The sequence below is a fragment of the Streptomyces sp. NEAU-W12 genome (assembly GCF_026242095.1).
GTDB lineage: Bacteria > Actinomycetota > Actinomycetes > Streptomycetales > Streptomycetaceae > Streptomyces.
Genome location: NZ_JAPJDM010000022.1, coordinates 57,672 through 113,288, shown reverse-complemented (window position 1 = coordinate 113,288; position 55,617 = coordinate 57,672). Strand labels below are relative to the sequence as shown.

Below are 55,617 nucleotides of genomic sequence, written 5' to 3'. Positions count from 1 at the left end.
GCGCAGCGGCAGCCCCACGCTGGCCGCGCTGGAGCGCACCGGCGCGTTCAGCGTCAACCTGCTGCACCACTCCGCGCGGGACGTGGCGGAGCTGTTCGCCTCCGGTGACCCGGACCGGTTCCGGCGGACGGCCTGGCATCTGCCCGACGAGATCGCGGCCGGCCCACATCTGCGGGACGCCGCGCACGCCGTGGGCGACTGCCGGGTCGACGGCGTACGGCAGGTCGGGGACCACACCGTCGTCTTCGGCCGGGTGACCCGGGTCAGCGTCGCCGCCGGGCCCGAACGGGTTCCGCTGCTGTACGGGTTGCGCCGCTACGCCGTGTGGCCGACGAGCGGTAGCGTGACGGAGCCCGGCCGGTCCCGGCCGGATCCGGCCGACGAGGAGTGAGATGTCCCAGCCGTCCCAGCAGCCGTCCCAGCCCGTGGAGCCCACCGGTGTCCTGACACCCGAGGAGGTGCTCCGCAAGTCCGGGGTGCCGTTCACGGTCCTCGACCACGTCCCGATCGTGGGACAGGAGGACGCCGAAACCAAACTCGGCCTCTCCACCGAGCAGTTACTGAAGACCATGGTCTTCCGGACGGCCGAAGACGGCTTCGTGCTCGCCGCGCTGCCCGTCACCGGTCGCGTCAACTACGGCAGGCTGGCCCGGGCGGCGGGCGTGTCCCGGTCCAAGCTCCGGCAGGCCGAACCCGGCGAGCTGAGCCTGCTGGGCATGGAACCGGGGGGCGCGAGCCCTGTGTGCGACCTGCCGGACGTCGTGATCGTCTTCGACGCGTCGGTGACGCGCATGGGGACCGTGTACTGCGGCAGCGGACGTGCCGACCGGACCGTGGTGATCGAGGCCGCGCGGTTGATCGAACTGGTGGGGCCGAAGATCGAGGAACTGGCTTCTTAAGAGGAACTGGCTTCTTACAGGGAGAGCTCGTACAGGGAGAGCTTGCACCGCCTCCGTTCCGTTCGGCTCAGCCCTCCTCGTCGAACCGTTCCGGGGTGAACGGCTCGGCGGCGGCCGGGCGGTGGCCGGACATCAGGTACTCCGTGAGCAGCCGGGCGGTGCCGGGGGCCAGCGGCATGCCGTCGATGCCGAAGCCGGTGAGCAGCCACAGCCCCGGCGCCCCGGACGCCGGGCCGACGACGGGCAGGCCGTCGGGGGACATCGGGCGCACCCCCGACCAGGCCGCGCGTACCGGTGTCTTGGCCAGCACCGGGGCGTGCCGGGCGGCCGCCGCCGCGATCAGCGCGACCGCTTCCTCGCCGTCCCGTACGTCGTCGAGTTGCAGCGCCGGGCCGGCGCTGGAACCGAGCACGACCTCCCCACCGGGCAACGGCTGGAGGGAGAAGACCACCCGGGTGGCGGTGGGCGCGGGCGCGGCGACGTCGGCCAGCAGCGGTGGTCCGTTGCGCTTCAGTCCGACCGGGCCGTGCCAGGTGGACTGCATGAGCGTGTGGCGGAACACCGCGCCCGTGACCGGCGCGGTGCGCAGCAGCCAGCCACGGGCCCCGAAGACCGGCACGTCGCTCCCGGCCTGCTGGGCCAGGCTCCGCGACCACGGCCCCGCCGCGAGCACCACCGCGCCCGCCGGCAGCGGACCGTCGTCCGTGACCACGCCGGTGACCCGGTCGCCGTCCGTCGTCAGACCCCGCACCGGTGTGTGCGTGCGGATCTCGGCGCCCGCGCGGGCGGCCCGCCCGGCCAGGGCCGTGGCCGCCAGCACCGGGTGCAGGGCGTGGGCGCCCTCGACGAGGACCGCGCCCGCCAGGTCGGGCGCGAGACCGGGTTCCAGTTCCCGCAGTTCACGGGGGCCGACCTCGTGGGCCGGGAACCCGGCGTCGGACAGGGCGTGGCCGTGGCCGCGGGCCCGGTCCATGCCCTCCTCGTCCGCGGCGACCAGCAGATAGCCGTGCGGACGGAACCGGAAGGGCACCTCGCTCTCCCGCTCGGCCCGCTCGTAGAAGGCGACCGCCTCGCCGAACAGGCCGCCGCAGGCGGGCAACGGGCTCGGCAGCAGACCACCCTGGTTGCGGCCGGTCGCACCGCCGGCCAGCGGACCGCGCTCCAGGAGCAGCACGTTCAGCCCCTGCCCGGCCAGCCGCTCGGCGGCGGCACAGCCCGCTATGCCGCCGCCGACCACGATCACGTCATGCGCCATGTGATCCGCTTCCTTCCAACGGGTGCTCGAACGCGCGGGTGGGGGCGGGCGCCTCGGGGGCGGTACGCCGTACGGAGTCGCGGGCGATGGAGGCGAGGAGCCGGGGGACGGCGCGCTCGATTCCCACGACCCGTCCCGTCCGCAGCGTGTCCGGTTTCTCGGCCCGGCTGGAGGTGCCCGCCGGGTACAGGTCGTTGACCGCCAGGTCCTCCCGTACCGCCCGTATCCGGCGCAGGAGTTGAGCGGCGACCTCGGTGGGCGAACAGGGCGCGCGGAGGGTGAGGAAGTACGTGTCGAACAGGACCGCCCGGACATCGCGCGGCAGGGTACGGCCGTTGCCCGCCGCCGTCTGGAGCAACGAGGGGGCGTCGGGCACCAGCTTCGTGGCGATGCCCTCGTGCACGACTTCGTTGAGCGCGCACTCCTCGAGCAGGGCGTCGGCCCCGTCGGACCAGGCGGCGGGGAGCCTGCCCCGGAGCAGTGCCCGTACGGGGCCGTAGTCGCGGGCCCAGGCGCCGCTGAACGCGGGGTGGTGCAGCGCCATGCTCGGTCTGACGATCCGGTGGTAGACGTCCCGGGTGCACGACGCCGTGTACAGCAGCATCGCCGAGTAGCCGCGCACCAGGCGCGTCACCGCGGCCACCTCGTCCGGCGGCGCCGGGGCGACGGCCTCGGCGGCCCGTCGGCCCAGTTCCCGCCAGAGCAGGAAGGTGAGCTGGTGGCCGGTGATCCACCGGAACCAGAACAACTCCTCCTCGGAGTCCGCTGCCTTCAGGGGCCCGAGGGCGCCCGGGGCACGCGGGGGCTCCGCATCCGGGCCCGCACCCGGGCCGAGAAGCTCCGCGTACCGGCGGGTCAGGTGAGCGTCGTCGCTGCCGCGCACCGGGTCGGGCGGCAGCACCAGGGGTTCGAGCCCGTAGGCGCGGCCGCCGAACTCGGCGACCCCGGCTTCCAGCAGACCGGTGGTCGAGTTGCCGTCCAGCGCGCTCACCGCCCTTCGGCCTCCGCCGGTATGTGGGTGAACTCGTACTCCAGACCGTTGACGTCATAGGCGTAGAAGCTGCTCACCCCGTCGTCGTCCACGACGATGTCCGTCGAGGGCTCGGGACGGGCGAACACATAGCGTCCGGAGTCGTACAGCCGCTGCCAGCGGTCCCGCCACCGCCGCAGTTCCCCGGCGGTGGCGGCGGTCATGCAGACGTGCTGGAACTGGAGCGTGTCCGGATGCGGAGGGGCGTACGCGGCGGAACGGGTGAACACGTGGAACCGGGTGCCGGCGGCCACCACCTCGGTCAGCCGGGTGATGCCGGGCAGCCGGTCGCGGGTCAGGTCGGAGAAGGTGTCGAGGGTCCAGGCGGCGGTGCCGCCGAAGAAGTCGGTGTACCAGGCGACACAGTTGTCGAGGTCGGCCGTTTCGACCGCCAAGTGGTGCAGTCCGGCTCGCAGGGCGTGGCCGGGCGGTGAGGTTTCGTCCGCGGGGAGGGACACGGGTTCGGTCATCCTTTCCGGTGGTGCACAGGGCGCCGGTCCGTTCGGTTCAGCGGGCGATCGCGTACGCCTGTTCGCCGCGCGGTGACGCGGCGGCGAGCAGCAGGCCGTCGTCCGGTTCGACGCCCACGGCGCACACCTTGCCCAGCGACCAGTCGGGGACGGACACGAGCACGTGGCCGTGGCGGGTGAGGTCGGCCGCGACCTCGTCGGAGCGACGGCTCTCGATCCGTACGCCGAGCGGCCGGTGGGTGCGGGGCGTGAACGAGGACGGCACGTGCTCGGAGTGGAGGGCGAGGGTCTCGGTGGCGCGTTGCAGGTCGAGTCCGAAGTCGGCGTGGGCCAGGAAGAAGCCCAGCGTCCACTGGTCCTGCTGGTCCCCGCCCGGCGTGCCGAACGCCAGCCGGGCCCGGCCGCCCTGGACGACGAGGGTGGGGCTCAGTGTCGTCCGGGGCCGCTTGCCCGGTGCCAGGGAGTTGGGGTGGCCCTCCTCCAGCCAGGCCATCTGGCCCCGGGTACCCAGCGGGAAGCCGAGACCCGGGACCACCGGGGAGCTCTTCAGCCAGCCGCCGCTGGGAGTGGCGGCCACCATGTTGCCGTGCCGGTCGGTGACCGTCAGACAGCAGGTGTCGCCGCGGGCCTCGGTCGCCGCCACGACCGGTGGGACGACCGTGGGCAGTCCGTCGTACAACTGCCCCTGCCAGTAAGGTCCGTCGGGCGGCTCCGCCCGGTCCAGCGGCGGGATGTACGGCGGCCGGCCCGCCGGGGCGCCCGGACGCAGGGTGTCGCAGGCGCGGTCGCCGACCAGCCGGCGGCGGTCGTCGGCGTAGGCGTCGGACAGCAGCGCGGCCAGGGGTACGTCCGTGAAGTCCGGGTCGCCGTACCAGGCCTCCCGGTCCGCGTAGGCCAGCTTGGCGCACTCGATCACGGTGTGCAGATGGCCGGCGCTGTCCAGGCCCATCGCCGCGAGGTCGAACCCCTCCAGCAGGGCGAGCTGCTGGAGGAAGACCGGGCCCTGCGACCACGGGCCCGGCTTGTGCACCTCCAGGCCCCGGTAGGCGCGGCTCACCGTGGCCTCCGTCCGCGGTTCCCAGCGGGCCATGTCGTCGCCGGTGAGCAGGCCCCGGTGCCGCCGTCCCGTGGCGTCCAGTACGCCGGTGCCGCGCAGGTGCGCGTCGATGGCCTCGGCGACGAAACCGCCGTAGAACGCCTGGTGGGCGGCGCGTATCTGCTGCTCACGGCCGGGCCCGGCGGCCTCGGCCTCCTTGAGGATCCGCCGGTAGGTCTCGGCCAGCGCCGGGTTGCGCAGCCGGGAACGGGGGCGGGGCGGTGCGCCGTCCACCAGGTACGTGCGGCCGGACTCCGTCCACTCCTCGCGGAACAGTTCCGCGAGGACGGCGATGGCCTCGGCGGCCTTCGGCAGGACCGGGTAGCCGTCCGCCGCGTAGCCGACGGCGTACTGGAGGACCTGCCCGAGGCGCATCGTGCCGTGCTCCTCCAGCAGCTTCAGCCAGGCCCCGAACGCCCCCGGCACGGTGGCCGGGAGCAGCCCGGAGCCGGGGATCCGGGGCAGGCCGAGGGCCCGGAACGCCGCGGGCGTCGCCGCCTGCGGCATCGGGCCCTGTCCGCAGATCACCCGGGCGTGGCCCGCCGCGGCGTCGAAGAAGAGGATCGGCACGTCACCGCCGGGTCCGTTCAGGTGGGGTTCGACGACCTGGAGGACGAAGCCGGTCGCGGCGGCGGCGTCGAAGGCGTTGCCGCCGGCCTCCAGGGTCGCCATGCCCGCCGCCGAGGCCAGCCAGTGCGTCGAGGCCACCGCGCCGAAGGTGCCCCGCAGCTCGGGACGCGTCGTCACCGCGGCCTCTCAGGCCGAGGCGGCGGGCGAGGGGAGGTCGCTCAGGCTCGCCGCGATCTGCTCGTCCGTGACCGTCGGGTTCTCCAGCGTCCCGGCCAGGAAGGAGTCGAAGGCGGCCAGGTCGAAGTTGCCGTGCCCGGAGATGTTGAACAGCACGACCCGCTCCTCACCGGCCTCGCGGGCGGCCAGCGCCTCGACGAGCGCCGCCTTCAGCCCGTGCGACGACTCGGGGGCGATGACGAAGCCCTCGCTGCGGGCGAAGCGCACCGCCGCGTCGAAGACCTCGGTCTGCGGGAAGGCCCGGGCCTCCACCAGCCCCTGGTCCTTCAGCAGGCACAGGCTGGGCGCGTCGCCGTGGTAGCGCAGGCCGCCGGCGTGGATGCGGCCGGGGATGAAGTCGTGGCCGAGGGTGTGCATGTACAGCGGCGGGGTCAGACCGGTGGTGTCCGGGTAGTCGTAGGCCAGCTTGCCGCGGGTGAGGGTGGGGCAGGCGTCGGGCTCGGCGGCGACGAACCGGGTCCGGGGGCGTTCGCCGCTGAGCCGGTCCGCCATGAACGGGTAGGCGAGCCCGGCGTAGTTGGAGCCGCCGCCGACGCAGCCGATCACCACGTCGGGATACTCGCCCATGATCTCCATCTGCTTCTTCGCCTCCAGACCGATCACGCTCTGGTGCAGCAGCACGTTGTTCATGATGGAGCCCAGCGCGAACTTGGTGTCGTCCCGGCTCAGCGCGTCCGCCACGGCCTCGCTGATGGCGATGCCGATGCTGCCGGGCGAGTCCGGGTTCTCGGCCAGGATCTGCCGTCCGGCCTCGGTCCGCTGCGTGGGCGACGCGAAGACCTGGGCGCCCCAGCTCTGCATCAGCGACTTGCGGTAGGGCTTCTGCTCGTAGGACGCGCGGACCATGTAGACGTTCACTTCGAGGCCGAACAGCGCACCGGCGAACGACAGCGCGGAGCCCCACTGGCCCGCCCCGGTCTCCGTCGTCAGCCGGCGCACGCCCTCCTCGGCGGCGTAGTACGCCTGGACGACGGCGGTGTTCGGCTTGTGGGAGCCGGAGGGGGACACGCCCTCGAACTTGAAGTAGATGTGCGCCGGGGTGTCGAGCGCGCGCTCCAGCCGCTCCGCCCGGACCAGCGGGGAGGGCCGCCAGATCTTGTAGACGTCCCGCACCCGCTCCGGGATCTCCACCCAGCGCTCCTCGGTGAACTCGTCCTCGATGACCTTCTGCGGGAGCAGGTCGACCAGATCGCCGGGCTGCAGCGGGGCCATCGTCACCGGGTTGAGCGGGCCGGGGAGGGGGGCGGGCAGATCGGGAATGATGTTGTACCAGCGGTCGGGCAGATCCGTCTCGGAAAGCAGAACTCGCTTCAGCACCGGTGATTCCCTTCGAGAGCCAGGACATTCCTGTGACGGGATCGTAGATGTGGTGAAAGTCGGGCAGCCTCACCTTTTCTGCTTGATTGACACGATGGCGCTCCACAGATCGGACTAGGCCGAAAGGGGCACGACTCCCGCCGGTCGAACGTGCAGACTGACGCGGGTATGTCGCCGGCCCCAGGTGGAGGGAAACGTGACCGCAGCCGACGCGGATGTCGTACGTGAACTGGAGCGGCGCCGTTTCCACGCCATCGTGGAACGGGACTTCGACGGCTTCGCCGAACTCGTTCACCCCGAGCTCTCCTACACGCATTCCAGCGGCACCCTGGATACGCTCGGATCATTTGTCGGGAAATGCGAGAGCGCCTATTTCGTGTACCACCGCATCGAGCACGTCGTCGACAGCGTGACCGTGGCGGGTGACACCGCCGTAGTGGTCGGCGAAATGCGCGTGCATATGACCGCGGGGGGAGTGCGGAGGCGATTGGACAACCGCTCGCTCGGGGTGTGGGCCCGGATCGACGGCACGTGGAAGCTCCTCGCCCACCAGGCCACCGCGAAGGGGTGACACCGGATCGCACTGCCCGCGGTTCTCACGTCCGCGCCTGAGCGCGCACGCGCGCGTGGCGGCCGTCGGCGCGGGCGGCCCGCGCGCGAGGGGGGCCGGCGCGCCCGGGGCCGGCGAGCCGACGGCCGCCGAGTACCCCGTGTCCCCCGTGCCGGGCGAACCGGAGGTCCTCGGCGACGGGGCCACCCGCGGCGGCACCTGCCACCTGGACGTCGTCGACCGCTGGGGCAACATGGTCGCGGCCGTCCCGAGCGGCGGCTGGCTCCAGTCCAACCCGGTCGTGCCCGGACTCGGCTTCCCCCTCGGCACCCGGCTCCAGATGACCTGGCTGGAGGACGGACTGCCCAACACCCTCACGCCGGCCACGAACCACCCTCACCCCGTCCGTCGCCCTGCGCGGCCCGGTGCGCGGCGGGCTCGACCTCCAGGGCGCGATCGACGCCCCGAACTGGCACAACGACAGCTCTCCCGGCTCCTTCCACCCGCGCGGCATGCGTCCCGGCAGCGTCACCGTGGAGTCCCGCACGGACCCGGCGGTGGTGCGGGAGCTGCGGCGCCGGGGGCACACGGTGACGGTCGGCGGGGCGTGGTCGGAGGGCAGGCTGTGCGCGGTCGCGCGGGACCCGGCCACGAGCGTGCTCTCGGCGGCGGCGAACCCGCGCGGCATGCAGGGCTACGCGGTGGGACGCTGACCTCGCTCCGGAGCCCCTTGTTCATGCGGATATCGCCGGGAGTGCACCGGGCGGGCGGGGTTTGTCAGTGGCACGTGGTCTCATGGAGGGCATGATCGAGCACAACGAAACCATCGAAGAGTTTCTCGCCGGACGCGCCGTCGACGTGGAGGAGGCCGTCCGCAAGGCCGCCGCCCAGGAAATCATGCCGCGCTGGCGCCGGCTCGCCGACCACGAGGTCGACCGCAAGACCGGCCCGCACGATCTGGTGACCGACGCCGACCGGCAGGCCGAGCTGTACCTCACCGAGGTGCTGCCCGCCCTGCTGCCCGGCTCGGTCGTGGTGGGCGAGGAAGCGGTGCACGCCAACCCGGCGTCGTACGAGGGGATACGCGGCGAGGCGCCGGTGTGGATCGTCGACCCGGTCGACGGCACCCGGCAGTTCGTGCACGGCGACGCCGGATTCTGCACCCTGGTCGCCCTCGTGCTGGACGGAGTCGTGCACGCCTCCTGGACGTTCGCCCCGGCCCGCGACCAGCTTGCCACGGCCGTACGGGGACAGGGCGCCTTCCTCGACGGCGCACGGCTGCACGCGGGCTCCCCGGAGACCGGACGTGACCTGCGGGTGGCCACGTCCCACCCGGACTTCACGACCGACGACCAGAAGCGCTCCCTGATCGCCCTCGGGACGGACGGCGTGGCCCCGCGCGCCTGCGGCTCGGCCGGACTGGAGTACCTGGCCGTCGCCCGCGGTGAATCCGACGCCACCGCCTTCACCTGGGAAGCGGCCTGGGACCACGCGGCGGGTCTGCTCCTCGTCGAGGAGGCGGGTGGCGCCCACCTGACCCGGGCCGGCGAACCCTTCCGCATCACCGGCGGCAACGACCTCCCCTTCACCGCGGCCCGCGACGAGGCCACGGCCCGCCGGGTGGCGGGACTGCTGTCGGCCGGAGCCTGACCTCCGGGTCCGCCGTGTCGGCACCGGGTGCGGTGCCACCGGGCGGATGCTGCCCGGGGCGGGGCCCAGGGAGCGTTGGTGCCCCGGCATATCCTGATCCCGAGTCTCCCGGTGGCCCCTGATCGCTCTGGTCGCCTCCGGTTGCCGTCGGCCGACGAAGGGGTTCCGAAGGTGGTGTCGATGCTCGATGTGGTCGTGGTGGGCGCGGGGCCGAACGGGCTGACCGCCGCCGTGGAGCTGGCCCGGCGCGGCTTCTCCGTGGCCCTGTTCGAGGCGAAGGACACCGTCGGCGGCGGCGCCCGCACCGAGGAACTGACCCTGCCCGGCTTCCGGCACGACCCGTGCTCCGCGGCCCACCCGCTGGGCGTCAACTCGCCCGCGTTCCGTGCCCTCCCGCTGGAGCGCTACGGTCTCCGGTGGCTGCACGCGGACCTGCCGATGGCCCACCCCTTCCCCGACGGCACGGCGGCCGTGCTGTCCCGGTCGGTCGGCGAGACGGCCGCCAGTTTCGGCCCGCGCGACGCCGGAGCGTACCGCCGCCTGGTCCAGCCCTTCCTGCCCCGGTGGGACACCCTGGTCCGCGACTTCATGTCCCTGCCGCTCACCGCGCTGCCCCGCGACCCGGTCGGCCTGGCCCGCTTCGGCCTCGTCGGACTGCAGCCCTCCACCTGGCTGATGCGCCGCTTCCGCGACGAGCGGGCCAGGGCCCTGTTCGCCGGGCTCGTCGCCCATGTGATGGCGCCCCTCGGCGGCTTCGCCACCGGCGCCGTCGGCCTGGTCTTCGCCCTCGCCGCGCACGCCCGCGGCTGGCCCGTCGCCCGCGGCGGCTCCCAGGCCATCTCGGACGCCCTCGCCGCCTACCTGGTGGACCTCGGCGGCACCGTCCACACCGACTACGACGTCAAGCGCCTCGACGACCTGCCGCCGGCCCGCGCGTACGTCTTCGACACCTCGCCCACCGCCCTCGCCCGCATCGCCGGCCTCGGCAACCACTACGCGAACTACCGCTACGGCCCCGGAGTCTTCAAGATCGACTATGCGCTGGACGGCCCGGTGCCGTGGACCGCGCCCGAGGCCCGCAGGGCCACCACCGTGCAAATCGGCGCGGACAGCGCCGAGATCGGAGCCGCCCTGCGCGCCGCCTCCCGGGAGGGCCGCGCCCCCGACCCGCCGTTCCTCATCACCGTGCAGCCCGGCGTCGCCGACGCCACCCGTGCCCCGGCCGGCAAGCAGGTCTTCTGGGCCTACGGGCACGTCCCGAGCGGCTGGTCCGGCGACCTGACCGACGCCGTGGAACGCCAACTGGAGCGCTTCGCCCCCGGGTTCCGCGACCGCGTCCTGGCACGCGCCACCGCCGGCCCGCCCGAAATCGCCGCCCGCAACGCCAACTACGTCGGAGGCGACATCGGCTCCGGCGCCGCCTCCGGACTCCAGCTCCTGCTGCGGCCCCGCCCGTCCCTGTTCCCCTACGCCACCCCGCACCCGGCCGTGTTCATCTGCTCGTCGGCCACCCCGCCCGGCCCCGGTGTCCACGGCATGTCCGGGCACAACGCGGCGAAGGCCGTCTGGAGGAGGCTGCGGCAGCCATGACCACCCTCACCCTCGCCCAGGGCGACATCACCCGCGAACGCGCCGACGCCATCGTCAACGCGGCCAACTCCTCCCTGCTCGGGGGAGGCGGCGTGGACGGCGCGATCCATCGCCGTGGCGGTCCGGAGGTCCTTCAGGAGTGCCGCCGCCTGCGCGCCTCCCGGTACGGCAAGGGCCTCGCCACCGGCCAGGCCGTCGCCACCACCGCGGGCCGGCTGGACGCCCGCTGGGTGATCCACACCGTCGGCCCCGTCTTCAGTGCGACCGAGGACCGCTCGCACCTGCTGGCGTCCTGCCACCGCGAGGCACTGCGTGTGGCCGACACGCTCGGAGCGCGGACCGTGGCCTTCCCGGCCATTTCCACCGGTGTGTACGGGTGGCCGCTGGAGGACGCCGCACGTGTCGCGGTGGAGGCCGTGCGGGCGGCTGACACGGCTGTCGAGGAGGTCAGGTTCGTTCTCTTCGACGCCCGGGCCCACGAGGTGTTCGCCGCACGGGTCGGCTGACCCCCACCGGCGGGCCAGCGGACGCCGACGACGCTTTCGCCCCCGCCGGGAGGCCCTGCCCGGGAGCGTGGGGGCGACCGGTCGGCGCGCGGCCTCCATGACCCGATCGGCCGACGCCCAGGGCCCGCTTTCCCGGCCGGTACGCTGCGCGAGTTGCCGTACACACCTCGTCACCCCCACCATGGAGGTCTCGTCCGGAGGCCGACTCGTCCGGCCTCGTCGCCGGGGACGGAAGGGGCGCCGTACATGACCAGGTACTTCGAGAACGGCACCGGTGAACTCGTCCCCGACGCGCTGGCCGGATTCGCCCGCGCTCACCAGGACCTCGTGGACTACGACCTCACGGACGGATACGTCACCGCCCGGCACCCCGCGCCGGCACGGACCGTGGGGCTCCTCTCGGGCGGCGGTTCGGGACACGAACCCCTGCACGCCGGATACGTCGGTGCGGGCATGCTCGACGCCGCCTGCCCCGGGAGGGTCTTCGCCTCTCCGCACAACCGGCAGATCTTCCGGGCCTCCCGCGCGGTGGCAGGACCGGACGGCGTACTGCACATCGTGAAGAACTACACGGGCGACCGGATCAACTTCGGTATCGCGGCCGAGCGGCTCGCCGACGCGGGGATCGCCTGCGGGAGGGTTCTCGTCGACGACGACCTCGCCTCCGACTCCGAGGCCATCGCCGCCGGGCGCCGTGGCACGGGCGCCACGGTCCTGGTGGAGAAGGTCCTGGGCGGCGCCGCGGACACCGGAATGGGACTCGACGCCCTGGTGGACCTCGGCACCTCCGTGGCAGGCCGGTGCCGGACGCTTGCCGTCGCCTCCGCCGCTCACCACGCACCGGTCACCGGTGAGCCGGCCTTCGAGCTGCCGGCCGGCGAACTGGAGTACGGCGTCGGTATCCATGGGGAACGCGCCGACCACACCCGGAGCCAGAAACAGGTCGGCGTGCTGGTGGAGGACATGACGGGGGTGCTGCTGGACGCGCTGCGCCCCGGCCCCGACGATCCGGTCGTAGCCCTGGTCAACGGCCTGGGCTCGGTCACGTCGCTCGAGCTGTACGGCATCTTCGGTGAGCTGGGCCGCGTCCTCGACGCCCGGCGGGTCAGGCTCGCCCGGCACCTCGTCGGCGACTACGTCACGGCACTCGACATGCGGGGCTTCTCCCTTACCCTCATGGTCGCCGACCACGCGGTGCTGGACTTCTACGACGCGCCGGTCCACACCCCGCAGTGGCGGTGGTGAGTGGCCGGTGGCCGAGGGGCCCGGCTCCCGACGGCCCGTGACAGGAGCAGGAGGACGGCATCATGACGACCACCGCTTTCGACACCACACAGACCCGTGACTGGATGCGTCGCTTCGCCGAATCGGTGTACGCCACCGAGGCCGAGCTGACCGAACTGGACCAGAAGGTGGGGGACGGCGACTTCGGGACCAATCTCGCCGCGGGGGTCCGGGCCGCCGGGCTGCTGCTCGACCGGACCGGAGGTCCGGCCGACTCCGCGAAGGAGCTGGGAGCCATGGCCACCGCCTTCCTCGACGAGATCGGTGGTACCAGCGGCCCTCTGTTCGGTCTGTTGTTCCAGGCGTTGAGCAGGGCCGCCGCCGATTCCGCCGCCGATCCCGGCGGCGGGTTGACCACGGGTGCGCTCGCCGAGGGCACCGCCCAGGGCCTGGCCGCCATCCGCCGTGTGGGAGATGCCGTGCCCGGGGACAAGACACTGGTCGATGCGCTGACCCCGGCCGCCGCCGCGTTGCGGGCGGCGGAAGGCACTCCGCCGGCTGCGGCTCTGGCCGCGGCAGCGGACGGCGCATGGCAGGGAGTGCGGGACACCGCGTCCCTGACGGCGCGCAGGGGCCGGGCGAGCTACTTGGGTGACCGGGTGACAGGCATCCCGGACCCCGGAGCGGTGGGCGTCGCCCTGTTCTTCGCCGCCGCCGCCGCGACCGTGCACACCCTGGCGCCTCATCTCTCCACCGGCTGAACGCCGCCCCCCCCCCGCCCGGGCCGGCGCCCTCTACGCGCCGATCCGGCTGTGGACCCACGACAGCAGTTCACCGTCGGCGAGGCTCGTGACCCACAGGTCTGCCTTCTCCGCTTCCGGCCCCGGCGGGCACGGCCCTAGACCGAGGACGCGCAGTCCCGCCCGGCGGGCGGACTCCATGCCGGTCAACGAGTCCTCCACGGCCAGCGCCTCCTCGGGCGGCACGCCGCAGAGCCGGGCGGCCACCTGGTAGACGTCGGGCTCCGGCTTCGGCCGTACGTTCTCGCCGGCGACCACGACGTGGCCGAAGCAGCTGAGAAGCCCGGCCCGGTCCAGACACGACTCCACCACCTCGCGGGGGCAGTTGCTCGCCACGGCGAGGGGGAGGTGGCGGGCGGCCAGCCGGACCAGGGCGGCGGCGCCCGGCATGGTGACGGGGTCCTGGTCGACGAGCGTGGTGAAGGTGTCGAGGAGTGTGCTGGTCAGGTCCTCCACGAGGTCCGGTTTCCCGGTCTCCTCGGCCATGAGCGCGCCGCACTCGGTGTAGTGCATGCCCTTCGCCCGGTCGGCGAACCCGGCAGGCGGTTTGAGGCTGAACGCCCGGAAGGTGATGCTCCGGGCCTCCTGCCAGTGTTGTTCCGTGTCCATCAGGGTGCCGTCGCAGTCGAAGACGATGGCGGCGGGGGACCAGGAAAGGATGCGATGAGCTGTCATGCAACTGCCGTTCTCCAAGGCCGCGCCGACCGGTTCGGTGCCGGGGCGCAGGTGGGTGTCGGGAGGTGAGCGATCCGCTCGTGGACACGAGCGGTGGTGGGGGTGCCGTACGGCTGCCGCGGTCGTGCGAGCGTGACGGAGCGCGCGGTGACGGACGCGGATCGTCGTTCTCGGGCGAACCCCAAAAACATCGTGGTCATTACGTTAATTTCGCTTCTGCGATTTCCGCAATCACCAATTCGAGTGCATGAGAATGTCCCGGCTGAGGGGTGCCGGCCCCTCGTGTGCGGGGTGGAGAAAGAAGTCGGAGCGCTTGGAGGGCGGTCGACGTGCCTGGTGAAAGCTGTTCCCGGGGTGCCGTGACGTCGGCCGGTGTGCGGCTTCCGTGCTCAGCTGAAACGATTCTGTTCAGCGGGGCGGACTCGGTTTGCGTTGCGGTCCGTTCCCACGCATGGCCGAAGAATAATAAGATCTTCGCGCGCTGCGTATGTGCCTCTACGAGTGGTGCCCGACTTTTCCCGTCTTGACGTTGGCGCGTTTGAGCGAAGGTGGAACTGGAGTGCAGGACAGGGCGCGTGCGACCCGTAAAGTGCTGTTGGAGTCGGCAGCACATCTATTCGTCGAACGGGGATATGCGGGAACAAGTGTCAATGACATAAGTGATCACTCGGGAAGAACCAGTGGGGCGATCTATTTCCATTACTCCAGCAAGGAGAAGCTGGCGCTGGCCGTGGTCCGCGAGCGGTTCGCCACCTGGCCGCAGCTCGACGCCGTCTACGCCGGGCCCGGCGTTCCTCCGCTGGAGAAGCTGGTCGGTCTCAGCTTCCGGGTCGCGCAGTCCCTCAGCGAGGACGTCGTCGCGCGTGCCGGTGCACGGCTGTGGGCGGAACGCCACACCATCGAGGCCGACGTGCCCACGCCGTTCGACGCCTGGTCGGTGGCCGCCACCCGGCTTCTCGCGCAGGCCCGCACCAGGGGTGAACTCGCGGAGGGGGTCGAGCCGTCGGCCGCGGCCGTGACGCTCGTGTGCGCGTTCTTCGGGCTCTGCACCCTGACCGACGAGATGCCGGGCGGGCGGAACTGGAGGGAGCGGCTCGACCAGTGGTGGATGCTGGCGCTGCGGTTCCTGCAGGCGGATCCCGACCCGGCCGCTCTGCTCGCCCGGGCACGGGCGGCGATGCCCGCGCAGGGGGAGGGCCCCGCTCCGTGCCCTGCCTGACGGAGTCGAACCGCTCGGCTCCGTAGGCCGGAATTCCGCGCCGTGGCCACGGGGCGGGCCCACGCGACCGTGGCCCGCTCCGCCGGCTTTCCTCCGCCGGCGGTCGCGGTCTGCGGTCCCCGCGCCCGCTGTTCACGGGCGGCACGCCCACAGCGGGATGTGAGCCCGGCCCGGCCCGGGCGGTGCGCGGCGAGCGGCGCCCGCGGGGCCGGCCCGGTCACTCGGCCGCGTCGGTGATCCCGAGCCGCAGATGCTCCACGTGGTACACGGCCTGGTCCAGCAGCTCGGCGACATGGTGGTCGTGCAGCGCGTACACCACGGAACGGCCCCGGCGTTCGCCCACCACCAGGCCCAGGTTGCGCAGCAGCCGCAGCTGGTGCGAGCAGGCCGACTGCTCCATGCCCACCTCCGCCGCCAACTCCGTGGCCGGCAGAGGCCCTTCGCGCAGCCGGGCGAGGATCAGCAGCCGGGACGGGGTGGACAGGGCCTGGAGCGTGGTGGCGACCTTCGCGGCATTGTCCGCGTCGAGGCGGACACGCTCGGCGTCGTCCTGCGCGGGGATGACGGCTCCATGACCCATACGGGCATCCTACCCACCGGTCACGAACGGCCGAATGAATGAACAGATGAATCATTCTTCATGTGTTCCTGTATGGTGGCGGCCGTGTCCACGACTCTCGCTCCCGCACCCCTGCCGTCCACCGAGGTCCCGGCGGGGCGCCGCCGCACCCGCGTGCTCGCCCTCCCGGAGGCGCGATGGGCGCTCGCCTCGCTCGTCGCCTTCCTGGCCGGTCTCGCACTGGACCTCGGCGGGGCGCCGGGCTGGGCGAGCGGTGTCCCCTTCGCGCTCGCCTACGTGTGCGGAGGCTGGGAACCGGCCCTCGAAGGGCTCCGCGCGCTGCGCGGGAAGACCCTCGACGTCGACCTCCTGATGATCGTCGCCGCGCTCGGCGCCGCCGCCATCGGCCAGGTGCTCGACGGCGCCCTGCTCATCGTCATCTTCGCCACCTCCGGCGCCCTGGAAGCCCTGGCCACCGCCCGCACCGCCGACTCCGTACGCGGACTGCTCGACCTCGCGCCCACCACGGCGACCCGGCTGACCGGCACCGGCGAGGAGTCCGTGCCCACCGCCGAGCTCGCCCTCGGCGACGTCCTGCTGGTCCGCCCCGGTGAGCGCATCGGCGCCGACGGCACCGTCCTGGACGGCGTCAGCGAGGCCGACCAGGCCACCATCACCGGCGAGTCGCTGCCGGTCGTCAAACGCCCCGGCGACGAGGTCTTCGCCGGCACCCTCAACGGCACCGGCGCCCTGCGGGTGCGGGTCGGACGCGACCCGGCCGACTCGGTGATCGCCCGCATCGTCGCCCTGGTCGAGGAGGCGTCCCGGACCAAGGCGCCCACCCAGCTGTTCATCGAGAAGATCGAGCAGCGGTACGCGGTCGGCGTGGTGGTGGCCACCCTCGCGGTGTTCGGCATCCCGCTCGCCTTCGGCGAGAACCTCACCGACGCCCTGCTGCGGGCGATGACCTTCATGATCGTCGCCTCGCCCTGCGCGATCGTGCTCGCCACGATGCCGCCCCTGCTGTCCGCCATCGCCAACGCCGGACGGCACGGCGTCCTGGTCAAGTCGGCCGTCGCGATGGAACGCCTCGGCGAGATCGACACGACGGCCCTCGACAAGACCGGCACCCTCACCGAAGGCACCCCCGAGGTGACCGCCGTACGTCCGCTGCCCGGCTCCGGCCTCGACGAGGACGCCCTGGTCGCCCTGACCGCTTCCGCCGAACACGCCAGCGAGCACCCGCTGGCCCGCGCCGTGGTGGCCGCCGCCCGCGCCCGCGCCCTGCCCCTCACCCCCGCCACGGACTTCTCGGCCACCCCCGGCCGGGGCGTCACCGCCACCGTCGCCGGGCACGTCGTGACCGTCGGCCGCGCGGAAGCGGCAGCCGGGGCGGACCGCAGGGCCGACGAGGCGGACGAACGGCCGCTCGGCCCTGACGGCGGTGAGACCCTCGTCCACGTCACCCGCGACGGTGTGCCCGTCGGCACCCTCGCCCTCACCGACCGCCTCCGCCCCGGTGCCCCCGGGGCGACCGCCGGGCTGACCGACCTCACCGGCACCGCGCCCGTCCTGCTGACCGGTGACAACGCGCGCGCCGCCGCCCGGGTGGCCGACGCCACCGGCCTCACGGACGTCCGTGCCGGCCTCCTGCCCGAGGACAAGGCGCATGCCGTGAGGGACCTCCAGGACGCCGGCCGCAAGGTCCTGTTCGTCGGTGACGGTGTCAACGACGCGCCCGCCCTCGCCGCCGCCCACGCGGGCATCGCCATGGGCCGCGCGGGCTCCGACCTGGCCCTGGAGACCGCGGACGCCGTCGTCGTACGGGACGAACTCGCCACCGTGCCCGCGGTCGTACGGCTGTCGCGGACCGCCCGCCGGCTGGTCGTGCAGAACCTCGTCGTCGCCGGCACGGCCATCACCGTCCTGGTCCTGTGGGACCTGATCGGTCACCTTCCGCTCCCGCTCGGCGTCGCCGGCCACGAGGGCTCGACCGTCCTGGTCGGCCTCAACGGGCTGCGGCTGCTGCGCGAGTCGGCGTGGCGGACCGGGGCGGCGCAGGCCGGCTGAGGTTCATGTCGGATTCCCGCGAGACCGGGCCCGGCCCGTGCCCGATGCTGGACCCATGCAGAAGGGGATGCACACCGACACCGAACGCTGCGTCCGCGCCGTCCGGTCCAAGGACGCGCGGTTCGACGGCTGGTTCTTCACCGCGGTCCTGACCACCGGCATCTACTGCAGGCCCAGCTGCCCGGTGGTACCGCCCAAGCCCGAGAACATGGTCTTCCACCCGAGCGCGGCGGCCTGCCAGCAGGCGGGGTTCCGGGCCTGCAAGCGGTGTCGTCCCGACACCAGCCCCGGCTCACCGGAGTGGAACCAGCGGGCCGACGCCGTGGCCCGTGCCATGCGGCTGATCGCCGACGGGACCGTGGACCGGGAGGGCGTGCCCGGGCTCGCCGCCCGGCTCGGCTACAGCACCCGGCAGGTCGAACGCCAACTGCTCGCCGAGCTGGGCGCCGGGCCCCTCGCCCTCGCGCGGGCCCAGCGCGCGCAGACGGCGCGGCTGCTCATCGAGACGACGACCCTGCCGATGGCGGAGATCGCCTTCGCCGCAGGCTTCTCCTCCGTCCGCACCTTCAACGACACCGTGCGCGAGGTCTTCGCCCTCGCCCCGAGCGACCTGCGCGCCCGCGCGCCGAAGCGGACGCCCGGCCCTGCCGCGGCCCCCGGCACCCCCGCCGCTCTGTCGCTGCGCCTGCCGTTCCGGGCCCCGCTCACCCCCGACAACCTCTTCGGTCACCTCGCCGCCACCGCCGTACCCGGTGTGGAGGAGTGGCGGGACGGCGCCTACCGGCGCACCCTGCGGCTGCCGCACGGGCACGGCTTCGTGGCCCTGGCCCCGCGGCCCGACCACATCGCCTGCCGCCTCACCCTCACCGACCCGCGCGACCTCACCGTCGCCATCAGCCGCTGCCGCCGCCTCCTCGACCTGGACGCCGACCCGGTGGCCGTCGACGACCGGCTGCGCACCGACCCGGTTCTCGCCCCCCTCGTGGACAAAGCACCCGGACGCCGGGTCCCACGCGCGGTCGACGAGGCGGAGTTCGCCGTCCGGGCCGTGCTCGGACAGCAGGTCTCCACCGCGGCCGCCCGCACCCACGCGGCCCGCCTGGTCACCGCGTACGGCGAACCGGTGGACGACCCGGACCCGGAGGGCGGACTCACCCACCTCTTCCCGTCCCCCGGGGCCCTCGCGGACCTGGACCCCGGGACCCTGGCCCTGCCCCGCGCCCGCCGCGCCACCTTCGCGACCCTGGTGCGCGTACTCGTGGACGGCAGTCTGCGCCTGGGCGTCGGGAGCGACTGGTCCGAGGCCCGTGCGAAACTCCTCGCCCTCCCGGGCTTCGGGCCCTGGACCGCCGACGTCATCGCCATGCGCGCCCTCGGTGACCCCGACGCCTTCCTCCCCACCGACCTCGGCATCCGCCGTGCCGCCCGGGAACTCGGCCTGCCCTCCACCCCCGCCGCGCTCACCGCGCACGCGGCGGCCTGGCGGCCCTGGCGGGCGTACGCGGTGCAGTACCTGTGGGCGACGGACAGCCACCCGATCAACCTCCTGCCGACATGAGGACGTATGAAGCAGCACACCGTGATCGACAGCCCGTACGGCCCGCTGACGCTCGTCGCCGACGACGGCGGCGTCCTGTGCGGCCTCTACATGACCGGCCAGCGCCACCGCCCCGCGGAGGAGACCTTCGGCGACCGCGTCGACGGCGCGAGGGCCTTCGCCGAGGCCGGGGAACAACTGGAGGCCTACTTCGCGGGCGGGCTGAGGGAGTTCACCCTGGAACTGCGCCCGCACGGCACCCCGTTCCAGCGCCGGGTCTGGGACCTGCTGGCGGGCATCCCCTACGGCGAGACCCGCACCTACGGTGAACTCGCCGAGGACCTCGGCAACCCGAAGGCGTCCAGGGCCGTCGGACTGGCCAACGGCCGCAACCCGATCGGCATCGTCATCCCCTGCCACCGGGTCGTCGGCGCGAGCGGCGGCCTCACCGGATACGGGGGCGGCCTGCAGCGCAAGCAGCGACTGCTGGAGCTCGAGCGGGGCCCGGGCCTGTTCCAGCAGCCACCGCTCCCCGGCTCCGTCGGGAACCCCCGCACCGGCGGGACACGGACGACGGGGGCCGCCCGGGAGTGAAGGCGCCCCCGCCGCGGTCCGCACGTCGCGGGACCCCTGCCGTCCCCGAGCAGCGTCTCGGGGGCGAACACGGCGCTCGGCGCGGCCAGGACGAGGACCGGCTCCGGGCCGGTGGCCGCGGTCCGGTAGGGAGCGGAGGGCACCGGGATCGAGCCGCGTGGCCGAACCGTTCGTACACCAACCGGTGGTGCCTGCGTTCAGACCCCGTGTCGTCCGCCACGGAAGGCCTGACGGAAGACACAGTCGTGGTGTCACCGGGTGCCCGTCGCGGCACCCGGCGGACTCCCGGAGTCCGTCGAATCCCGGTCGGGCCGGCCTCGGCCGGCCTCAGTACGCTCGACGCCCCTCCTCCAGCTCCGCGGTGCCCGAACCGTCGGCGAGGACGTCCAGGGCGGCCAGCACACGGCGCCCGAGGGGAGCGGAGAGACAGTCGGTCAGCTCCTCGCGCGGCACGAGCCGCCAGGACAGCAGTTCGGATTCCTGGAGGCGGATCGCCGCGAGGTCTTCCGCGCCGAGCACTCCGCCGTCGTACAGGTACGCCACCACCGGCGGCCGCCCGGGTCCGCGCGCCCAGTCCACGACGAGCAGCCGTCCGAGCTCACGGTCCAGCCCGATCTCCTCGGCCGTCTCGCGCCGCGCCCCCTGCCGGGGGGTCTCGCCCTCGTCCGACTCGATCGTGCCGCCGGGCAGCGCCCACCCCTCACGGTAGTTCGGCTCGACGAGCAGCACGCGGCCCTCGCCGTCCCGGAAGAGGGCGCCGGCGCCGGCGAGGACCCGGGGGAGCGAGGCGATATAGGTGGCGTAGTCCTGAACGTCCTGTGCGATGGTCATGCGGGAAGGGTAGTGGCGGCGAACGGCCCCCACCGCGGCCGGAAGCCCGGCCGGCCAGGGCGCACGGCAGCACACGCGGGCCCCGCGCCCGGCCACCGGACGGCGCACGCGCCGGGAGCGCGGCGGCCCCGGCCCGGCGCCCGCCTCGCGCCCGGTGCGACCGGCCCTAGTCCTCGACGCCGTTCCACGGGCTGGGCAGGGGCATGACGGTCCGGGGCGCCGAGGACTAGGGTCGGTGGTGGCGCGGCTGACCCGGTATGCGTACGGGCCCGGAGAGCAAGGGGATGGCGGAAGTGGCGGACGCTGCAGTGAGCGGTACCCGACCGGCACGGTCGGCAGGAGCGGCACGGTCCGCACAGCCCGAAGCGTCGGTGCGGCGGGTGCTCGTCGCCGCGGACAAGTTCAAGGGGTCGCTGACGGCCGTGGAGGTCGCCGAGCGGGTGACCGCCGGGCTGCGCGGGGTGGTGCCCGGCCTCGAGGTCGAGGCGCTGCCCGTGGCCGACGGAGGCGACGGCACGGTGGCCGCGGCGGTCGCGGCCGGGTTCGACCGGCGGGAGGTACGGGTCACCGGTCCCCTCGGCGACGAGGTCACCGCGGCGTTCGCGCTGCGCGGCGACACCGCCGTGGTGGAGATGGCGGAGGCCAGCGGACTCGCGCGGCTGCCGGGCGGCGTCCTCGCACCGCTGACGGCGTCCACGTACGGATCCGGCGAGCTGCTGACGGCCGCGCTGGACGAGGGCGCGCGCACCCTGGTGTTCGGGGTGGGCGGCAGCTCCGGCACGGACGGTGGCAGCGGCATGCTGGCCGCGCTGGGCGCCCGCTTCCTGAAGGCCGACGGCGAGCCGGTGACGCCGGGCGGCGCAGCTCTCGCCGAACTGGCCTCGGCGGACCTGTCGGGCCTGGACCCGCGCCTCGGCGAGATCGGGTTCGTGCTCGCCAGTGACGTCGACAACCCGCTGACCGGCCCGAAGGGCGCCGCGGCGGTCTACGGCCCGCAGAAGGGCGCCTCCCCCGAGGACGTACAGCGGCTGGACGCGGCGCTCGCGCACTTCGTGAAGGTGCTGGAGGAGCCGGCCGGGGCCAGGGCCACGGAGCTCGCCGCCGCGCCGGGGGCCGGCGCGGCCGGCGGCATCGGGTACGGCGCGCTGCTCCTCGGGGCCCGGTTCCGGCCCGGTATCGAGGTCATGCTGGACGTCCTCGGCTTCGCGCCCGCGGTGGAGCGTGCCGACCTCGTGATCACCGGGGAGGGCTCGCTGGACGAGCAGACCCTGCACGGCAAGGCCCCGGCAGGGGTGGCCGCGGCGGCCCGTGGAGCCGGCAAGGAGGTCGTCGCGGTGTGCGGGCGGCTCGCGCTGCCGCCGGAGGCGCTGGGGAGGGCGGGGATCCGGCGGGCGTACGCGCTGACCGATCTCGAGCCGGACGTGGCGACGTGCGTCGCGCAGGCGGGCCCGCTCCTGGAGCGCACCGCGGAGCGGATCGCCCGGGACTTCCTGAGCTGAGGCCGCCCGGCCGCGCCGTGCCAGAGGGCTCTGCTCCCTGGCCCCCCGGCCCGTGCCCCTCCACCACCCGACTACGGCCTGTGGCGCAGGTGGCGTCGTCGTCCGCAGGGCATTCGCGCGGCGTCATGGGGGTCCCCCTGCTCGAGCGAAGCCGAGAGCTCGGGGGAGCGTGCTCCGGGCGTGCCGCCCAAAAGCCCTCGTACCGGACGTACCCGGGCTTTCGGGCGGTGCGGCGGGAGTGCCCGCCGGGCGTCGCGCGGCACGCGCCCCGTTCGCAGCAGGCCCCGGCTCGGTGGAAAAGCACGGGCAGAGCGGCCCGGCCGCTCTGCCCGTGCTCCGGCTCCGGAAGGCCGGCTCGGGGGCCGGGAAGACCGGGCCGGCAGGCTGTCCTCCCGAGCCGGATGGTGGGTCGGGCGAAGGCCCGGGGCGGAGCCGTCGGCAGGGTCCGCACCCACGCCGGGGGCCCGCACGACAAAGGGCCCCGGACCCCACAGGGTCCGAGGCCCGGAGCGGCGGGCGTTACGGCTGCGCCGCCCGTGCCTCGCGCCGGTTGTCGCGGAAGTTGTTCACCCGGCGAGCCGTGGCGAACAGCGGGATCACCGCGCCCAGCACCAGCTGCAGCGCGCAGCCGGTCTGCAGGAGCAGCTGGCCGCTCGGGGCGTCGAAGGCCCAGGCCGCCAGGAGGCCCATGGCCAGCACGATCCAGGAGAGCATCGCGACCGCGAGGGGGCCCCGAGGCTTCGGGTACTCGACCCTGCTCACCATCAGCCAGGCGGTGCCCAGCACGGCCAGCACCGTCGCCACGAACGGCAGCTCGAGGAGCACGATCGAGACGACGGTCAGCGCACCGAACGGGGACGGCATGCCCTGGAAGGTGCCGTCCTTGACGGTGACGCAGGAGAACCGGGCAAGTCTCAGCACCACCGCCAGCAGCACCACGATCGCCCCGACCGCGGCCACCTTCTGGTGCGCGTCGTCCGCGACCATGCCGTAGACGAGGACGAAGTACGCCGGGGCCAGACCGAAGCTGATCAGGTCCGAGAGGTTGTCGAGCTCCGCGCCCATGGGGGAGGAGCGCAGCTTGCGGGCCACCAGGCCGTCGAACAGGTCGAAGACCGCCGCGCACAGCATGAGGATCACGGCCGTGGCCGCGCTGTGCCGGGCCATCCCGGTCTCCTGGCTGCCCGTGAGGTGCGGGATCAGGATGCCGGTGGTGGTGAAGTACACGGCCATGAAGCCGCAGGTGGCGTTGCCGAGGGTGAGGGTGTCCGCTATCGACAGGCGGAGAGAGAGGGGCATCTCCTCCTCGTCGTCCGCCTCCTCGGCGCCGGGCACCCAGCCGGTACTGGTCTTCTCCGGATCAATCACGGTCAATGCGAGTCACCCCAGCCACGGTCTTCTGGCCCACCTCGACGTCGATCTCCACGCCCTCGGGCAGGTAGAGGTCGACGCGGGAGCCGAACCGGATGAGACCGATCCGCTCGCCCTGCTCGACCTTGGTGCCCTCGGGCAGGTAGGGCACGATGCGACGGGCGACCGCACCGGCGATCTGGATCATCTCGATGTCACCGAGCTCGGTGTCGAAGTGCCAGACGACGCGCTCGTTGTTCTCGCTCTCCTTGTTGAAGGCGGGAACGAATCCACCGGAGATGTGCTCGACCGACGTCACCGTGCCGGCCAGCGGCGCGCGGTTGACGTGAACATTGAGCGGGCTCATGAAGATCGCGACGCGGGTCCGGCCGTCCTTCCACGGCATGATGCTCTGCACCACACCGTCGGCGGGCGAGATGACCCGGCCCCGGGTGATCTCGCGCTCGGGGTCGCGGAAGAACCACAGCATCCCCGCCGCGAGAGCGGTGACGGGGACGGCTACGGCCTTGGCGGCACCCGAACGGCGGGCGCGGACCAGGCTGACGGCTGCGGTGGCGACGGTCGGCAGGAGCCACGGCGATGCTCCGCGCGCGAGGCGCACGCCGGCGAGGCTGTCGCGAGATGCAGAGGTTTGGCTGTGGGGCATGGATGACCTTCGTAGCGGATAGTGCCGCGCACATGGACGGGGGACGGCGGCTTTCCGGCGATCGTAGCGGCTCCGGGCGACAACTGGGTAAGCCAGTCAGTCGAGTCGATGGCCGGAGGGTGCTGACGGGGTGTGATCCTGTAGCCCACGAAAACACCCCGTATCCGGACATTCATCCCTGGAATCGATACTCTTCGAGCAGTCTGCGGCCGATGATCATTTTCTGGATCTCGGCGGTGCCCTCGCCGATCAGCAGCATCGGCGCCTCGCGGTAGAGGCGCTCGATCTCGTACTCCTTGGAAAAGCCGTAGCCGCCGTGGATCCGGAAGGCGTCCTCCACGACCTCCTTGCAGTACTCGGACGCGAGGTACTTGGCCATCCCTGCTTCAAGGTCGTTTCGTTCTCCGGAGTCCTTTTTGCGTGCGGCGTTCACCATCATCGCATGCGCCGCCTCCACCTTGGTAGCCATCTCCGCGAGCTTGAACTGAATGGCCTGGTGCTGGGCGATCTGCTTGCCGAAGGTGTGTCGCTGCTGGGCGTAGCGGACGCCGAGCTCGAAGGCGCGCTGGGCGACACCGCAGCCGCGTGCCGCCACATTGACCCGGCCGACCTCGACGCCGTCCATCATTTGGTAAAAACCGCGGCCGGTGGCCCCGCCGAGCACGCGGTCCGCCGGAACGCGCAGGCCGTCCATGATGAGCTCGGTCGTGTCGACGCCCTTGTAGCCCATCTTGTCGATCTTGCCCGGGATGGTCAGTCCGGGCCGGACCTCGCCGAATCCGGGCTCCTTCTCCACCAGGAAGGTCGTCATCGACCTGTGCGGCGCCGCAGCCGTCTCCGAAGGGGAGTGTCCTTCGTCACTCCTGACGAGGACGGCCACCAGGGACGACGTGCCGCCGTTCGTCAGCCACATCTTCTGGCCGTCCAGGACGTACTCGTCGCCGTCCCTCACCGCCTTCGAGGAGATCGCCGACACGTCGGAACCCAGCGCCGGCTCCGACATGGAGAACGCGCCCCGGACGTCGCCGGCCGCCATGCGCGGCAGGAAGTGGTCCTTCTGCTCGTCCGTACCGTGCTGCTTGATCATGTACGCCACGATGAAGTGCGTGTTGATGATGCCGGACACCGACATCCAGCCGCGCGCGATCTCCTCCACGCACAGGGCGTAGGTGAGGAGCGACTCGCCCAGGCCCCCGTACTCCTCGGGGATCATCAGGCCGAACAGGCCGAGTTCCTTCAGGCCGTCGACGATCTGCTGCGGGTACTCGTCGCGGTGCTCCAGGCCGGTCGCGACCGGGATGATCTCCTTGTCCACGAAGTCCCGGACGGTGGACAGGATCTCCCGCTGGACGTCCGTGAGGCCGTGGGTCTGGGCGAGACGGCTCATCTCTTACTTCTCCTGCTGCTCGGGTTCGGATCCAGGGGTGTCGCCCGGCAGGGGCGTCGTCCGAGGGCGGTGGTGGGAGACGGACGGCCGGCCGGGCTGCTCGCCGCCGCGCTCCTCGATGTACGTCCGGGTCGGCACCATCACCTTGCGGCGGAACACGCACACCAGGGTGCCGTCCTGCTTGTGCCCCCTGGTCTCGACGTGCACGATGCCGCGGTCGTCCTTCGACCTGGACGGCCACTTGTCGAGCACGGTCGTCTCGCCGTAGACCGTGTCGCCGTGGAAGGTCGGCGCCACGTGCTTCAGCGACTCGATCTCCAGGTTGGCGATCGCCTTCCCGGAGACGTCCGGTACCGACATGCCGAGCAGCAGCGAGTAGACGTAGTTCCCCACGACGACGTTCTTGCCGAAGTCCGTCGTCCTCTCCGCGTAGTGGGCGTCCATGTGGAGGGGGTGGTGGTTCATGGTGAGGAGGCAGAAGAGGTGGTCGTCGTACTCCGTGACCGTCTTCCCGGGCCAGTGCTTGTAGACCGCGCCGACCTCGAACTCCTCGTAGGTGCGTCCGAACTGCATGCCGCTCAGGCCTCCGGGATCTCGAACGTGCTGGTGCGCCGCATACCGGCGGCGCGGCCCTTGCCGGAGACGACCAGGGCCATCTTGCGGCTGGCCTCGTCGATCATCTCGTCGCCGAGCATCGCCGAGCCCTTCCTGCCGCCCGCCTCGGACGTGTGGTAGTCGTACGCGTCCAGGATCAGCTCGGCGTGGTCGTAGTCCTCCTGGGAGGGCGAGAAGATCTCGTTGGACGCCTCGACCTGGCCCGGGTGCAGCACCCACTTGCCGTCGAAGCCGAGGGCCGCGGCCCGCCGCGCGACCGCGCGGTAGCCGTCGACGTTGCGGATCTGCAGGTAGGGGCCGTCGATCGCCTGGAGGTTGTTGGCGCGGGCGGCCATCAGGATCTTCATCAGGATGTAGTGGTAGGCGTCCGCCGGGTAGCCGGGCGGCTGCTCGCCCACGACCAGCGACTTCATGTTGATCGACGCCATGAAGTCGGCCGGGCCGAAGATGATCGTCTCGACGCGCGGGGAGGCCTGCGCGATCTCGTTGACGTTGTTCAGGCCCCGGGCGTTCTCGATCTGCGCCTCGATGCCGATGCGGCCGACCTCGAAGCCCATGGTCTTCTCGATCTGGGTCAGCAGGAGGTCCAGGGCGACCACCTGCCGGGCGTCCTGGACCTTCGGCAGCATGACGCAGTCGAGGTTCGGGCCGGCGCCCTCGACGACGGTCACGACGTCGCGGTACGTCCACTCGGTCGTCCAGTCGTTGACCCGGACCACACGCGTCTTGCCGGTCCAGTCGCCCTCGTTGAGGAACTTGACGACGGTGTGCCGCGCCTCGGGCTTGGCGAGCGGGGCGCAGGCGTCCTCCAGGTCGAGGAAGACCTGGTCCGCCGGGAGCCCCTGGGCCTTCTCCAGGAAACGCGGGTTCGAGCCCGGCACCGCCAGACAGGAGCGCCGGGGGCGAAGCCGGTTGGCCTGGGGCGAGGGAGTCGTCATGCGGGGACCTCCAGGGGGTCGAGCTTGTTCGCGGTGCGGATCTCGTCGACGATACGGCCGATGATCCCGGTGATGTCGAAGTCCTTCGGGGTGAAGACGGCGGCCACTCCGGCGGCCCTGAGCTGCTCGGCGTCGGCGTTCGGGATGATCCCGCCGGCGATCACCGGGATGTCGGCCGCGCCGGCCTCGCGCAGCCGCTCCAGCACGTCCGGCACCAGCTGGGCGTGGGAACCGGAGAGGATGGACAGGCCCACCGCGTGCACGTCCTCCGCGAGGGCGGCGTCCACGATCTGCTCCGGCGTGAGCCGGATGCCCTGGTAGACCACCTCGAACCCGGCGTCGCGGGCCCGCACGGCGATCTGCTCGGCGCCGTTGGAGTGACCGTCCAGGCCCGGCTTGCCGACCAGGAAGCGCAGCTTGCCGACGCCGAGGTCGCGTGCCGTCACCTCCACCTTGCGGCGGACGTCGGCGAGCGCCGAGCCCTCCTCGGCGGGGACGGCGACCGGCGCGGAGGACACCCCGGTCGGGGCGCGGTACTCGCCGAACACCTCGCGCAGGGCGCCGGCCCACTCGCCGGTCGTGGCCCCCGCGCGGGCGCACTCCAGGGTCGCCTCCATCAGGTTGCCGTCACCCTTCGCGGCCTCCTTCAGCGCCTCCAGCGCCTTGCAGGGGCGCGGGTGGTTGAACGGCGGCTGGTAGCGCGTGTCGCGCCAGTTCCGCAGCGCCGCCACGACCCGGGCCTCGACCGCCGGGTCCACCGTGTGGATCGCGGTGTCGAGGTCGGCGGTCAGCGGGTTCGGCTCGGTGCCCTCGAAGGCGTTGACACCGATGATCTTCTCCTCGCCCGACTCGATCCGGGCCCGGCGGGCGGCGTGCGAGGAGACCAGCCGGGACTTCAGGTAGCCGGACTCGACGGCGGCCATCGCGCCGCCCATCTCCTCGATCCGTCCCATCTCGGCCAGCGACGCCTCGACCAGCTCGTCCACCTTCGCCTCGACCACCTTGGAGCCCTCGAAGAGGTCCCCGTACTCCAGCAGGTCGCTCTCGTAGGCGAGCACCTGCTGGATGCGCAGCGACCACTGCTGGTCCCAGGGGCGGGGCAGGCCCAGGGCCTCGTTCCAGGCCGGCAGCTGGACGGCGCGCGCGCGTGCGTCCTTGGAGAGGGTCACGGCCAGCATCTCCAGCACGATCCGCTGGACGTTGTTCTCCGGCTGCGCCTCGGTCAGGCCGAGGGAGTTGACCTGGACGCCGTAGCGGAAGCGGCGGTGCCTGGGGTCCTCGATGCCGTACCGTTCGCGCGTGACGCGGTCCCAGATCCGGCCGAAGGCGCGCATCTTGCACATCTCCTCGACGAAGCGGACACCCGCGTTCACGAAGAACGAGATGCGGCCGACGACGTCGCCCATGCGCTCCGGCGGCACCTGGCCGCTGTCGCGCACGGCGTCGAGCACCGAGACCGCCGTGGACATCGCGTACGCGATCTCCTGGACCGGTGTGGCGCCCGCCTCCTGCAGGTGGTAGCTGCAGATGTTGATCGGGTTCCACTTCGGCATGTGGGAGACCGTGTACGCGATCATGTCCGTCGTCAGGCGCAGGCTCGGTCCCGGCGGGAACACGTGCGTGCCGCGCGACAGGTACTCCTTGACGATGTCGTTCTGGGTCGTCCCCTGGAGCCGGGTGAGGTCCGCGCCCTGCTCCTCGGCGACGACCTGGTAGAGCGCCAGCAGCCACATGGCGGTGGCGTTGATCGTCATCGAGGTGTTCATCTGCTCCAGGGGGATGTCCTGGAACAGCCTGCGCATGTCGCCGATGTGCGAGACCGGCACCCCGACCCGGCCGACCTCACCGCGGGCGAGGACGTGGTCGGGGTCGTAGCCGGTCTGCGTCGGCAGGTCGAACGCCACCGACAGGCCGGTCTGGCCCTTGGCGAGATTGCGCCGGTACAGCTCGTTCGACGCCTCGGCCGTGGAGTGGCCGGCGTAGGTCCGCATGAGCCACGGACGGTCCTTCTGACGCTCTGTCATCCAACGGCCCTCAGATGTTCCGGAAGCGGTTGATGGCGTCCACGTGCCGGGCGCGCTTGGCGTGGTCGCGGACGCCCAGACCCTCCTCGGGAGCCAGGCACAGCACGCCGACCTTGCCCTGGTGGAGGTTGCGGTGCACGTCGTGGGCGGCCTGGCCGGTGTCCTCGAGGGAGTACACCTTCGACAGGGTGGGGTGGATCCTGCCCTTGGCGACGAGCCGGTTGGCCTCCCAGGCCTCACGGTAGTTGGCGAAGTGCGAGCCGACGATCCTCTTCAGGGACATCCACAGGTAGCGGTTGTCGTACTCGTGGTGGTAGCCCGAGGTGGAGGCGCAGGTGACGATGGTGCCGCCCTTGCGGGTGACGTACACCGAGGCGCCGAAGGTCTCGCGGCCCGGGTGCTCGAAGACGATGTCGACGTCCTCGCCGCCGGTGAGTTCACGGATGCGCTTGCCGAAGCGCTTCCACTCGCGCGGGTCCTGGGTGTGCTCGTCCTTCCAGAACCGGTAGCCCTCGGCGGTGCGGTCGATGATCGCCTCGGCGCCCATCGCCCGGCAGAGGTCCGCCTTCTGCTCGCTGGAGACGACGCAGATCGGGTTGGCCCCGCCGGCCAGCGCGAACTGGGTGGCGTAGGAGCCGAGTCCGCCGCTCGCACCCCAGATGAGCACGTTGTCGCCCTGCTTCATGCCGGCGCCGTTGCGGGAGACCAGCTGCCGGTAGGCGGTGGAGTTGACCAGTCCGGGAGCGGCGGCCTCCTCCCAGCTCAGGTGGTCCGGCTTCGGCATCAGCTGGTTGGACTTGACCAGCGCGATCTCCGCCAGGCCGCCGAAGTTGGTCTCGAAGCCCCAGATCCGCTGCTCCGGGTCGAGCATCGTGTCGTTGTGGCCGTCGGACGACTCCAGCTCGACGGAGAGGCAGTGCGCGACCACCTCGTCGCCGGGGTGCCAGGCGTTGACGCCGGGGCCGGTGCGCAGCACGACGCCCGCGAGGTCGGAGCCGATGATGTGGTACGGCAGGTCGTGGCGCCGGGTGAGCTCGCTGAGCTTGCCGTAGCGCTCCAGGAAGCCGAAGGTCGACAGCGGCTCGAAGATCGACGTCCACACCGAGTTGTAGTTGACCGAGGAGGCCATCACGGCCACCAGGGCCTCACCCGGGCCGAGTTCGGGCACGGGCACGTCGTCGAGGTGGATCGACCTGCGGGGGTCCTTGTCGCGGGTGGCGAGCCCGGAGAACATCTCCGTCTCGTCCTTGTGCACGGTGATCGCACGGTACGACTCGGGCAGCGGGAGGGCGGCGAAGTCCTCCGACGTGGAGTCGGGCGACTGGATCGCGGCCAGGATGTCCTTGACGGTCACGGTGTTGCCTCCGGCGGGTCGGGGCCTCCCCTGGTCGAGCGAAGCCGAGAGCTCGGAAAAACCCCGGGGAGGGGCGCTGAGGGTTGCGTCGGTGCTGCTGGGGGTGGGAGGGGGATGCCGTCGGTTCGGCGGTGGTGCTTCGGCAGCGCTTGGTGGCGCGGGAGGGTGCCTGTGACGCAGGCGTCCGGGCGGGCAGGCCTTCCGGCTTGCTGGGACAGCCGGCGCACGAGGGGTCTCTGCGCGCCGACCGCCCGGACTCCTTCAACGTATGGCACCCCGTGACAGCACGCAAGGCACTGGGTGCCATGAATCGGTCTCAGATGAAATCTTTACGTAACACATGAGCGATGATCGATCGAACGGGATCCGCGGAGGGCGCGAAAAGCGGCCCTGACATGGCAAAACGGCCACCCCGCGGGGTGGCCGTCATCACAGCGGTGAGGGCGTGCTCAGCGCTCCTTCAGGGCCCGCTCGATGGTGCGCATCACCTCGTCCAGCGGGGCGTCGGTGCGCGCGACCGTCACCAGCACCTCGCCCCGGGCGGACACCGACGCGGCCGGCGGCCTCGGCGGCGCCGTGCGGCGGCCCGCCATGATCCCGCTCCCGAAGGTCTTGCGGACGATCGAGAAGGCGTGGTCGAGCTCCGTCTCCACGTCGCCTTGGCCGTCCGCCCTGAGCCAGCGCCGCAGCACGTGGTTGTGCGCGGTGACGACGGCGGACGCGGCGACCTCCGCCAGCAGCGGGTCGTCGCCCGCGTCGTCGTCGTGCGCGTGCTCGTCGAAGTGGCCGAGCAGGTAGCGGGTGAAGAGGCGCTCGTAGCGGGCCACCGACGCGATCTCCGCCTCGCGCAGGGTGGGCACCTCGCGGGTCAGCCGGTAGCGGGCGACCGAGATCTCCGGCCGCGCCGCGTACATCCGCATGACCTCCTTGATGCCGCGGCACACCGTGTCGAGTGGATGCTCGTGCGCCGGCGCCGCGTTGAGCACCGCCTCGGCGCGCACCAGGGTGTCGTCGTGATCCGGGAAGATCGCCTCTTCCTTGGAGCGGAAGTGCCGGAAGAAGGTGCGCCGGGCGACTCCGGCCGCGGCCGCGATCTCGTCGACGGTGGTGGCCTCGTACCCCTTGGTCGCGAACAGCTCCATCGCGGCGGCCGCCAGTTCCCGGCGCATCTTCAGCCGCTGGGTGGCGGCTCGCGTGCCTGCGGCGCGTTCCGGCGGCTCGGTCGTGGCGGGTGTACGGGAGGACCTGGCGGGCTGGGACATGCCCCGAACGTACTGCATGCGCGCAGCTCGCCGCGCCCGGCCGGGAACTCCCCCGCCCTCGGGGGGCAGGGGAGCGGTGCGGTCCGCGGGGGGCGGGAACCGGCCGGGTTCCAGCAGCCCGCCCCACTGGCCGTCGCCGCGGTGGCGGTCGGCCGGGCGGTGCGGGTGATCAGCGCTTGGCATGTTCGCGGAAGCCACGGCCGGACTTGCGGCCGAGGCAGCCCGCGGCCACCAGGTGCTCCAGCAGCGGTGCCGGGGCCAGCCCCGGGTCGCGGAACTCGCGGTGCAGCACCTTCTCGATCGCGAGCGAGACGTCCAGCCCGACCACGTCCAGCAGCTCGAACGGACCCATCGGGTAACCGCCGCCCAGCTTCATCGCGGCGTCGATGTCGTCGATGTCGGCATAGTGCTCCTGCACCATCTTGACCGCGTTGTTGAGGTACGGGAACAGCAGCGCGTTGACGATGAACCCGGCCCGGTCGCCGCAGTCCACGGGGTGCTTGCGGATCGCGTGGCAGACCTCGCGCACCGTCGCGTGGACGTCGTCCCCGGTCAGCACCGTACGGACCACCTCGACCAGCTTCATGGCAGGCGCCGGGTTGAAGAAGTGCATGCCGACCACGTCCTGCGGACGCGAGGTCGCGCGGGCACAGGCGATCACGGGCAGCGAGGAGGTGGTGGTGGCGAGCACCGCTCCCGGCTTGCACACCTTGTCCAGCGTCCCGAACAGCTGCCGCTTGACCTCCAGGTCCTCGGCGACCGCCTCGACCGCCAGATCCACGTCGGCGAAGTCGTCGTAGGAGCCCGTCGGCCGGACCCGCTCCAGAGCCTGGGCGGCGGCCTCGGCGGTCATCCGTCCCTTGTCGACGGAGCGCGCCAGCGACTTCCCGATCCGGGCCCTGGCCGCCTGCGCCTTCTCCGTGCTGCGTGCGGCGAGGACCACGTGGTAGCCGGCCTTGGCGAACACCTCGGCGATCCCCGAGGCCATGGTGCCCGAGCCGGCCACGCCCACCGAACGGACCGGCCGACCCCCGGTGGGCCGGCCGCCCTCCGACGGGGTCAGCGCGTCCCGCGCGACGGCGGCGCTGCCCGGCTCCTCGTACGTGTAGAAGCCGCGCCCCGCCTTGCGCCCCGTCAGGCCCGCCTCGCTCAGCTGCCTGAGGATCGGGGCCGGCGCGTGCAGCCGGTCGTGGGACTCCGTGTACATGGCCTCCAGGACCGTGCGCGCGGTGTCGACGCCGATCAGGTCGAGCAGCGCCAGGGGGCCCATCGGCAGACCGCAGCCCAGCCGCATCGCGGCGTCGATGTCCTCGCGGGACGCGTAGTGCGCCTCGTACATCGCGGCGGCCTGGTTGAGATAGCCGAACAGCAGCCCGTCGGCGACGAATCCGGGCCGGTCGCCGACCGCGACCGGCTCCTTGCCCAGGTCCAGGGCCAGGTCGGTGACCGCGGTGACGGCCCCCGGCGAGGTCAGCACCGAGGAGACGACCTCCACCAGCTTCATCGCCGGGGCCGGATTGAAGAAGTGCAGACCCAGCACGCGCTCGGGGCGGGCCGAGTCGGCGGCGAGGCGGGTGACCGACAGGGCGTTGGTACCGGTCGCCAGGATCGTCTCCGGCCGCACCACGGCGTCGAGTTCCCGGAAGACCTGCTGCTTGGCCTCGTACGACTCCGGCACCACCTCGATCACCAGATCGGCGCCGGCCGCCGCCACGACGTCGGTGGAGGTGGTCACGCGGGCCAGCAGCTCCGTGCGCTGCTTCGCGGTGAGCCGGCCGCGCTCCACGGCGCGGGCCGTCGAGGACTCCAGGGCGGCGACGCACCGCGCGGCCTGGGCCGCACTGATGTCGATGCCGACGACGTCGCGGCCGGCCCCGGCGAGGACCTCGGCGATGCCGGTGCCCATCGTGCCGAGGCCGACCACGGCGACGGTCCGGAGCGGGGACACGGAAGCGCCGGACCGGGGGGACAGGGGGGACGGGGGAGTGGCCATCGAGGGACTCCAGGAATGAGGGTGACGACGGAAAACGCGCCCGGGTGCGCCGAAGGGCGCACCGGGTGCGTGCGTACGGAAGGGCGGGTGATGCCGGGCTGCGAGCGCACACGCCCGGTGCCGTCACGACGGGCGCGCACACGCCCGGGAACGGCGGTTCCGACCGGCCCTGTCCCGAGGCCGGGCCGTACTGCGGTACACGCGTACGAGTACCGAACCGACTGCACTCGCGGTGGCTGCGTCACCAAACCACCGTGAGGAGAAACGAACAGCGGGAACGCGAGTGGGTAACTCGCTCGATTGAGCTTAATTCGCCGGTAACGAGCGCGCCAGCCCCCGGTGTTTGTGATGTACGTCCCGAGGCGCGGGTGATCCGTCTAACCTCGGGACATGGACGAAGAGGTGCGATCGCTCACGGAACGCTTACGGAGCGAGGCGGCCGGACCGGCCGGATCGGCGGCCCTCGACCGGCTTCTGGCGACCGAGGACCCCGATGCCCTGGCCGCCGTACTCACCGAACCCGGGCAGCCGCTGTGGGCCAGGGAACTGGCCGCCTTCCGCCTCGGACTCGCGGGGGACCGGCGGGCCTTCGAGTCCCTCGTCCTCCTCCTCAACCACCGGGACCCCCCGCGCTGCGCCGCCGCCGCCCACGCCCTGGCCCGCCTCGGCGACCCGCGCACCGCCCGTGCCGCCGCCGCCCTCGCCACCAACGAACTCCGCGTCGCCTACGCACTGCACCCCGTACGCCTGCTCGTCGCGCTGCGCGCCCCGGAGGCGGTGCCCGCCCTGATCACCACGCTGCAGCGGCGGCTGCGCCCGCACGACCCGTACCGCAGGGTCGCCCTCGCCTGTGTGGACGGACTGGGCGAACTCGGCGACGCCCGCGCCGCACCCGTCCTGAACGAGTCCCTGGCCCACCCCGCCCTGGCCGAGGCGGCGGTCCACGCCCTGGCACGGATCCCGGGACAGCGGCAGGAACCGGGGCCGCCGAGGATTCCCGGGCAGCGGTAGCGAGCTCCTTCCGGACAGCGCCAGAGGGTTCCCGACGGATCTCCGTCGCGTCGCGACGCCCGGCACGCCGGGAGCACGCACCGAACGCCGCTCCTTCTCCCCGGGAGACCCGCCTTCTCCCCGGGAGATCCGCCGGACCCCTCCGGGACTCCGGGCGCAGGGCCGGTCGAGGGCCCCGGGGCGGAGCGGGCCCGGGCGGGGCCGGCCGCCGGCTCAGCCGCGGAGCAGTTCCTTCGCGTACCGCACCTCCGGCACCACCGCCCCGCCCGCCTCGAAGGCATCCTCGGCTCCGTCCGCGGCGAAGCCGGCGCGCTCGTAGAAGCGGCGGGCGCGGGTGTTGCCCTTGACGACCCACAGGTACATGCGCGCGTGCCCGGCGTCGGCGCAGTGCCGGGTCGCCGCCGCGAGGAGGGCCCTGCCCACGCCCCGGCCGATGTGGTCGGGGCGGAGGTGGAGGGCGTACAGCTCGGCGTCCCCGGTGCGGGTGCCACCGTCCCGGTGGGGGCCGAAGGCGACCCAGCCGAGGAGCCCTCCGTCGTCCGCGTCGACGACCAGGTTCCGCCCACTCCCGTCGCCGTCCGGCAGCCGGGCACGCTGCCGGTCGGCGTCCGCCGCGACGTCGAGCCCGTCGAGATACGGCTGGGGGAGCAGGCCTGCGTAGGCGTACTGCCAGCCGCGTACGCGGATCCCGGCCACGCCGTCGCAGTCGTCCGCCGTCATCGGACGCGGGACGATCCCCGCCGGGAGGGCGGGAAGGACCGCGTCGGGGGCGGGGGTTCCGGTCGGCTCACGCATGGGCTCCATGGTGGACCAGGGGTCCGACGACGTGTCACGTGCCCCGTCCCGGCTCCCCGTCCCGGCTCCCCGCCCCGACGAACGTCCCGGCTCAGTCGCGGAAGCCGAGGATGCCGTGCAGGGCCGAGCCGCGGGAGGTGGTGGACGCCGCCTTCGACGTGCGCGGGACCGGGTCGGGCAGGGGTGCGCAGACCGCGTCGGCCTCGCCGCGGCCGCGCGGCACGGTGCCGTCGGTCAGGTAGGCCGTCAGATGCCCGTCCAGGCAGGCGTTGCCGCTCAGCGTGATGCCGTGGTTGCCGCCGTCCCGCTCCACCACCAGGCTGGAGCCGGCCAGCAGATGGTGGACCGTCACACCGCCTTGGTACGGGGTGGCCGCGTCGTGGGTGGCCTGGAAGAGCAGCACCGGCGGGAGCTTCGTGTTGACGACGTTCACCGGCCGCTGCGACGCGGTCGGCCAGAACGCGCACGCCGCGTTGTACCAGGCGTTGTTCCATGTCATGAACGGCGCCCGCTCGTACACCTCCCAGTTGTCCTTGCGCCACTGCCGCCAGTCCCGCGGCCAGGACACGTCCCGGCACTCGACCGCCGTGTAGACGCTGTAGCCGTTGTCGCCGGCGGCGTCGACCGCGCCGAAGTCCTCGTACGTCTCGACCAGGGGCCCCGCGTCGCCCTCGTTCACGTACGCGGCGAACGCCTCCGCCAGGTAGGGCCAGTACCCGTTGTAGTAGCCCCCCGGGAGGAAGGTGTCCTCCAGCTCGGCCGCGCCCACCCGGCCGCCGGCCGGCTTCTTCGCCAGGGTCGCGCGCATCTCGTACCACTCGGCCTCGATCCTCTCCGGATCGGTGCCCAGCCGGTACGCGCCGTCGTGCTCGGCGATCCAGGCCATCAGGGCGCGGTGACGGTCGTTGAAGGCGTGGTCCTGGTTCAGGTTGGCCTCGTACCAGACCTCGGTGGGGTCGACGACCGAGTCGAGGACCATGCGCCGTACCCGCTCCGGGAACAGCTTGGCGTACACGGCGCCCAGGTACGTGCCGTAGGAGTAGCCGAAGTAATTGATCTTCCCGGCGCCCAGTGCCCGCCGGATCACGTCCATGTCGCGCACCGCGCTGGTGGTGTTCACGTGCGGCAGGAGATCCCCGTGCTTCTTGCCGCAGGCGTCCGCGAACGACTTCACGCGCTCGAGGTTGGCCCGCTCCACCGCGGGGGTGCCCGGCACCGGGTTCGGCCGTACCGGGTCGAAGAAGCCCGGCCGGCAGTCGAGGGCCGGCCTGCTCGCGCCCACCCCGCGGGGGTCGAAGCCGATCACGTCGTACTGGGCTGCCACCTCCTTCGGCAGCGAGGCCGCGACGAACCCGGCGAGCGTCAGTCCGCTGCCACCGGGGCCGCCCGGGTTGACCAGCAGGGGGCCCTGGTACTTCTTCGCGGTGTGCGGCACCCGGGACAGCGCGAGGGTGATTTTCCGCCCTTCGGGGCGGGCGTGATCGAGCGGCACTTCGACGGACGCGCACTGCAGCGTCGGATGGTCCTCGGTGCCGCAGTTTTTCCATGCGGGCTTCGCCGCGCGGAACGTGTCGGCACCGCTCGGCGCGGCCGCCTCGGCGGGCAGGGCCGTCAGGCTCCCGGCCATGACGGCGGCGGCACTGCACAGCACCGCTGCGCGTTTCCTCATGGGTCCTCCCAGGACGGAGGTCGGTGAACCGCGGGCTCACGGTCCACGCGGCATCGTCCCGGAAGGAGCCGCCGGATGAACGCGTTCTGCAGACTCTTGACCCGATCGGGTCGTCGGATGCCCTCGAACGCTTCTAAAGAAGCGAGAGTTGGGTCGGGCCGGACACCGGATGCGCGGTGGGTCCCGTGGGCCCGGCGGGCGCGGGGGGCGTGGCCGGCTCGGCGGGCCCCAGGCGGTGGGGCATCCCCGCGGGGGCGGGGCCGATGCCGTACTCGCGGGCCAGGTCGTGCACCTGACGGGTGATCCGGCGCTGGTACCACTTCGGGGCGTAGGCACCCTCCGCGTACAGCCGCTCGTACCGGCTCACGAGGTACGGATGGTGCCGCCCGAGCCAGGCCGTGAACCACTCGCGGGCCCCCGGCCGCAGGTGCAGCACCAGCGGCGTCACGGAGACGGCGCCCGCCTCGGCGACCGCCCGCACGGTGGCCCGCAGCTGCTCCGGCCGGTCGCCCAGGAACGGGATCACCGGTGCCATCAGCACCCCGCAGCCGATCCCGTGCGCGGCGAGCGTCCGCACCACCTCCAGCCGGCGCTCCGGGGCCGGTGTGCCCGGCTCCACGGTGCGCCACAACCCGGTGTCGGTGAAACCGACGGAGACCGAGATGCCGACGTCGGCGACCCGGGACGCCTGCCGCAGCAGCTCCAGGTCGCGCAGGATCAGCGTGCCCTTGGTGAGGATGGAGAAGGGGTTCGCGTGGTCGCGCAGCGCGGTGAGGATGCCCGGCATCAGCAGGTAGCGGCCCTCCGCGCGCTGGTAGCAGTCGACGTTCGTGCCCATCGCTATGTGCTCGCCCTGCCAGCGCCGGGCGGCGAGCTGACGGCGCAGCACCTCGGGCGCGTTCACCTTGACGACGATCTGGCTGTCGAAGCCGGTGCCCGTGTCGAGGTCCAGATAGCTGTGCGTCTTGCGGGCGAAGCAGTACACGCACGCGTGCGTGCATCCCCGGTAGGGGTTCACGGTCCACTCGAAGGGCATGCGGGAGGCCCCGGGCACCCGGTTGAGGACCGAGCGGGCCCGGATCTCGTGGAAGGTGATTCCGGCGAACTCCGGCGTGTCGAAGGTGCGGGTGGTCACCGCCTCCGCGCCGAACAGCGCGGCGTCGGCCCGGCCGTGCCCGGAGTCCGGGGTGAGGTTCTCCCAGCGCATGACGCCTCCTCGGTAGCACTGGCCCACACAATAGAACAAGTGTTCCCTTGATCGTGCGAACGACGGTTTCGGTCGCACTCCCGATCACTTCCGGCCCCCCGATTTGGGAGGCCGGGCGAGGGGGTGGTTGGCTTGCCCCGCCACCCCCGAGAACTCATGTCCTGGAGGAAACCGATGGCGCAGGTCGAGGCCACTACGGAGCGGGTCGTCGCGGCGGACGCGGAGACGGTGTTCGACGCCCTCGCCGACTACAGCGGCACGCGCGCGAAGCTGTTGCCCGAGCAGTTCAGCGAGTACGAGGTCCGCGAGGGCGGCGACGGTGAGGGCAGCCTCGTCCACTGGAAGCTCCAGGCCACCAGCAAGCGCGTCCGCGACTGCCTCCTGGAGGTCACCGAGCCGAGCGACGGCGAACTGGTCGAGAAGGACCGCAACTCGTCCATGGTCACCACCTGGCGCGTCACCCCGGCCGGGGAGGGGAAGTCCCGGGTCGTCGTGACCACCACCTGGACCGGCGCCGGGGGCATCGGCGGCTTCTTCGAGAGGACCTTCGCCCCCAAGGGGCTCGCGCGCATCTACGACGCGCTGTTGGTCAAGCTCGCCGCCGAGGTCGAGAAGTAGCCGGCGCGGTGACGTGGGAGGGCCGGCGGCGCCGTGAGGCGGCCGGCCCTCCTCGCGTGGTGGGGCACGCGAGGGGCGAGGGGACCCGGCACGGACGTCCGCGCGGTGGAACGCACTCCGGCGCGCACACCGGCGGCCGATTCCCGTCCTGCCGCACATCGCGACAAGCCGTGCCCGTACCCTTGGTACGGCGGTCCAGATCTTGGGATCCGTGGGAGAGGGCCCGTGCCATGGACCATGGCGCCGAGCGGGACGCACCGGCCGGCCAGGGGGCCGAGGACGGCACGGCGCCCGAGGGCCTCGGTATCGGCCGCGTCCCGCCCGTCCCGGTCCGCGCGGCGGACGGCCGCAGCGAACTCCTCGGCCTGCCCACCGGCGCCCCGGTCGGCGTCGGCGGCGTGCCGCCCGAGTCCGTGCGCCCGGTACGCGGCCGGGCGCACCGGATGACCCGGGGCGTGGCACAGGGCACCCGGGCACGAGGGTCGACGGCACAGGGGCTGGTGGGAGGCGGTTCCGCGCCTCCTGTACCGTCGTCGGCCCGGGCCGGTGGGAGTTCTCCACAGGCCTGGCAGAGCTGTGGCGGCACGACGTAGCGTGAGGCGCATGAAGATCCTCATCAGCGCCGACATGGAGGGCGCCACCGGTGTCACCTGGCCGGCCGACGTGCTGCCGGGCACCCCGCAGTGGGAGCGCTGCCGGTCCATGTTCACCTCCGACGTCGACGCCGCCGTGCGCGGTTTCTTCGACGGCGGTGCCGACGAGGTGCTGATCAACGAGGCGCACTGGAGCATGCGCAATCTCCTGCTGGAGCGGCTCGACGAGCGGGCCGAGATGCTCACCGGGCGGCACAAGTCCCTGTCCATGGTCGAGGGCGTGCAGCACGGCGACGTGGACGGCATCGCGTTCGTCGGCTACCACGCGGGCGCCGGCATGGAGGGCGTCCTCGCCCACACCTTCCTCGCCAACTCCATCACCGGCGTGTGGCTGAACGGCGAACGGGCGAGCGAGGGCCTGCTCAACGCGGCCGTCGTCGCCGAGTACGGAGTGCCGGTCGTCCTGGTCACCGGCGACGACGTGGCCTGCGAGGACGCACTCGGCTACGCGCCCGGGGCGCTGAAGGTCGCGGTCAAGGACCACGTGTCGCGGTACGCGGCCGTGTGCCGGACGCCCGCCCGGACGGCCTCCGACATCCGCGCGGCGGCCAAGGACGCCGCCGCGCTCGCGGTGCGCCACGAGCCGGTGGCCGAGGGCCCCTTCACCGTGGCGGTGGAGTTCGACGCGGAGCATCTGGCCATGGCCGCCACCGTCGTGCCGGGCGTGGCCCGGACCGGTGAGCGGAAAGTGGCGTACACCAGCGAAACCATGTACGACGGGATCCGCACCTTCAAGGCGGTCACCACGATCGCCTCGGCCGCGGTGGAGGAGCAGTATGGCTGACGAACACGCTCTGGACGAGGTCGTGACCTTCACGTCCGACCTCATCAGGATCGACACCACGAACCGGGGCGGCGGTGACTGCCAGGAGCGGCCCGCCGCCGAGTACGCGGCGGAGCGGCTGGCCGGAGCGGGCCTGGAACCGGTGCTGCTCGAGCGCACCCCCGGCCGGACCAACGTCGTCGCGCGCCTGGCGGGCACCGACCCGACGGCCGACGCGCTCCTGGTCCACGGCCACCTGGACGTCGTACCGGCCGAGGCCGCCGACTGGAGCGTGCACCCGTTCTCCGGCGAGGTGCGCGACGGGGTGGTCTGGGGGCGCGGCGCCGTCGACATGAAGAACATGGACGCGATGATCCTCGCCGTGGTGCGGGCCTGGGCCCGCCAGGGCGTGCGGCCCCGGCGCGACATCGTGATCGCCTTCACCGCCGACGAGGAGGCCAGCGCCGAGGACGGCTCCGGCTTCCTCGCCGACCGGCACCCGGAGCTCTTCGAGGGCTGCACCGAGGGCATCAGTGAGTCGGGCGCCTACACCGTCCACGACGGGGGTGGCCGGCAGCTCTACCCGATCGCCGCCGGGGAGCGCGGCACGGCCTGGCTCAAGCTCACCGCGCGCGGGCGGGCCGGCCACGGCTCCAAGGACAACCGGGACAACGCGGTGACCCGCCTCGCCGCCGCCGTCACCCGCATCGGCGAGCACGAGTGGCCGCTGCGCCTCACCCCGACCGTCCGCGCGGCACTCACCGAACTCGCCGCTCTCTACGGTGTCGACCCCGACCTGTCCGATGTGGACACGCTGCTCACCAAGCTGGGCCCGGCCGCGAAACTCGTCGAGCACACGGTCCGCAACAGCAGCAACCCGACGATGCTGAACGCCGGCTACAAGGTCAACGTGATCCCCGGCCAGGCCGAGGCGTACATCGACGGACGGATCCTGCCCGGTGGCGAGGACGACTTCCGCGCCACCCTGGACCGGCTCACCGGGCCCGACGTGGACTGGGAGTTCCACCACCGCGAGCCGGCCCTCCAGTCGCCGGTGGACTCGACGACGTTCGCCCGGATGCGGGCCGCCGTGCGGGAGTTCGCACCCGAGGGACACCCCGTGCCGTACTGCATGTCCGGCGGCACGGACGCCAAGCAGTTCTCCCGCCTCGGCATCACCGGTTACGGCTTCGCCCCGCTGAAGCTGCCGGAGGGCTTCGACTACCAGGCCCTCTTCCACGGGGTCGACGAGCGCGTCCCCGTCGAGGCGCTCCACTTCGGTGTCCGTGTCCTCGACCGGTTCCTGCGGACGGCCTGAGCGGATGGGGGAGCACATGGGGGAGACGGTGCGGACACTGCCGTACGGCGAGTGGCCCTCGCCCGTCGACGCGGCCACGGCCGCGGCGCACGACGGAAGCCCCGAGTACGTGGGGTTCGTGGGGGACGAGGTGTGGTGGACCGAGCCCCGGCCCACCGAGGGGGGCCGCCGCACCCTGGTGCGCCGGCACTCCGACGGCGCCGAGGAGTCCGTCCTGCCCGCCCCGTGGAACGTGCGCAGCCGGCTCCACGAGTACGGCGGACGGCCGTGGGCCGGGTTCGTGCGGGACGACGACCCGCTCGTGGTGTTCGTCGACTTCGCCGACCAGCGCCTCTACCGGTACGAACCGGGCGGTGAGCCGCGTCCGCTGACCCCCGTCTCCCCGGTGGGGCAGGGACTGCGCTGGGCCGAGCCGACCCTGCTGCCGGACCGCGGCGAGGTGTGGTGTGTCCTGGAGGAGTTCACCGGGGACGGCCCCGGTGACGTGCGCCGCGTCCTGGCCGCCGTCCCCCTGGACGGCTCGGCCGCCGACGACCGCGGGGCCGTGCGCGAACTCACCGACGACCGGCACCGGTTCGTCACCGGGCCGCGCCTCGCGCCCGACGGGCGGCTCGTCGCCTGGCTGGCCTGGGACCACCCCCGCATGCCCTGGGACGGCACCGAACTCCGCCTCGCCGACGTCGCCCCCGACGGCACCCTGCACGACGCCCGCACCGTGGCCGGCGGCCCCGGCGAGTCGGTCGCCCAGGCCGACTGGACCCACGACGGCCGGCTGCTCCACTCGAGCGACCGCACCGGCTGGTGGAACCTCTACCTCGACGGCGAACCCGTCTGCCCGCGCGAGGAGGAGTTCGGCGGGCCGTTGTGGAAGCCGGGCTCGCGCTGGTTCACCCCGCTGGACAGCGGCCTGATCGCCGTCGTGCACGGCCGGGGCGCCGCCACGCTCGGCATACTCGACCCGCAGACGGGCGACGTCGTCGACGCGGCGGGACCCTGGACCGAGTTCTCGCCCACGCTCGCGGCCCACGGTGAGCGCGTCGTCGCGGTCGGAGCGAGCCCGCGCAGCGCCCACGAGGTCGTCGAGCTGGACACCCGCACCGGCAGGACCCGGGTGATCGGGGCCCCGCACGAGGACGCCGTGGACCCCGCCCACTACCCCGAACCCCGGATCCGTACCTTCACCGGACCGGACGGCCGCGAGATCCATGCCCAGGTGTACCCGCCGCGCAACCCCGGCTGCGCCGGGCCCGACGGCGAGCTGCCGCCGTACCTGATCCGGGCGCACGGCGGGCCCACCGGCCGGGCGCCGCTCGTCCTCGACCTCGAGATCGCCTACTTCACCTCGCGCGGCATCGGCGTCGCCGAGGTCGACTACGGCGGCTCCACCGGCTACGGGCGCGCCTACCGCGACCGGCTGCGCGGACAGTGGGGCGTCGTCGACGTCGAGGACTGCGCCGCCGTCGCGCGCGCCCTCGCCGACGAGGGCACCGCCGACCGCGACCGGCTCGCCGTCCGCGGCGGCAGCGCCGGCGGCTGGACCACGGCCGTCTCCCTCACCACGACCGACCTCTACGCCTGCGGGACCATCGCCTACCCGGTGCTCGACCTGACCGGCTGGGGCCCGGGGGAGACCCACGACTTCGAGTCCCGGTACCTCGAGAGCCTCATCGGCCCGCGCGCCGAGGTCCCCGAGCGGTACGCCGAACGCTCGCCCGCCGCGCACGCCGACCGGCTCACCGCGCCGTTCCTGCTCCTCCAGGGCCTGGACGACCGCATCTGCCCTCCCGCGCAGTGCGAGCGGTTCCTGGCCCGGCTGGAGGGCAGGGGCGTGCCGTACGCGTACCTCACCTTCGAGGAAGAGGGCCACGGCTTCCGGCGCGCGGAGACCATGGTGCGCGCACTGGAGGCCGAACTGTCCCTGTACGCCCAGGTGTTCGGACTGGAGGTGCCGGGCCTGCCGGTCCTGGAACTGACCGCACCAGCCCGGGCGGACCGGTGAAGCGGGCCGGGCGGCCGAGCCGCTCCGGGCGGCTGACGGGCCGGATCGAACCGTTGCGGAGGCCGTCCCGGCTCGGTCCCGGCGCCCGGGTGGCCGTCGTCGCGCCCAGCGGGCCCGTGCCGGAGGAACGGCTGCAGGCCGGTCTCGACACACTGCGCGGCTGGGATCTCGACCCGGTGGCCGCACCTCATGTCCTCGACCGGCACGGCGAGTTCGACTACCTGGCCGGCACCGACGCCGACCGGGCCGCCGACCTGCAGGCCGCCTGGTGCGACCCCGCGGTGGACGCGGTGATCTGCGCCCGGGGCGGCTACGGAGCACAGCGCATGGTCGACCTGCTCGACTGGACGGTGATGCGGGCGGCCGGACCGAAGGTCCTCGTCGGCTTCAGCGACATCACCGCCCTGCACGAGGCGTTCGCGACCCGGCTCGGCCTGGTCACCCTGCACGGGCCGATGGCGGCAGGCGTCGACTTCCTCAAGAACGCCCGCGCGCAGGAGCACCTCAAGGCCACCCTGTTCGCCCCCGAGACCGTCCGCACCCTCACCTCCGACGGCACGGCGCTCGTCCCCGGCCGGGCGCGCGGCGTCACGCTCGGCGGCTGCCTCGCCCTGCTCGCCGCCGGCCTCGGCACCCCGCACAGCAGATCCTCCGCGCGCGGCGGCCTGCTGTGCCTGGAGGACGTGGGGGAGGAGCCGTACCGCCTCGACCGCTACCTCACCCAGCTGCTGCGGGCCGGCCGGCTCGACGGCGTGGCGGGGCTGCTGCTCGGCTCCTGGGCACAGTGCGGCCCGTACGAGAAGGTGCGGGCCCTGCTCGCCGACCGGCTCGGCGGTCTCGGCGTGCCCGTGGCCGAGCAGTTCGGGTTCGGGCACTGCGACGGGGCGCTCACCGTGCCGTTCGGCGCGATGGCCGAACTGGACGCGGACGCGGGCACCCTGACGCTCGACGAACCGGCGCTGGACTGAGCCCGTCCGGCACGCGGCAGCGGGCATCGGGCACCCGTCGTAGGGTGGCACGGTGCCGCACCCCGTTTCCCGCTACCTCGCCGAAGGCCCCCACGTGGGGATACGCCACTTCACCCACGCGGACAGCGCCGAGTTCACCGCCCGCGCCCGGCAGAGCAAGGAACTGCACCACCCCTGGCTGTTCCCGCCGGACAGTGCCTCGGCGTACTCCGCGTACGCGCAGCGGCTGATCGAGGACCCGGCCAGGGCGGGCTTCCTGGTCTGTGAGAAGGGCGACGGCTCCGTCGCCGGGTTCATCAACATCAACAACATCGTGCACGGCGCGTTCCAGTGCGGCGTCCTGGGGTACGGGGCGTTCGCGCACGCGGCGGGGCGCGGGCTGATGCGCGAAGGGCTCGGCCTCGTCGTGCGGCACGCCTTCGGGCCTATGCGGCTGCACCGGCTGGAGATCAACGTGCAGCCCGCCAACGCCGCCTCCATCGCCCTGGCCCGCGGCTGCGGATTCCGCCTCGAGGGGTTCTCTCCGGACATGCTCTTCATCGACGGTGCCTGGCGCGACCACGAGCGCTGGGCACTCACCCGCGAGATGCGCGGGCCGCACTGATCGTGCCGGTGCGGCCCGCGTCCGGGGGCGGCCCGCGTCCGGAGGACGGAGACAGCCGCGGCCAGGCGGGACAGGCAGGTCAGGCGGCGCGGCGGTCCGCGTACTCGTACACCGCCCCGTCCGGGTGCCGTGCGATGAGATTGCGGCCCACCGGCGTGGGGAGCGGCCCCGCGATGATGTCCGCGCCCATCTCGGCCAGCACCTGACCGGCCTCCTCGACGTCCTTCACCGCGATGGTCGCCACCACCTTGCGCAGCACGTCCAGCTCGGCCGCGGGGCCGCTCATCAGCAGGAAGCAGCCGACGGCGGCCACCTGGACACCGGCCCGCTCGAAGCGCAGGGCCCTGCCTCCCGCCAGCCGCTCGTAGAAGGGGATCGCGGTCTCGATGTCGTCGACGCAGACGCGCAGTGTGGCACCCAGAATCTCCATGACGACGAGCCTAGTTGGCCCGCTGCGGCGGTTGTACCTCGGCTCGCCCCACCTGGTGCCCGGCCGGATCGGGTACCGGCGGACGTTTGGCCGCCCGGTCCGGGGAAACGCGGAAGTCTCCCGAAGCACGTGACGACAGCGTTGGAGGCGAGCCGTGGGGCGACCCCGCATCGTGATCGTCGGTGCCGGCTTCGCCGGTTACCGCACCGCCCGAGCCCTGTCCCGGTTGGCCCGGGGGCGGGCCGACATCACCCTGCTGAACCCGACCGACTACTTCCTGTACCTGCCCCTGCTGCCCCAGGTCGCCGCCGGAGTCCTGGAGCCGCGCAGGGTCACGGTCTCCCTCTCCGGCACGCTCCCGCACGTACGGCTGGTGCTGGGCGAGGCCGACGGCATCGACCTCGACGCACGCACCGTGCGCTACACCGGCCCCGAGGGCGAGGGCGGCACCCTCGCGTACGACCGGCTGGTGCTGGCCGCCGGCAGTGTCAACAAGCTGCTGCCCATTCCCGGCGTCGCCGAGCACGCGCACGGCTTCCGGGGTCTGCCCGAGGCGCTGTACCTGCGCGACCACGTGACCCGGCAGGTGGAGCTCGCGGCCGCCACCGACGATCCCGCGAAATGCGCCGCCCGGTGCACCTTCGTCGTGGTCGGCGCCGGTTACACCGGAACCGAGGTCGCCGCGCACGGAAAACTGTTCAGCGACGCACAGGTTCACAAGCACCCCATGCGGACCGGCATGCGGCCACGCTGGCTGCTGCTGGACATCGCCGACCGCGTGCTGCCCGAACTCGACGAGCGGCTCTCCCGCACCGCCGACCGGGTCCTGCGCGACCGGGGCGTGGAGGTACGCATGGGAACCTCCGTGAAGGAGGCCACGCACGAGGGGGTGCTGCTGACCGACGGCGAGTTCGTCGACACCCGGACCGTGGTGTGGTGCGTGGGAGTACGGCCCGATCCGCTCGCCGAGTCGCTCGGGCTGCCCATGGAACGCGGGCGGCTGCTGGTCGACCCGCAGCTGCGGGTACCGGGCCGGCCCGAGGTGTTCGCCTGCGGCGACGCGGCGGCCGTCCCCGACCTGGAGGAGCCCGGACAGTACACCCCGATGACCGCGCAGCACGCCTGGCGGCAGGGCAAGGTCTGCGCCCACAACGTCGCCGCATCCCTCGGCGACGGCGAGCCGCGTGCCTACCGTCACCGCGACCTGGGCTTCGTGGTGGACCTCGGTGGTGTCAAGGCGGCGGCCAACCCGCTGGGCGTCAACCTGTCCGGTCCGGCGGCGGGCGCGGTCGCCCGCGGCTACCACCTCGCGGCGATGCCCGGCAACCGGGTCCGGGTCGCCGCCGACTGGCTGCTGGATGCCGTACTGCCGCGCCAGGCGGTCCAGTTGGGGCTCGTACGGTCGTGGTCGGTGCCGCTCGACACGGCGTCCCCGGAACTGGCCCGGGTGCCGTCCGGCCCGGCGCGGGAGCACCACCCCGACGAGGACGCCGGGCCCGCCGGACCGCGGCCGGCCCCCGGGCCCGCCGCGTCGCAGTCGGCCCCCGGGCCCGCGAGGAACCAGCCCGGTGGTGAGCCCGCGAGGAACCAGCCCGGTGGTGAGCCCGCGAGGAACCAGCCCGGTGGTGAGCCCGCGAGGAACCAGCCCGGTGGTGAGCCCGCGAGGAACCAGCCCGGTGGTGAGCCCGCGAAGAACCAGCCCGGTGGTGAGCCCGCGAAGGGCCGGCCTGCCCCAGGGCCGCCCACCGGCCCGGACACCGCCCCCGGCCCCGTCAAACGCACCGACACCCCGGGGCACGAGGCAGGCCGCACCGACGCGACCGGCCCCGTGTACCCCCGTGATCCCGACGACCCCACCCCTCCCGTTCAAGGAGACTCATGAACACCGGTGAACTCGTCGAGCTAGGGCAGCAGTTGCGCGTGGACAGCATCCGCGCCGCGGCCGCCGCCGGCTCCGGGCACCCCACGTCCTCCATGTCCGCGGCAGACCTGATGGCCGTCCTGCTCGCTCACCACTACCGCTACGACTTCGACCGCCCCGACCACCCGGGCAACGACCGTCTCGTCCTTTCCAAGGGACACGCCTCACCCTTGATGTACGCCGCCTTCAAGGCGGCCGGAGCCATCGACGACGAGGAACTGCTCACCTTCCGTGAGCTCGGCAGCCGCCTCGAAGGGCATCCCACTCCCCGGCGGCTGCCCTGGGTCGAGACGGCCACCGGGTCGCTCGGCCAGGGGCTCCCCGTCGGCGTCGGCATCGCGCTGGCCGGTAAACGGCTCGACCGCACCGGCTACCGGGTGTGGGTGCTGTGCGGGGACAGCGAACTGGCCGAGGGCTCGGTGTGGGAAGCCGCCGAGCAGGCCGCCTACGAGAACCTCGACAACCTCACCGCCGTCGTGGACGTCAACCGGCTCGGCCAGCGCGGCCCCACCCGGTACGGGCACGACCTCGACGCCTACGCCCGCCGGTTCCAGGCCTTCGGCTGGCACACCGTGGAGGTGGACGGACACGACGTCGACGCCGTCGACCGCGCCTGTGGCGAGGCGGCCTCCACCAAGGGGCAGCCGACCGTGATCCTCGCCAGGACCCTCAAGGGCAAGGGCGTCGCGGCCGTCCAGGACCGTGAGGGGATGCACGGCAAGCCGCTGCCGGAGGCCGACGAGGCGATCGCCGAACTCGGCGGCCCGCGCGACCTGCGGGTCCAGGTGCGGGAGCCGTCCGACGCGCGTGCCCTGCACGCCGTGCCCACCGGGCAGGCCGAACCGCCCCGGTGGGACAAGGGGGAAAAGGTCGCGACGCGCGACGCCTTCGGCGAGGCGCTGGCCGCCCTCGGCACCGCGCGCGGTGACGTCGTGGCCCTGGACGGAGAGGTCGGCGACTCCACCCGCGCGGAGCTCTTCGCCAAGGAGCACCCCGAGCGCTACATCGAGTGCTACATCGCCGAGCAGCAGATGGTCGCCGCGGCGACCGGCATCGCGGCGCGGGGCCGGGTGCCGTACGCGACCACCTTCGCCGCCTTCCTGACCCGCGCGTACGACTTCGTCCGCATGGCGTCGATCAGCGGCTCGGGGATCAACCTCGTCGGCTCGCACGCCGGCGTCGCCATCGGCCAGGACGGGCCCAGCCAGATGGGCCTCGAGGACCTGGCGATGATGCGGGCGGTGCACGGATCGACCGTGCTGTACCCGTGTGACGCCAACCAGACCGCACGGCTGGTGACCGCCATGGCGGACCTCGACGGCATCCGCTACCTGCGGACCTCGCGCGGCGGGAGTCCGGTGATCTACGGCCCCGACGAGGAGTTCCCCGTCGGCGGCAGCAAGGTGCTGCGCTCCTCGGCCGAGGACCGGCTGACCGTGCTCGCGGCCGGTGTCACGGTGCCCGAGGCGCTGGCCGCCGCGGACACCCTGGCCGAGCAGGGCATCGCGGTCCGGGTGATCGACCTGTACTCGGTCAAGCCCGTCGACCGGGACACCCTGCGCCGGGCGGCGGAGGAGACCGGCTGCCTGCTGACCGTGGAGGACCACCACCCGGAGGGCGGTCTCGGAGACGCGGTCCTCGACGCCTTCACCGACGGGCGGCCCGTCCCGCGCCTGGTACGGCTGGCCGTCCGCGGCATGCCCGGTTCGGCCGCGCCCGAGGAGCAGCTGCGGGCCGCGGGCATCGACGCCGATTCCATCGCGGCGGCCGGACGGCTGCTGGTGGAGGGGGCGATCGTGCCGTGACCGACAGCGGCGGCGACGGCCGTGACGGCGGGGCCCGTGACGGTGTGCGGACGGTGCGGGCCGACCGCCGCAGGATGGGGATCCACCGGCCGGGGAGGGTGCTCCTCCCCGGCGGCGGGGGCGCCCGGGAGCACACCGGGGGCGGCCTCGCCGCCCACCACCGTGCCGTCGCCCCGCTCCTGCTGCCGCACCTGCGTACCGACCCCTGGGCCGGAGTGCTGTGCCGGGGCCGCGTACGGGGACCGGCCCGCCGGGGGCTGAGCGCCCTGGGCGGTGGGAACAGGACGTCGGCACGGCGGCCGGCCGGCCCTCCCCCGAAGGAGGCTTCGTGACCGGACTGCGGTACGTGTACGCCATATGCCGTCCCTACGGCACGCCGCTCCAGGCGCAGCTGTCCGGTGTGGCGGGCGATCCCCCCCGGCTGCTGCCGCACCACGGCCTGGTGGCCGTCGTCAGCCATGTCCCGGAGGCCGACTTCGCCGAGGAGGCGTTCCCCGCGCGCCGGGAGGACCCCGGCTGGCTGACCGCGGTCGCCCGCGCCCACCAGGGCGTCGTCGACGCGCTCACCACCGTCACCACCCCGCTGCCGCTGAGGCTGGGCAGCGTGTTTCCCGACGACAGCGGCGTACGGACGATGATGGAGGCGCGCGAGGAGCACTTCCTGCGGACGCTGGACCGGCTGGAGGGCCGGGTGGAGTGGGGCGTCAGGGTCTTCGTGGAGGAGCCGGCCGAGACCTCCGCCGTCTTGCCGGTGTCCCCGCGGCAGGCCGAGGTTCTCGCGAACCGGCTGTTCGAGACGCTGTCCGGGTACGCCGAGGATTCCCGTCTGCACGCGTCACGCAATCCCGCCCTCCACGACGACCGCACCCCGGGCCGCGGTGTGCTCGACGCGGCTTTTCTCGTACCCCGGGCGGAATCCGAGAAGTTCGTGGAAAGGGTGGATCGGGCCAAAGGCGCGGTGCCCGGAATCCGCGTGGACCTCACGGGACCGTGGGCGGCGTATTCGTTCGCCGGGGAAGGCGCCTGAACGGCCCGGAGCGCAGATCCCTGGAAAGGGATCTGCGCTCCGGGAGCCCGAAGGGCTTCGAGGGCTCGGCTTCCGCACCGGCCCCCGGGGGGTTTCGTCGTCTCACCTTCACGCGTCCTCGCGGCAGAGGATCTCTCCGTGCAGCACGCTGAACCATCCGTCGTCCCGCGCGCCCCACTCCCGCCAGGCCTCCGCCACCGCCCTCAGCTGCTCACCGGTGGCGTGGCCCTGCCCGGTGGCCGACCCGGCATACTCCGACGCCACCGTGCGGTCGGCCCACAGGCCGCTCCACCAGGCCCGTTCCTCGGAGGTCGAGTAGGTCCAGGTGCCCGAGGTCGCGGTGATGTCCGTGAACCCCGCGGCCAGTGCCCAGGCCTTCAGCCGCCGCCCCGCATCCGGCTCGCCCCCGTTGGCCCGCGCCACCCGCCGGTACAGGTCCAGCCAGTCGTCCATGCCCCGGGACAGGGGGTACCAGGTCATCGCCGCGTAGTCCGCGTCGCGGACGGCGACGACACCGCCCGGCGCGGTCACCCGCTTCATCTCGCGCAGCGCCCGCACCGGATCGCCCACGTGCTGGAGTACCTGATGGGCGTGCACCACGGAGAACGTGTCGTCCGGAAAGTCCAGCGCGTGCACGTCCCCCACCGTGAACGCGGTGTTCGTCAGGCCCCGCCCGGCGGCCGTCGACCGGGCCCGCTCCAGGACACCCGGTGCCCGGTCGAGCCCGGTGACGTGTCCGTCGGGGACGAGCGCGGCCAGGTCCGCGGTGATGGTGCCGGGCCCGCAGCCGATGTCCAGGATCCGCGAGGAGGGCTCCAGCGCCCCGAGGAGGTACGCCGCCGAGTTGGCCGCCGTCCGCCAGGTGTGCGACCTGAGCACCGATTCATGGTGCCCGTGGGTGTAGACGGCTGTCTCCTGCGGTGCGGACATGAGGGCCCGTCCCTTCCCGGCGCGTTCCGGCGTTCCGGGGTTCCGGGGTGCCGTGCGTGACCGACACAGTAGGCGACCCGACCGGATGATGAGACCCGTGTTTCACATGCCGGACGAAAGCCCGCGGCCGCGGGCGTGCGCGTGCCCGGCGGTCAAAACGGTTTGCCACCCGCGTCGACGCCCCGGACAATCGCCTCCCATGGGTCACCTCGAAGCCGCGTATCTGGAGTACTTCCTTCCCGACGGGAGGGCGCTCCTGGGCGACGTGTCCTTCCGGGTGGGGGAAGGGGCCGTCATGGCCCTGGTGGGACCCAACGGCGCGGGCAAGACGACGCTCCTGCGCCTCCTCTCGGGCGAGCTGAAGCCGCACGGCGGATCGGTCACGGTCAGCGGCGGCCTCGGCGTCATGCGCCAGTTCGTGGGCTCCGTACGGGACGGGACGACCGTGCGCGACCTGCTCGTCTCCGTCGCCACCCCCCGGATCCGCGAAGCGGCCCGCGCCGTCGACAAGGCCGAGCACGCCCTCCTCACCGTGGACGACGAGGCCGCGCAGCTGGAGTACGCGCAGGCCCTCGCCGACTGGGCCGAGGCACGTGGCTACGAGGCCGAGACGCTCTGGGACATGTGTACGACGGCCGCGCTCGGAGTCCCGTACGACCAGGCGCAGTGGCGCCAGGTGCGCACCCTCTCCGGCGGTGAGCAGAAACGCCTGGTCCTCGAGGCGCTCCTGCGCGGCACCGACGAGGTCCTGCTCCTCGACGAGCCCGACAACTACCTCGACGTGCCCGGCAAGCGCTGGCTGGAGGAACGGCTCGAGCAGACCCGTAAAACCGTGCTGTTCGTCTCTCACGACCGCGAACTCCTCGCCCGCGCCGCCCAGCGCATCGTCTCCCTCGAACCGGGCCCCGCCGGCGCCGACGCCTGGGTGCACGGCGGCGGCTTCGCCACCTACCACGAGGCCCGCCGGGAACGCTTCGCACGCTTCGAGGAGCTGCGCAAACGGTGGGACGAGAAGCACGCCCAGCTGAAGAAGCTGGTGCTGAACCTCCGGCAGGCCGCCTCCGTCAGCCACGACATGGCCTCCCGGTACCAGGCGGCGCAGACCCGGCTGCGCAAGTTCGAGGAGGCCGGCCCGCCACCGGAGCCGCCGCGTGAGCAGGACATCAGGATGCGGCTGAAGGGCGGCCGGACCGGAGTCCGCGCGGTCACCTGCGAGCAGCTCGAACTCACCGGCCTGATGCAGCCGTTCGACCTGGAGGTCTTCTACGGGGAGCGGGTCGCCGTACTCGGCTCCAACGGCTCCGGCAAGTCGCACTTCCTGCGCCTGCTCGCCGGGGAGGAGGTGGACCACACCGGCGGCTGGCGGCTCGGAGCCCGCGTCGTCCCCGGACACTTCGCGCAGACGCACGCCCACCCCGAACTGGAGGGCCGCACCCTCCTGGACATCCTGTGGAAGGAACACGCCCAGGACCGGGGCGCCGCCATGTCCCGGCTGCGCCGCTACGAACTGACCGGCCAGGCCGAGCAGACCTTCGAGCGGCTCTCCGGCGGCCAGCAGGCCAGGTTCCAGATCCTCCTCCTCGAGCTGCAGGGCGTCACGGCCCTGCTCCTCGACGAACCGACGGACAACCTGGACCTGGAGTCGGCCCAGGCGCTCCAGGAGGGCCTGGAGGCGTTCGAGGGCACGGTACTGGCCGTCACGCACGACCGCTGGTTCGCCCGCTCCTTCGACCGCTACCTGGTCTTCGGCAGCGACGGCAGGGTCCGGGAGACCTCCGAACCGGTGTGGGACGAGCGCCGGGTGGAACGGGTCCGGTAGGCGGAACGGGCCCGGTGGCCGGGATGTTCGTAGAGTGGATGCAGGGACGCGGGGCCCGTGGTCTTCCCCGGCGGGCACCCGGACCGCAGGACGCACACGACGAGCGGGGCACACGATGACCGGAGTCGAGCCGAACCGCCTGGACGACCAGCAGCTCATGAAGGAGCTGGAAACCATCCACCGCACGCGTCACGACACCCTGCTGTACGCCTCCAACGGCGCGCTGCGGGCCCACAACGAGCGCATGGCGCAACTGGAGGGGGAGTACCTGCGCCGCAACCCCCGCCGCCGGGTGGCGGCGGCCCGCACACGCGAAGGCGCCCGTGAGCGGACCGGAGCGGCCGGGGAGACCCCCACGCCTTCGGGCACCTGACCTTCGTCGGGGGGGGGCGCGGCCCCCGGGGGGGGGGGGGGGGCGCCCGCCCGGGGCCCCGGCCGGGGACGGCCGCCGGCCTCAGGCGGCCCTCGCGTCCGCCTCCGCGGCGAAGACTTCGAGATACGTCTCGCAGAACGCCTTGAGGTCGTCCGGCTTGCGGCTGGTGACCAGCTTGCCGGGGCCGTGGTCGCAGACCTTCACCTGTTCGTCGACCCAGGTGGCACCGGCGTTGCGCAGGTCGGTTCCCAGGCTGGGCCAACTGGTCAGCTCCCTGCCGCGGACCACGTCCGCCTCGATGAGGGTCCAGGGCGCGTGGCAGATCGCGGCGACCGGCCGCCCCTGCCCGGCGAAGTCCCGCACGAACGCCACGGCCTTCTCGTCCGTGCGCAGGAGGTCCGGGTTGGCCACGCCGCCCGGCAGCACCAGCCCGTCGAAGGCGTCGGCCGACGTGTCGCCGACGACCTCCTGCACGGGGAAGGTGTCCGCCTTGTCGAGATGGTTGAAGGCCTGGATGCTGCCGGACCGCGTCGACACGAGCACGGGTTCGTGACCGGCGTCCACGGCCGCCTGCCACGGCTCGGTCAGCTCGACCTGCTCGACACCTTCGGGCGCGACGAGGAATGCGATGCGCATGGTGCGCTCCGTCCTTTCCGTATGGGTTGTTCGGATGTTCTCGGGGGGAGCCGGACGCCTACGCGTTCTCCGTCTCCCGGGACCGGGTCAGCGCCTCGGCCAGTTCCTGGACGCTGTCGTAGCGGGCCTGTCGCGGCAGCCGCTCCAGCGCCTCGACGAGCGTGTCGGGGGCGTGCCGCCGGCTCAGGGTGCGCATCAGCTCGCGCGGACCCGCGGGGAACGCCCCGCGGCCCAGGATCCTGGCCAGCTCCAGCCGCACCGACTCCAGTGACGTCGGGGCGCGGCTCGGCGTCACCGGACCGTGCGCCACCTCCGGGTCGTCCTCGGCGGACGGCTCCGGATCGTTCCACTCCTCGGTCCGGGTGGGGCGCCCCGACCTCAGCAGGCCCTGCAGCTCGTGCTTCATCTCGTCGTCGCGGTGGGCGCTCAGCCGGTTACTGCCTCGCTGCATGCTTCCCTCCAGATGGTTCGGGGTCCGCACCGCGTACCCGGACAGCGGGGACCGACACGGGGTTCGCCGGGCGGATCGTCATCGCCTCCACCAGTGACCGCGTGCGCCGCCGGTTTGCGCCGGGAGCTGAGGGAGACCCGGTTCACTCGCTCCTACGTGCCCCCCACGCGTCTCCTGGAAAGGGACCGGTCATGGCGGTGCTCGCCGTGCTCATTCCGTCGCTCATGCTCGGCGTCGTGCTGATGCTGGGCCGTTACGAGGAACTCCTGCTGCCCGTCCCGCCCGAGCGGGCCCCCGACGGCCTCGCTCCACCGCGGGACGCGGGCACCCGGGCCGGTCTCCCGCTCACCGCGCCGGCCGTCCGGGCGGAACCGGGGCGGGTTCCCGGCGGTTCCTGATCCGCTCTTGGCCCGCCGTACGGGTTCCGGCGCACGAGGGTTTCACCCGCTCGGGCGTGCGCGTCCCGCGAATGGGGCCCGGCCGCGCGCGATGCGGTGGCCGGGGGACTGTGATGGATGCGGGGCGTGACCCCCCGTGCCCGCCGACGTGGGACCACCCCCGCGGCCGTCGAACGGGACGCCGTGCCCCGGCCGTCGCCCGAAGGAGCCCGCACCATGCGCCGCACCGCCCGTGCCCTGACCCTCGCCGCAGCCGTCGGTACCGTCCTCAACGTACTCGCGCCCGCCGCGTCCGCGGAACCGTCCGCCGAGGTCAGTCCGGGCAGCGTGGCCCCGGGCGGCACCGTCACCGTCTCGGTCTCCTGCGATCCGACCGACGGACCCCCGCCGCAGACCCTGGAAGCGACCTCGGCGGCCTTCGAGGGAGAGGTCGTCGAACTGAGGAAGGCCACCG

At 73.0% G+C, this 55,617-nt stretch carries 52 protein-coding genes and 2 pseudogenes (2 of these 54 running past the window's edge); 30 read left to right on the top strand and 24 right to left on the bottom strand.

Features of this window, described 5'->3' with window-relative positions; genetic code table 11:
* Together ORI94_RS25935 and ORI94_RS25930 are read left to right on the top strand one after the other, a co-directional pair.
* Positions 1-391 carry the 3' portion of a flavin reductase family protein gene (locus ORI94_RS25935; protein ID WP_266079876.1) on the top strand. Its footprint begins 206 nt before the window's first position, so 391 of the gene's 597 nt are visible here — the last part of the coding sequence; the start codon falls outside the window, past its left edge; it ends in the stop codon at positions 389-391.
* Between the two features lies 1 nt (position 392).
* On the top strand, positions 393-899 hold the full coding sequence (locus ORI94_RS25930) for an aminoacyl-tRNA deacylase (RefSeq protein ID WP_266079874.1): 507 nt from the start codon (positions 393-395) through the stop codon (positions 897-899).
* Positions 900-966: 67 nt separating this feature from the next.
* Here the strand turns inward: ORI94_RS25930 and ORI94_RS25925 are convergent, their stop codons facing one another.
* The 5 genes from ORI94_RS25925 to ORI94_RS25905 are packed head-to-tail and all read right to left on the bottom strand — an operon-like array spanning position 967 to position 6,874.
* Entirely contained in the window at positions 967-2,154 is a 1,188-nt protein-coding gene (locus tag ORI94_RS25925; protein ID WP_266079872.1) for an NAD(P)/FAD-dependent oxidoreductase, read from the bottom strand.
* Positions 2,144-3,145, bottom strand: a complete 1,002-nt coding sequence (locus ORI94_RS25920) for an L-tyrosine 3-hydroxylase (RefSeq protein WP_266079870.1) — start codon at positions 3,143-3,145, stop codon at positions 2,144-2,146. The genes ORI94_RS25925 and ORI94_RS25920 overlap by 11 nt, the downstream gene beginning before the upstream one ends.
* Complete coding sequence (locus ORI94_RS25915) at positions 3,142-3,642, bottom strand: VOC family protein (RefSeq protein WP_266079867.1); 501 nt, start codon at positions 3,640-3,642, stop codon at positions 3,142-3,144. The genes ORI94_RS25920 and ORI94_RS25915 overlap by 4 nt, the downstream gene beginning before the upstream one ends.
* A 49-nt stretch (positions 3,643-3,691) precedes the next feature.
* Entirely contained in the window at positions 3,692-5,497 is a 1,806-nt protein-coding gene (locus ORI94_RS25910; protein WP_266079865.1) for a gamma-glutamyltransferase family protein, read from the bottom strand.
* Positions 5,498-5,506: 9 nt separating this feature from the next.
* The gene (locus ORI94_RS25905; protein WP_266079863.1) at positions 5,507-6,874 is read right to left on the bottom strand and encodes a TrpB-like pyridoxal phosphate-dependent enzyme; all 1,368 of its coding nucleotides are present in this window, start codon (positions 6,872-6,874) and stop codon (positions 5,507-5,509) included.
* Positions 6,875-7,070: 196 nt separating this feature from the next.
* Between ORI94_RS25905 and ORI94_RS25900 the strand changes: the two genes are divergently transcribed.
* From ORI94_RS25900 to dhaL, 7 genes and pseudogenes are all read left to right on the top strand, one after another.
* Positions 7,071-7,445, top strand: coding sequence for a nuclear transport factor 2 family protein (locus ORI94_RS25900; protein WP_266079861.1), 375 nt, complete (start codon positions 7,071-7,073; stop codon positions 7,443-7,445).
* Positions 7,446-7,476: 31 nt separating this feature from the next.
* A pseudogene (locus ORI94_RS25895) lies at positions 7,477-8,137 on the top strand (gamma-glutamyltransferase); the annotation flags it as partial.
* A gap of 91 nt (positions 8,138-8,228) precedes the next feature.
* Entirely contained in the window at positions 8,229-9,074 is an 846-nt protein-coding gene (locus ORI94_RS25890; RefSeq protein ID WP_266079859.1) for an inositol monophosphatase family protein, read from the top strand.
* Positions 9,075-9,254: 180 nt separating this feature from the next.
* Positions 9,255-10,664 (top strand): phytoene desaturase family protein, encoded by a 1,410-nt coding sequence (locus tag ORI94_RS25885; protein WP_266079857.1) that lies wholly within the window; start codon positions 9,255-9,257, stop codon positions 10,662-10,664.
* Positions 10,661-11,170, top strand: a complete 510-nt coding sequence (locus ORI94_RS25880) for an O-acetyl-ADP-ribose deacetylase (protein ID WP_266079855.1) — start codon at positions 10,661-10,663, stop codon at positions 11,168-11,170. Before ORI94_RS25885 ends, ORI94_RS25880 begins: the two co-directional genes overlap by 4 nt.
* A gap of 246 nt (positions 11,171-11,416) precedes the next feature.
* A complete protein-coding gene (locus ORI94_RS25875; RefSeq protein ID WP_266079853.1) occupies positions 11,417-12,415 on the top strand; it encodes a dihydroxyacetone kinase subunit DhaK in 999 nt (332 codons plus the stop codon).
* A 62-nt stretch (positions 12,416-12,477) separates the two neighbouring features.
* Complete coding sequence (dhaL, locus tag ORI94_RS25870) at positions 12,478-13,155, top strand: dihydroxyacetone kinase subunit DhaL (RefSeq protein WP_266079851.1); 678 nt, start codon at positions 12,478-12,480, stop codon at positions 13,153-13,155.
* 33 nt (positions 13,156-13,188) lie between these two features.
* Here dhaL and ORI94_RS25865 read toward each other — a convergent pair whose 3' ends face one another.
* Positions 13,189-13,869, bottom strand: coding sequence for an HAD family hydrolase (locus ORI94_RS25865; RefSeq protein ID WP_266079849.1), 681 nt, complete (start codon positions 13,867-13,869; stop codon positions 13,189-13,191).
* A 559-nt stretch (positions 13,870-14,428) separates the two neighbouring features.
* Between ORI94_RS25865 and ORI94_RS25860 the strand changes: the two genes are divergently transcribed.
* Complete coding sequence (locus tag ORI94_RS25860; RefSeq protein WP_266079847.1) at positions 14,429-15,088, top strand: ScbR family autoregulator-binding transcription factor; 660 nt, start codon at positions 14,429-14,431, stop codon at positions 15,086-15,088.
* 217 nt (positions 15,089-15,305) lie between these two features.
* Here the strand turns inward: ORI94_RS25860 and ORI94_RS25855 are convergent, their stop codons facing one another.
* The gene (locus ORI94_RS25855; protein ID WP_042164551.1) at positions 15,306-15,668 is read right to left on the bottom strand and encodes an ArsR/SmtB family transcription factor; all 363 of its coding nucleotides are present in this window, start codon (positions 15,666-15,668) and stop codon (positions 15,306-15,308) included.
* A 72-nt stretch (positions 15,669-15,740) separates the two neighbouring features.
* Between ORI94_RS25855 and ORI94_RS25850 the strand changes: the two genes are divergently transcribed.
* Genes ORI94_RS25850 through ORI94_RS25840 form a run of 3 tightly spaced genes read left to right on the top strand, consistent with a single transcriptional unit; the run spans position 15,741 to position 19,848 of the window.
* Positions 15,741-17,717: a heavy metal translocating P-type ATPase gene (locus tag ORI94_RS25850; RefSeq protein WP_266079995.1), complete on the top strand. Its 1,977-nt coding sequence runs from the start codon at positions 15,741-15,743 to the stop codon at positions 17,715-17,717.
* 55 nt (positions 17,718-17,772) lie between these two features.
* Positions 17,773-19,275, top strand: a complete 1,503-nt coding sequence (locus ORI94_RS25845; protein WP_323056090.1) for an AlkA N-terminal domain-containing protein — start codon at positions 17,773-17,775, stop codon at positions 19,273-19,275.
* 6 nt (positions 19,276-19,281) lie between these two features.
* Entirely contained in the window at positions 19,282-19,848 is a 567-nt protein-coding gene (locus tag ORI94_RS25840) for a methylated-DNA--[protein]-cysteine S-methyltransferase (RefSeq protein ID WP_266079844.1), read from the top strand.
* Positions 19,849-20,175: 327 nt separating this feature from the next.
* On the opposite strand, the gene ORI94_RS25835 is transcribed toward ORI94_RS25840, so the two are convergent.
* A complete protein-coding gene (locus ORI94_RS25835; RefSeq protein ID WP_266079842.1) occupies positions 20,176-20,679 on the bottom strand; it encodes an NUDIX domain-containing protein in 504 nt (167 codons plus the stop codon).
* 293 nt (positions 20,680-20,972) lie between these two features.
* Between ORI94_RS25835 and ORI94_RS25830 the strand changes: the two genes are divergently transcribed.
* The gene (locus ORI94_RS25830; RefSeq protein ID WP_416237898.1) at positions 20,973-22,178 is read left to right on the top strand and encodes a glycerate kinase; all 1,206 of its coding nucleotides are present in this window, start codon (positions 20,973-20,975) and stop codon (positions 22,176-22,178) included.
* A gap of 519 nt (positions 22,179-22,697) precedes the next feature.
* Here the strand turns inward: ORI94_RS25830 and pssA are convergent.
* From pssA to ORI94_RS25785, 9 genes are all read right to left on the bottom strand, one after another.
* Positions 22,698-23,513, bottom strand: a complete 816-nt coding sequence (pssA, locus tag ORI94_RS25825; RefSeq protein WP_042164561.1) for a CDP-diacylglycerol--serine O-phosphatidyltransferase — start codon at positions 23,511-23,513, stop codon at positions 22,698-22,700.
* Positions 23,514-23,538: 25 nt separating this feature from the next.
* Positions 23,539-24,195: a phosphatidylserine decarboxylase gene (locus tag ORI94_RS25820; protein WP_266079840.1), complete on the bottom strand. Its 657-nt coding sequence runs from the start codon at positions 24,193-24,195 to the stop codon at positions 23,539-23,541.
* Between the two features lie 172 nt (positions 24,196-24,367).
* Positions 24,368-25,582 (bottom strand): acyl-CoA dehydrogenase family protein, encoded by a 1,215-nt coding sequence (locus ORI94_RS25815; protein ID WP_266079838.1) that lies wholly within the window; start codon positions 25,580-25,582, stop codon positions 24,368-24,370.
* Between the two features lie 3 nt (positions 25,583-25,585).
* Positions 25,586-26,155, bottom strand: coding sequence for a MaoC family dehydratase (locus tag ORI94_RS25810; RefSeq protein ID WP_266079836.1), 570 nt, complete (start codon positions 26,153-26,155; stop codon positions 25,586-25,588).
* 5 nt (positions 26,156-26,160) lie between these two features.
* Positions 26,161-27,135: an HpcH/HpaI aldolase/citrate lyase family protein gene (locus tag ORI94_RS25805; RefSeq protein ID WP_266079834.1), complete on the bottom strand. Its 975-nt coding sequence runs from the start codon at positions 27,133-27,135 to the stop codon at positions 26,161-26,163.
* The gene (locus tag ORI94_RS25800; protein ID WP_266079832.1) at positions 27,132-29,159 is read right to left on the bottom strand and encodes a protein meaA; all 2,028 of its coding nucleotides are present in this window, start codon (positions 29,157-29,159) and stop codon (positions 27,132-27,134) included. The genes ORI94_RS25805 and ORI94_RS25800 overlap by 4 nt, the downstream gene beginning before the upstream one ends.
* A 10-nt stretch (positions 29,160-29,169) precedes the next feature.
* Complete coding sequence (gene ccrA, locus ORI94_RS25795; RefSeq protein ID WP_266079829.1) at positions 29,170-30,513, bottom strand: crotonyl-CoA carboxylase/reductase; 1,344 nt, start codon at positions 30,511-30,513, stop codon at positions 29,170-29,172.
* Positions 30,514-30,962: 449 nt separating this feature from the next.
* The gene (locus ORI94_RS25790) at positions 30,963-31,793 is read right to left on the bottom strand and encodes a TetR family transcriptional regulator (protein ID WP_266079827.1); all 831 of its coding nucleotides are present in this window, start codon (positions 31,791-31,793) and stop codon (positions 30,963-30,965) included.
* Positions 31,794-31,944: 151 nt separating this feature from the next.
* The gene (locus tag ORI94_RS25785; RefSeq protein ID WP_266079825.1) at positions 31,945-33,768 is read right to left on the bottom strand and encodes a 3-hydroxyacyl-CoA dehydrogenase family protein; all 1,824 of its coding nucleotides are present in this window, start codon (positions 33,766-33,768) and stop codon (positions 31,945-31,947) included.
* A 390-nt stretch (positions 33,769-34,158) separates the two neighbouring features.
* Between ORI94_RS25785 and ORI94_RS25780 the strand changes: the two genes are divergently transcribed.
* Positions 34,159-34,779 carry an adenylosuccinate lyase gene (locus ORI94_RS25780; protein WP_266079823.1) on the top strand — a complete coding sequence of 207 codons (621 nt, stop codon included), beginning with the start codon at positions 34,159-34,161 and terminating at the stop codon, positions 34,777-34,779.
* A 213-nt stretch (positions 34,780-34,992) separates the two neighbouring features.
* Here ORI94_RS25780 and ORI94_RS25775 read toward each other — a convergent pair whose 3' ends face one another.
* The 3 genes from ORI94_RS25775 to ORI94_RS25765 form a co-directional block, all read right to left on the bottom strand.
* Complete coding sequence (locus ORI94_RS25775) at positions 34,993-35,499, bottom strand: GNAT family N-acetyltransferase (protein WP_266079989.1); 507 nt, start codon at positions 35,497-35,499, stop codon at positions 34,993-34,995.
* 166 nt (positions 35,500-35,665) lie between these two features.
* The gene (locus ORI94_RS25770) at positions 35,666-37,243 is read right to left on the bottom strand and encodes an alpha/beta hydrolase (protein ID WP_266079821.1); all 1,578 of its coding nucleotides are present in this window, start codon (positions 37,241-37,243) and stop codon (positions 35,666-35,668) included.
* Positions 37,244-37,376: 133 nt separating this feature from the next.
* Complete coding sequence (locus ORI94_RS25765) at positions 37,377-38,450, bottom strand: Rv2578c family radical SAM protein (RefSeq protein ID WP_266079819.1); 1,074 nt, start codon at positions 38,448-38,450, stop codon at positions 37,377-37,379.
* Between the two features lie 174 nt (positions 38,451-38,624).
* Between ORI94_RS25765 and ORI94_RS25760 the strand changes: the two genes are divergently transcribed.
* The 7 genes from ORI94_RS25760 (at position 38,625) to ORI94_RS25730 (ending at position 45,373) form a co-directional block, all read left to right on the top strand.
* Positions 38,625-39,068 carry an SRPBCC family protein gene (locus ORI94_RS25760; protein ID WP_266079817.1) on the top strand — a complete coding sequence of 148 codons (444 nt, stop codon included), beginning with the start codon at positions 38,625-38,627 and terminating at the stop codon, positions 39,066-39,068.
* Positions 39,069-39,298: 230 nt separating this feature from the next.
* A complete protein-coding gene (locus tag ORI94_RS25755; RefSeq protein ID WP_266080002.1) occupies positions 39,299-39,661 on the top strand; it encodes a hypothetical protein in 363 nt (120 codons plus the stop codon).
* 10 nt (positions 39,662-39,671) lie between these two features.
* Positions 39,672-40,505, top strand: coding sequence for a M55 family metallopeptidase (locus tag ORI94_RS25750; protein WP_266079814.1), 834 nt, complete (start codon positions 39,672-39,674; stop codon positions 40,503-40,505).
* Positions 40,498-41,802, top strand: a complete 1,305-nt coding sequence (locus ORI94_RS25745) for a M20/M25/M40 family metallo-hydrolase (RefSeq protein ID WP_266079812.1) — start codon at positions 40,498-40,500, stop codon at positions 41,800-41,802. Before ORI94_RS25750 ends, ORI94_RS25745 begins: the two co-directional genes overlap by 8 nt.
* 16 nt (positions 41,803-41,818) lie before the next feature.
* Positions 41,819-43,801 (top strand): prolyl oligopeptidase family serine peptidase, encoded by a 1,983-nt coding sequence (locus ORI94_RS25740; RefSeq protein ID WP_266079810.1) that lies wholly within the window; start codon positions 41,819-41,821, stop codon positions 43,799-43,801.
* Positions 43,802-43,845: 44 nt separating this feature from the next.
* Positions 43,846-44,769, top strand: a complete 924-nt coding sequence (locus ORI94_RS25735) for a S66 peptidase family protein (RefSeq protein ID WP_266079987.1) — start codon at positions 43,846-43,848, stop codon at positions 44,767-44,769.
* A gap of 52 nt (positions 44,770-44,821) precedes the next feature.
* Complete coding sequence (locus tag ORI94_RS25730; protein WP_266079807.1) at positions 44,822-45,373, top strand: GNAT family N-acetyltransferase; 552 nt, start codon at positions 44,822-44,824, stop codon at positions 45,371-45,373.
* A 79-nt stretch (positions 45,374-45,452) separates the two neighbouring features.
* Here the strand turns inward: ORI94_RS25730 and ORI94_RS25725 are convergent, their stop codons facing one another.
* Positions 45,453-45,803, bottom strand: a complete 351-nt coding sequence (locus ORI94_RS25725) for a VOC family protein (protein ID WP_266079805.1) — start codon at positions 45,801-45,803, stop codon at positions 45,453-45,455.
* A 154-nt stretch (positions 45,804-45,957) separates the two neighbouring features.
* On the opposite strand from ORI94_RS25725, the gene ORI94_RS25720 reads away from it, so the two are divergent.
* From ORI94_RS25720 to ORI94_RS25705, 4 genes are read left to right on the top strand one after another with little or no spacing between them, the layout of a single operon-like run.
* Positions 45,958-47,685: an NAD(P)/FAD-dependent oxidoreductase gene (locus ORI94_RS25720; protein WP_266079803.1), complete on the top strand. Its 1,728-nt coding sequence runs from the start codon at positions 45,958-45,960 to the stop codon at positions 47,683-47,685.
* Complete coding sequence (locus ORI94_RS25715) at positions 47,682-49,529, top strand: transketolase (RefSeq protein WP_266079802.1); 1,848 nt, start codon at positions 47,682-47,684, stop codon at positions 49,527-49,529. Before ORI94_RS25720 ends, ORI94_RS25715 begins: the two co-directional genes overlap by 4 nt.
* On the top strand, positions 49,526-49,861 hold the full coding sequence (locus tag ORI94_RS25710) for a hypothetical protein (protein ID WP_266079800.1): 336 nt from the start codon (positions 49,526-49,528) through the stop codon (positions 49,859-49,861). The genes ORI94_RS25715 and ORI94_RS25710 overlap by 4 nt, the downstream gene beginning before the upstream one ends.
* On the top strand, positions 49,858-50,556 hold the full coding sequence (locus tag ORI94_RS25705; protein ID WP_266079797.1) for a GvpL/GvpF family gas vesicle protein: 699 nt from the start codon (positions 49,858-49,860) through the stop codon (positions 50,554-50,556). Before ORI94_RS25710 ends, ORI94_RS25705 begins: the two co-directional genes overlap by 4 nt.
* Before the next feature lie 108 nt (positions 50,557-50,664).
* Here ORI94_RS25705 and ORI94_RS25700 read toward each other — a convergent pair whose 3' ends face one another.
* Positions 50,665-51,486, bottom strand: coding sequence for a methyltransferase domain-containing protein (locus ORI94_RS25700; RefSeq protein ID WP_266079795.1), 822 nt, complete (start codon positions 51,484-51,486; stop codon positions 50,665-50,667).
* 199 nt (positions 51,487-51,685) lie between these two features.
* On the opposite strand from ORI94_RS25700, the gene ORI94_RS25695 reads away from it, so the two are divergent.
* Both ORI94_RS25695 and ORI94_RS25690 read left to right on the top strand, forming a co-directional pair.
* Complete coding sequence (locus ORI94_RS25695) at positions 51,686-53,305, top strand: ABC-F family ATP-binding cassette domain-containing protein (RefSeq protein ID WP_266079792.1); 1,620 nt, start codon at positions 51,686-51,688, stop codon at positions 53,303-53,305.
* Positions 53,306-53,343: 38 nt separating this feature from the next.
* Positions 53,344-53,678, top strand: a pseudogene (locus ORI94_RS25690) (DUF6158 family protein).
* Positions 53,679-53,759: 81 nt separating this feature from the next.
* On the opposite strand, the gene ORI94_RS25685 reads toward ORI94_RS25690, so the two are convergent.
* A complete protein-coding gene (locus ORI94_RS25685; protein WP_266079788.1) occupies positions 53,760-54,314 on the bottom strand; it encodes a type 1 glutamine amidotransferase domain-containing protein in 555 nt (184 codons plus the stop codon).
* Between the two features lie 58 nt (positions 54,315-54,372).
* Positions 54,373-54,765: a DUF2795 domain-containing protein gene (locus ORI94_RS25680; protein ID WP_042164639.1), complete on the bottom strand. Its 393-nt coding sequence runs from the start codon at positions 54,763-54,765 to the stop codon at positions 54,373-54,375.
* 191 nt (positions 54,766-54,956) lie between these two features.
* Here ORI94_RS25680 and ORI94_RS25675 point away from each other — a divergent pair, with 191 nt between their 5' ends.
* Positions 54,957-55,163 (top strand): hypothetical protein, encoded by a 207-nt coding sequence (locus ORI94_RS25675; protein WP_266079785.1) that lies wholly within the window; start codon positions 54,957-54,959, stop codon positions 55,161-55,163.
* Positions 55,164-55,379: 216 nt separating this feature from the next.
* On the top strand, positions 55,380-55,617 hold the beginning of the coding sequence (locus ORI94_RS25670) for a hypothetical protein (protein WP_266079783.1). It continues 746 nt past the right edge of the window; 238 of the gene's 984 nt are visible here — the first part of the coding sequence; it begins with the start codon at positions 55,380-55,382; its stop codon lies off the right edge, out of view.

What these genes read in the sequence shown, in the direction of transcription:
- ORI94_RS25695 (WP_266079792.1), top strand. Translation starts at nt 51,686, where the DNA reads ATGGGTCACCTCGAAGCCGCGTATCTGGAGTACTTCCTTCCCGACGGG.
- ORI94_RS25760 (WP_266079817.1), top strand. Translation starts at nt 38,625, where the DNA reads ATGGCGCAGGTCGAGGCCACTACGGAGCGGGTCGTCGCGGCGGACGCG.
- ORI94_RS25775 (WP_266079989.1), bottom strand. Translation starts at nt 35,499, where the DNA reads ATGACGGCGGACGACTGCGACGGCGTGGCCGGGATCCGCGTACGCGGC.
- ORI94_RS25880 (WP_266079855.1), top strand. Translation starts at nt 10,661, where the DNA reads ATGACCACCCTCACCCTCGCCCAGGGCGACATCACCCGCGAACGCGCC.
- ORI94_RS25680 (WP_042164639.1), bottom strand. Translation starts at nt 54,765, where the DNA reads ATGCAGCGAGGCAGTAACCGGCTGAGCGCCCACCGCGACGACGAGATG.
- ORI94_RS25780 (WP_266079823.1), top strand. Translation starts at nt 34,159, where the DNA reads ATGGACGAAGAGGTGCGATCGCTCACGGAACGCTTACGGAGCGAGGCG.
- ORI94_RS25725 (WP_266079805.1), bottom strand. Translation starts at nt 45,803, where the DNA reads ATGGAGATTCTGGGTGCCACACTGCGCGTCTGCGTCGACGACATCGAG.
- ORI94_RS25750 (WP_266079814.1), top strand. Translation starts at nt 39,672, where the DNA reads ATGAAGATCCTCATCAGCGCCGACATGGAGGGCGCCACCGGTGTCACC.
- ORI94_RS25765 (WP_266079819.1), bottom strand. Translation starts at nt 38,450, where the DNA reads ATGCGCTGGGAGAACCTCACCCCGGACTCCGGGCACGGCCGGGCCGAC.
- ORI94_RS25785 (WP_266079825.1), bottom strand. Translation starts at nt 33,768, where the DNA reads ATGGCCACTCCCCCGTCCCCCCTGTCCCCCCGGTCCGGCGCTTCCGTG.
- ORI94_RS25890 (WP_266079859.1), top strand. Translation starts at nt 8,229, where the DNA reads ATGATCGAGCACAACGAAACCATCGAAGAGTTTCTCGCCGGACGCGCC.
- ORI94_RS25715 (WP_266079802.1), top strand. Translation starts at nt 47,682, where the DNA reads ATGAACACCGGTGAACTCGTCGAGCTAGGGCAGCAGTTGCGCGTGGAC.
- ORI94_RS25810 (WP_266079836.1), bottom strand. Translation starts at nt 26,155, where the DNA reads ATGCAGTTCGGACGCACCTACGAGGAGTTCGAGGTCGGCGCGGTCTAC.
- ORI94_RS25815 (WP_266079838.1), bottom strand. Translation starts at nt 25,582, where the DNA reads ATGAGCCGTCTCGCCCAGACCCACGGCCTCACGGACGTCCAGCGGGAG.
- ORI94_RS25840 (WP_266079844.1), top strand. Translation starts at nt 19,282, where the DNA reads ATGAAGCAGCACACCGTGATCGACAGCCCGTACGGCCCGCTGACGCTC.
- ORI94_RS25770 (WP_266079821.1), bottom strand. Translation starts at nt 37,243, where the DNA reads ATGAGGAAACGCGCAGCGGTGCTGTGCAGTGCCGCCGCCGTCATGGCC.
- ORI94_RS25850 (WP_266079995.1), top strand. Translation starts at nt 15,741, where the DNA reads ATGGTGGCGGCCGTGTCCACGACTCTCGCTCCCGCACCCCTGCCGTCC.
- ORI94_RS25925 (WP_266079872.1), bottom strand. Translation starts at nt 2,154, where the DNA reads ATGGCGCATGACGTGATCGTGGTCGGCGGCGGCATAGCGGGCTGTGCC.
- ORI94_RS25885 (WP_266079857.1), top strand. Translation starts at nt 9,255, where the DNA reads ATGCTCGATGTGGTCGTGGTGGGCGCGGGGCCGAACGGGCTGACCGCC.
- ORI94_RS25930 (WP_266079874.1), top strand. Translation starts at nt 393, where the DNA reads ATGTCCCAGCCGTCCCAGCAGCCGTCCCAGCCCGTGGAGCCCACCGGT.
- dhaL (WP_266079851.1), top strand. Translation starts at nt 12,478, where the DNA reads ATGACGACCACCGCTTTCGACACCACACAGACCCGTGACTGGATGCGT.
- ORI94_RS25700 (WP_266079795.1), bottom strand. Translation starts at nt 51,486, where the DNA reads ATGTCCGCACCGCAGGAGACAGCCGTCTACACCCACGGGCACCATGAA.
- ORI94_RS25875 (WP_266079853.1), top strand. Translation starts at nt 11,417, where the DNA reads ATGACCAGGTACTTCGAGAACGGCACCGGTGAACTCGTCCCCGACGCG.
- ORI94_RS25845 (WP_323056090.1), top strand. Translation starts at nt 17,773, where the DNA reads ATGCAGAAGGGGATGCACACCGACACCGAACGCTGCGTCCGCGCCGTC.
- ORI94_RS25805 (WP_266079834.1), bottom strand. Translation starts at nt 27,135, where the DNA reads ATGACGACTCCCTCGCCCCAGGCCAACCGGCTTCGCCCCCGGCGCTCC.
- ORI94_RS25835 (WP_266079842.1), bottom strand. Translation starts at nt 20,679, where the DNA reads ATGACCATCGCACAGGACGTTCAGGACTACGCCACCTATATCGCCTCG.
- ORI94_RS25685 (WP_266079788.1), bottom strand. Translation starts at nt 54,314, where the DNA reads ATGCGCATCGCATTCCTCGTCGCGCCCGAAGGTGTCGAGCAGGTCGAG.
- ORI94_RS25800 (WP_266079832.1), bottom strand. Translation starts at nt 29,159, where the DNA reads ATGACAGAGCGTCAGAAGGACCGTCCGTGGCTCATGCGGACCTACGCC.
- ORI94_RS25855 (WP_042164551.1), bottom strand. Translation starts at nt 15,668, where the DNA reads ATGGGTCATGGAGCCGTCATCCCCGCGCAGGACGACGCCGAGCGTGTC.
- ORI94_RS25740 (WP_266079810.1), top strand. Translation starts at nt 41,819, where the DNA reads ATGGGGGAGACGGTGCGGACACTGCCGTACGGCGAGTGGCCCTCGCCC.
- ORI94_RS25755 (WP_266080002.1), top strand. Translation starts at nt 39,299, where the DNA reads ATGGACCATGGCGCCGAGCGGGACGCACCGGCCGGCCAGGGGGCCGAG.
- ORI94_RS25745 (WP_266079812.1), top strand. Translation starts at nt 40,498, where the DNA reads ATGGCTGACGAACACGCTCTGGACGAGGTCGTGACCTTCACGTCCGAC.
- ORI94_RS25820 (WP_266079840.1), bottom strand. Translation starts at nt 24,195, where the DNA reads ATGCCCCACAGCCAAACCTCTGCATCTCGCGACAGCCTCGCCGGCGTG.
- ORI94_RS25675 (WP_266079785.1), top strand. Translation starts at nt 54,957, where the DNA reads ATGGCGGTGCTCGCCGTGCTCATTCCGTCGCTCATGCTCGGCGTCGTG.
- ORI94_RS25790 (WP_266079827.1), bottom strand. Translation starts at nt 31,793, where the DNA reads ATGCAGTACGTTCGGGGCATGTCCCAGCCCGCCAGGTCCTCCCGTACA.
- ORI94_RS25865 (WP_266079849.1), bottom strand. Translation starts at nt 13,869, where the DNA reads ATGACAGCTCATCGCATCCTTTCCTGGTCCCCCGCCGCCATCGTCTTC.